Below are 49,178 nucleotides of genomic sequence, written 5' to 3'. Positions count from 1 at the left end.
CGGCGGGGGGGCGCGGGGCCGGGCCCCCCCCCCCCCCCGAGTTCCCTCCCTCCGACGCGATCCTCACCGGGCGGGACGCGCTCACCCCCTCCCTAACCCTCCCCCCCCAGGGGGGAGGGAACAAGAGGTGTCTCGCAAAGCCTCGACAAGGGTGGCGGCACGGGGTCACACCGGGTAGTCGTTGTAAATCTGGTCGAACCTCGCCGCGGCCGTGTTGAACGCGGCGACGAGCACCGGGTCGAACCGGCCGTCGGACTCGGCCGTCAGCACGCGGGTCGTGCGGACGTGGGTGATCGCCGGGCGGTACGGCCGCCGCGACCGCAGGCTGTCGTACACGGACGCCAGCGCGATGACCCGCGCCGACAGCGGGATGTCGGTGCCGGCCAGCCGGTCCGGGTAGCCGGTCCCGTCCCACCGCTCGTGGTGGCCGCGGACCAACTCCGCCGCCAGCGCGACCGCCGCCGTCTCGGACGGGAACTTCTCGCTCAGCCCGTTCAGAATCTCCGCCCCGGCCGTCGGGTGCGTCTCGACGACGCACCGCTCGTCCTCGTCCAGCTTCCCCGGCTTCAGCGCCAGCCCGCTCGGGATGACCAGCATCCCGAGGTCGTACAGCGCGGCGGAGCTGGCCAGTAGGTTCACGTAGCCGGCGTCCTTCAGCCGGGCGTACTCGCCGGTCGATTCCACCGTCTGGGACAGCGCCCGGACGTACCGGGCGACCCGCGACCGGTAGCCCGGCGCGAGGTAGCCGGCGTCCACCAGGAGGCGGGACATCGTCACCGTCATCAGGTCCCACGGGTTGACGGACGCGACGGCCGGCGGCGGGGCCGGGGTCCGCAAGAGCGCGTCGAACCCGACCCGCATCGTCTCGGTGACGAACCGCTTCGTGTGCAGCGTCTCCCGCCGGCCCATCAGCGCCCGCACCCGCGACCGCAGCTCGATCGGGGCGAACGGCTTGGACATGAAGTCGTCCACGCCGACGGACACCAGGCCGCTGAGCGCCGACACCGGCATCGACCCGGACAGGGCCATGACCATCACCGGCTGCTCGCCGCCCTGCCGCCGGGCGCTGGAGATCAGGTCCTGCGTCGAGCAGCCCACCAGCGGGGCGTCGAACACGATCAGGTCGTAGTTCTTCTTCTCCAACAGCTTCAGCGCCTCCCGGCCGTCGCCGGTCTGGTGGACGTTGAACTCGCTGTCGAGCAGGGTGGAGATGAGCGTCCGGGACGTTTGGTCCGCGTCGATGACCATGACGCGGGTGCGGCGGCCGCCGTCCGAGTTCGTGTCCGTGTTCGTGGCGTGCGTCCACCGGACGAACGGCTGCAGGGCCGTCGAGACGGCCGCCGCGGACGGGTACCGCTTGTCCGGGTCCACGGCCATCAACTGGGTGACGAGGTCGGCCAGGTCGCCCGGTAGTTCCGGCCGGGCGATGCGCACGTCCGGGGCGTCGGTCGTCAGCCGCCGGGTCAGGTCGCTGATCGGGTTGCCGGTCTCCGGGTACGGCTCGCGGCCGGTCAAGGCCCAGAAGAACGTCGCGCCGAGGGCGAACAGGTCGGCCCGGCCGTCCACGGCGTGCGGGTCGCGGGCCTGCTCCGGGGCCATGTACCCGACCGTGCCGAGCAGCGTGCCGGGTTCCGTCATCTGGTGCCGCGGGTGCAGGGCGAGGCCGAAGTCGAGCAGCTTGGCCTGCCAGTCCGGGGTGACGATGACGTTCGACGGCTTCAGGTCGCGGTGGACGAGGCCGTGCCGGTGGGCCTCGGCCAGCGCGTCGGCGACCTGGCGGAACAGGTCGGCCGCCCGGCCGACGGGCAGCGGGCCGGAGTTCCGCACGAGCGTGTCGAGGTCCTGCCCCGGCACGTACTCCATCGCGTAGTAGTCGGCGAACTGGCGGCCGTTCTTGCCGGTCTGGTGGCGGCCGGCGTCCAGGCAGGCGACGATGTTCGGGTGGTTCAGCCGGGCGACGGCCCGGGCCTCGGCGTAGAACCGGTGGATCAGCCGCGGGTGGCCGTCGATCAGCTGCATCGTCATCTTGAGCGCCACCCGCCGGCGGAGGTGGACGTGCTCGGCGAGGTAGACGATGCCCATCCCGCCCTGGCCGAGCGGCTCGAGCAGCCGGTACGGGCCGACGGTCAGCTCGTCCGTGCGGCCGTCCCGGACCATCTCCGCCTGGAACGCGGACAGCAGCCGGTGCTCGACGAGCTTGTTGACGACGTTGTTGAGCGACGTTTCCTCGACGACGGTGGCCTTCGCCAGCACCGGCATCTCGTCCCACTCCTCCGGCAGGACGACGGACGCGTCCAACAGCGTGCTGATGAGCCGGGCCGTCCCGGTCTGCAGCGTGAGGGCCTTCGACAGGTCGTACTCGGCGGTCAACATGCGGTTGTTCATCGAAAACTGTGTATCGGTCATGGGCAACATCCGGCGGGGGCGGGGCGCAACGGTCACTCGAACTTCGGCTCTCTCCCGGCGAAGCACGCGGCGGCGGCCGCGTAGTCCCCGGTCAACTCGAACCCGCGGGCCATCACCAGCAGCACCGCGTCCGGGTCGGCCGGGCCGTCCTTCCATAATCGAAGGCAACGGCCCAGGCATTCCTTCCCATTTCCTTCACGGGCCGCCATGCGGGCCAGATTCAGTTCCGCCCGCCGCCCCAACCCGGCCGGCTCGATGGCCGCCACGGCGAGGTAGCGGGACCGGGCCTTCGCGCGATTCCCGCCGGAATCCCAGTGCTCCCCGGCGGCGAGCGTCATCCGCACGACCCACGGGCCGCGGTACTCGGCGGCGGCCGCGTCGAACAGCGCGGCCATTTCTGAAGAATTTCCAATTTCTTCCAGCAACCGCCCCGAAAGGTACACCCCGGCGGGGCCGAGGGGCCGCAGGTCGCCCGCCCCCCGGAGGGCGTCGGCGAGTTGCTCGGCCCGCAGCGGCGACGGCGTCGTGCGGTACCGCCAGACGTGGTCGAGCAGGTCGCCGACGCCGACGGACGTGTCGGACGCCTCCGGCCGGATGCTCCGGCCCTCCCGCTCGGCGGCGGCGTCCTGGCCGGTCAGCAGGTAGCACGCGGTCAGGGCGAACGACGCGGCCGCCCGGACCCGGCGGGTCTTGCCCGCGGTCGCGGCGCGGAATGGCCGGACGGCCGCGGCCGGGTCGCCGCCGTCGAGGGCGGCGCGGCCGACCCAGTACCGGCCGAGTTCGCCCCACGGCCCGCGGGGGTCGCGGTCCACGACGCCGAGGAACGCCTCGCGGGCCGCGGCCGTCGCCCCGGCCCGCAACAGGCCGAGGCCGAGGTTGTACGCCGCCAGCTTCGCCTCCGCCGCGTCCGGCGCGTCCTCGATCAGCTGCCGGTAGACCGGCACCGCCGCCGCCCACGCCCCGTCCTGGGCGTCGAAGTTCGCCAGCGTCAGCCGCACGGCCGGGTGGTCCTGGGTCTCCAACACCTTCCGCAGGGACTCGCGAACCCGCTCCCGCGGGGCCGCCGGGTGCGCGGCCGGCGGCGGGACGGCGATCGGCACGGTCTTGGTCGGGACCGGGTCCGCCGGCGTCGCCGGGACCGGCGGCAGCCAGATGTCCCGGTCGTCCCGGCGGTCCACGACCGGCGGCCACGCGAGCGCCGCCGGGTCGAACGGGTCGGCCGTCCGCGGCACGCCGAGCCGGGTGTACTCGACGCACGCCCGCAGCCGCGTCCGCTCGTCCAGCACGGCCTCGTCCACCGCGCCGCCGAGGTGCTCGACCTGTTGCAGCGTCGCGTCCGCGTCGTCGGTCGCGCCGTTCGCCAGCCGGCAGCGGGCGACGGCGAGCGTCGCGTTCGCCCAGAGCCGCTCCGAACTCTTGCCGGCGACGGCGTCGTACGCGGCGGCGGCCGGCCGCCACCGGTCGAGGCGTTCCAGGCAAACGGCCAACCGGTACGCCAGCCACGGCTCGGCGGGCAGCTCGTCGTCCGGCTGGCAGAGGGCGCGGGCCTCGGCGAACTCGCCGTTGCGGATGTGCCGGTCGATCCGCTCGTCGAGCGGCTCGACGACCTTCGCTCGAACCGGTTCTTCGACCTTCTCTTTCGATTTGGGTGCGAAGAGCGTGCCCGCGGCCAGCCCGCCGCCGAGGCAGCCGACGAGCGCGACCACACGCACGGCATAAAAGCCGAGCGACGGGCGGGCCGGGGTAGGCTGGGTAACGTCGGACATCGTGACTGGGGACTCACGGTCAGGTTGAGTATGAAACGTAGTTCGTTCCGGCATGAATGTCGAAGAAACAACGGGGAAAGTTGTGCGCGGTAAAAATAATGTCAAACTTCGTCCGTCGCCTTCGATAAGACCTCTGCCCAGACCCGAACAATCCATCTGTGGCCGTGACTGAATGGTGATGCGATGCAGATTCAGACAGCGACGAATATCCCGACAGGTACGATCTCGACGGACGCGACGCAGCGGGTCGCGGCGGTCCCTGGAGACGCGAAGGGGGGAACCGTGACCGGAACCTCATTCTCGCCGACGACGGACTTGGCGAAGCTGCTGGCGGCGGTGAAAGAACTGCCGGACGTGCGGACGGACGTGGCGGCCGAGGCGGCCGGCCGGGTCGGCACGGGCGAGTTGCTGACGCAACTGGCCGCGGCCGAGACGGCCCAGGCCGCGATCGACGACCTGCGCTTGCTGTAACCGATAGCCCCGCGATCGAAGCCCGGCCCGGCGAGTCCCTCGCCGGGCCGGGTGCGTTTAACCCCTTACGACCCCGCCAGCGCCCGCTTCAACTCCTCGTGCGTGCGGCCGTTCGACGCGATCAGGTCCATCCGGAACGGCGTGAACGGCGACCCGTCGCTGCTGGTGATCGTCCCGCCCGCTTCTTGAATCAGGATCGCGCCGGGGGCCACGTCCCACGGCCAGTTGTCGTAGCACCAGTACCCGTCGAACCGCCCGGCCGCGACGTAGGCCATGTTGATGGCCGTCGAGCCGGTCCGCCGCAGCCCTTGTGCGTGGGACGACACCCGCTTCCACGCTTCGAGGTTGTGCAGCTGCGCCTGGTAGCTCGCCGGGAACCCGGTGGCGATGAGGCCGTCGCGGACGTGGGCCACGTCGCTGACGCGGATCGGCACGCCGTTGAGGAACGCCCCGCCGCCCTTCGCGGCGACGAACAGCTCGTTCAGCCGCGGGTCGAGCGTGACGCCGACGACGATCTCGCCGCCGGCCATGAGCGCGACGTTCACGGCGTAGCACGGCAGCCCGTGGGCGTAGTTGGCCGTGCCGTCGAGCGGGTCCACCACCCACGTCGGGGCGGCGGTCGCGGCGGCCTTGAGTTCGTCGAGGGACTTGCCGACGGAGTCTTCTTCGCCGAGGAAGTGGTGGTCCGGGAAGCGGCCGAGGAGGTAGTCCTTGATGACCCGCTGGGAGGCGGTGTCGGCGTCGGTGACGAGGTCGGCCCGGGACTTCTCGCGGACGGTGAACCGGCCCCGCCAGCTCTCGAGTTCCGCCGCCCCGCGGCGGGCCGCCTCGACGGCCGCGTCCCGCCAGGCGTTCAGGTCGTGTGCGCTCATCCGGACATGATACGGACGGCGGCCGCCGTCACTTTTGCGCGTACTCGGTCTCGATCTGCTCGAGGAGGGCGAGGTGCTGGTCGGACGGGAGCGGGCTGCTGGAGAACCACGCCCGCTCCTCGGCCGGCACGCCGAACCGCGGCTCCAGCCGGAACTCGCGGTCGCGGAAGTACACGGACGACTCCAGCAGCTTCGGGTCGGTGATGTTGAACGTGAGGCGGAAGCTCAGCCCCTTGAGGGACAGCAGCGGGTCGTACTGGGGCGTCTTGCAGTCGCGGCGGACCCGCTGGGCGGCCGCCCGGACGCGGGGGTCGAGCAGGTGCAGCGGGTCGATCTTGAGTTGCCCGACCCAGACGGTGTTCGCGGTTTCCGTTTGGAACCGGTCGAGCCAGCCGGCCGGCCCGCCCGTGAGTTCGCCGGCGACCGCGGCGAAGTTCCGCAGGAACCGGCCGACGGCGGCGTGGCCGTCCGGGTCCGAAACGACGACCTCGATCCGCCGGTCGTCGATCGTCAGGGAGCGGACGGCCCGGCGGCGGTCCGAGTCGTTCGGGTCCAGGCCGCCGCGGGAGAACGTCAGGGCCGGGTCGTCCGCGTCCTGGCCGGTGTCCACGTCCTCGAACCGGAACGCCTCCGTCACCCCGTCGACGACGTCGCGGGAGAGCAAGTCCCAGAACGGGAGGTGATCCCGCTCGAAGATGCGGATCGTGGTGGCTTCGACGGACCGGGTTTCCACGGGCGGTGCCCCCCAGGCTAGACGGACACGACGTCGTTTCGGTTGGACCGGTTCCGCTTCCGGACCCGGACGACCTGCCGCTTGGCGTCTTCCGGCGGGTCGGGGGCGTCCGGGGCGGCGACCGGCGAAGGCTCCCCGGTCTGGTTGGTGGACAGGGCGGCCCGGCAACTCCGGATGAGCCGGGCCCGCGCCCCGGCCCGCTCCCGGTCCTCGGCCCGCTCCCGGTCGTCGAGGTCGGGGGCCGGCGCGCCGACGAGTTGCCGGCCGAGGTGGGTGAGCCGAACGTACTTCTTCCGCCCGTCCCCGCCCGCGGCGGGGGCGAGCGGCCGGAGCAGGTCGGCCTCGGTCAACTCCCGGACCGCCCGCGACACCTGCCCCTCGTCGGACCGCAATCGGTCGCTCAACTCCTTGTTCGACTTCGCCGTCCCCCGCACCAGCCGCAGGATCGCCCCGTGCAACGGCCGGCGGGCCATCGCCCGCCGGTGGTCCGCGGCCGCCTCGTTCTGGAGCAGCCGCTCCAGCACCCCGGCCACGATCATCAGCCCGGTCAACAGGCCCCGTCCGTAGTTCGCCTCCGGGTCGGCCGGCCGGCCGGCCAACTCATCCACGGCCGGCGCGACGTGCTTCCGAAACCCCATCACGCACTCGATGGTGGGCTTGGCGACCTCAGTCGCGAAGTCTGCGGCAATGCCTCCCACCACCGTGAGATTCTTCGGGTCTCGCATTACCGCGGCCAGTCGATCGGGCAGGCTCTCCAGGGTCATGGCATCACCTTTCGGACGGAACCAGGGGCATCGACCATTTTATGTGTCAACCGGTCGTCAAGGACATCTCGGTGATACAAGCACTACGGGGGCCATTTCGTCACAGTTCTTAGGACTGTCCGTTTGGTTCGTCAACTTATCGTCAACCGGTTCTCACGGCAAGAACAATTCTTTGCCGACATCAACGTCGAAGATGCACAAGCTCGGCAAAGTTGTTCGGTCCTGCGGGAACTGCACGACCGCACCCGCGTGGCCGGGATTCCCGGCCGCGGGATAGGTCCGGGGAACGCCGAACACCCCGACCACCCGCTCGGGACCGAGCACCGGGCCGTTGGCCAGCACGGTGACCGTTTGCACGACGTTCGCCAGCTGGTTGGCCGCGTTGGACAGGGCGGCGATCTTGGTCGTGTACGCCGGGACGAGGACCAGGGTGGGCCGCAACAGCGTGACCAGCGGCAGCACGGTCTGGGACATGAAGTCCTTGCAAATCAACAGCGTGGCGCTCCAGTCCTTGCCGTGGTACACCCGGACCCCGCGGCCGGTCCGAATCCCCTCCCGCAGGTCGTTGTTCGTCGGCGACGCCTTGGCCTTGAGCTGGAACCGGTCGAGCTTGTCGTGGGTGAGCAGGACCGCGCTCCCGCGGACCCGCGCGTGGGTCGTGTTCCGCCAGTCCAGGTCGGCGGCCCGGCCGTGGTAGCTGCCGAACACGCACACGCCGACGTTCGTCGTCCGGTCGAACTCCGCGGTCAGCTGCCGGGCGGACGCCGGGTCGGTGCAGAGTTCGGGGAAGACCAGAACGTCCACCCGATGCCGGTCCGCCCACCCGAGCACGCACCGCATGGCCTCGAGTTGGGAACCGGGGTTCGCGGGGCCGTCCCGCAGGAGGAATTCCCCCTCGCACGGACAGTCCGCGACGACCGGGAGTTCGCCCGGCGACCCGTTGAGGACGGCCACCCCCAGCCGGAGCGGCCGGTCGATCGGCACGGGGCAGGCCACGGCCCGCAGGCGGACGTCCACCTCGACATCCAGCATTCCCTTCGGCGGGCCGAGGCCGAAGTGCTCGAGTTGGTCCACCGGCGGGTCCTGGGACGCGGGCAACGGCGTGAGCACGGCCGTCCGCCCCGCCGCCCCGACCCAGGCCGGCACGTGCGGGTTCCGCACGACCGGGAACAGGTCCCCGGCCCCGACGGCCCGGTGCGGCGCGAACGCCTCCTGCAACAGGGGGACCAATTCCTTGTGGAACCGCTCCTCCACCGCCTCGGCCAGCGCCCGCGCCTCCACGACGCACTCGGTCCGGTCGGGCTGCCCCTTTTCCGTCCGGAGAAAATAGTGCTCGACGGCCTTGTGGTCCTCGACGGTCAACCACCCGGCGCTCGACAGTCCTTCGACGGTCGCGGCCGCCCGCTCGGCCCAGTACGCCGTCACCGGGGCGGTCGTCGGGTCGCTGACCCAGGTTCCGTAGGCAGACGCCATCTCCCGGCACGCGGCCAAAAGGACGCCCAACAATCCCAACGGGGTTTCGCACTTTGCGATCAATTGTTGCAGGGCGGGCGTCATGAAGAAGCTCGGAAGAGTTTCCGAAACAGTATCCGAACTCCTCCGGCGAATCAAGCCACTGCAACCGCTCGCCCCCGCCCCCTACACTAACCGTTCACGCACCGCCGCCGAGGTCCCCGCCGATGCCGTTCGAGAAGGTCGAGCCGTCGCCCGATTTCCCCGCCCTGGAACGCCACGTCCTGAAGTTCTGGGCCGACCGCGGCATCTTCGAGAAGCGCAAGCAACTCAACGCCGGCAAGCCGAAGTGGTCGTTCCTCGACGGGCCGATCACCGCGAACAACCCGATGGGCGTCCACCACGCCTGGGGGCGGACGTACAAGGACGCGTACAACCGCTACTTCGCCATGGCTGGGCACGACCTCCGCTACCAGAACGGGTTCGACTGCCAGGGGCTGTGGGTCGAGGTCGAGGTCGAGAAGGAACTGAAGCTCAAGAGCAAGCGGGACATCGAGGCGCTCGTGCCGGGGAGCGTCGAGGCGAGCATCGACCGGTTCGTGCAGGCGTGCAAGGACCGCGTGAACACGTTCGCCCGCGTGCAGACCGACCAGTCGATCCGCCTCGGCATGTGGATGAACTGGGACGTGACCGACGCGGACTGGGCGAAGTCGCCGGACGACCGGCGGTCGTACTTCACCATGTCCGAGCGGAACAACTACACGATCTGGGCGTTCCTCAAAAGATGCTTCGCGAAGAAACTCGTCTACCGCGGGTACGACGTGATGCCGTGGTGCGGGCGGTGCGGCGTCGGCATCTCCGAGCAGGAGATGAAGGAAGGCTACCGGCTGATCGAGCACCGGGCCTGCTTCGTGAAGCTGCCGCTCTTGGACAAGCCGGGCGAGAACCTGCTCGTCTGGACGACGACGCCGTGGACGCTGACGAGCAACGTCGGCGCGGCGATCAACCCAAAGCTGACGTACTTGAAGGTGAAGCTCAAAGGCGAGGTCTACTATCTGGCGAAGGGCGTGTTCAAGCAGGACCGCATGGCGTCGTCCGTAGAACCCGGAGCGGAAGCGACGGGGTCGGAGACCACCGCCAAGAAGGGCAAGCGCGAATGGCTCGACGGCGTGCCGAACCTGTCGAGCATCGAGCAGATGTTCAAGTCGAAGGCCGGCAAGGGCGAGACCTACGAGGTCGTCGGCGAGGTGAAGGGCGAGGAGATGCTCGGCTGGCGGTACGCCGGGCCGTTCGACGACCTGTCGGCGCAGCAGTCCGAGTTCGGCTTCCCGGAAGAGGTCGCGAAGATCGTTCAACAGAACGGCTGGTGTCCGAAGGTGAGCGGCGCGGCGGCGCACCGCGTCATCTCCGGCGGCGACGACGTGAGCGAGTCCGAGGGGACAGGCATCGTTCACACGGCCCCCGGCTGCGGCGGCATCGACTTCGCCTGGGGCAAGCAGAACGGCCTCCCGCCGATCGCCCCCATCGATGACGGCGGCTGCTTCCACCACGGGTTCGGCCCGCTCGCCGGCAAGAACGCCGCCGACCCGACGACGGCTGACGCCGTGTTCGACGAACTTAAGAAGAAGGACCGCCTCTTCGGCACCGAGCGGTACGTCCACCGCTACCCGCACTGCTGGCGGTGCAAGACGGAGTTGCTCTACCGCCTCGTGGACGAGTGGTTCATCAACATGGGCCAGGCGTTCGACCCGGCGAACCCGCAGTCGCCGCCCGGCGGGTACAGTTTCCGCGCGGAGATCGCGAAGGTCACCACGCAGGTCACGTTCCTGCCCGAGAGTCTGAACGGCCGGGCGCGGGAGCTGGACTGGCTGAAGAACATGGGCGACTGGATGATCTCGAAGAAGCGCTACTGGGGCCTCGCGCTGCCGATTTGGGTGGACGAGAAGGACCCGACCGACTTCGAGGTGATCGGCAGCCGCGAGGAGCTGCGGGAGCGCGCCATCGAGGGGTGGGCGGAGTTCGACGGGCACACGCCGCACCGGCCGTGGGTGGACAAGGTGGTGCTGCGGAACCCGCGGACCGGCAACCGCATGTACCGCGTGCCGGACGTGGGCAACCCGTGGCTGGACGCCGGCATCGTGGCGTACAGCACGCTCCCGGCCGACTGGCGGCCGGCCGACTTCATCACCGAGAGCTTCCCCGGCCAGTTCCGCAACTGGTTCTACGCCCTGCTCGCGCTGTCCACCATGATGAGCGACGGCGAACAGCCGCCGTTCAAGACGCTGCTCGGGTTCGCGACCGTCAAGGATCAGTTCGGCGAGGAGATGCACAAGGCGGCGGGTAACTCGATTGAGTTCATCGCCGCTGCGGACAAGGGCGGCGAGGTCCGCGACCCGAAGGGCAAGACGCTGCCGTACAGCGCCATCGGCGCGGACGTGATGCGGTGGCTGTACTGCCGGCAGAACCCGGCGAGCAACCTGTTGTTCGGCCCGAAGCCGGCGGACGAGGTGCGGGCGAAGTTCCACATCAAGCTGTGGAACTGTTACGGCGGGTCGTTCGTCAATTTCGCGATCCCGGACGGGTACGACCCGACCTTGCCGCCGGTGCCGGTCGCCGAGCGGTCGGACATCGACCGCTGGATTCTTAGCGACCTGCAGGAACTGGTTCGCACGGCCCGCGCCGCGTTCGAGCGGTTCGACGTGATGGCGTTCGCCCTCGCCACCGAGGAGTTCGTGGACGCGAAGTTGAGCAACTGGTACGTGCGGCGGAACAAGCCGCGCATGTGGAGCAAGAACGCCGAGTTGACTGCCGCCGGGAAGCGGGACAAGCTGGCCGCGTACCAGACGGTGCACGCCGTCCTGCGGACGGTGTGCCAGTTGATCGCGCCCTGCACGCCGTTCCTGTCCGAAGTCATGTGGCGGAACCTGCGGCTGCCGACCGACCCGGAGAGCGTCCATCTGTCGGACTACCCGACGGTCGATGAGTCGCTGATCGACCTGAAGTTGTCCGAGGACACGCTGGCGCTCATGGACCTCGTCACCCTCGGGGGTTCAGCCCGCAGCGTGGCGAAGCAAAAGGTCCGTCAGCCGCTCGCGGAGTTGCGAGCGTACAGCAACACGAAGCCGATCCGCGGTGTACTCGAAAAGTTCGCTCGAACGATTCAGGACGAGCTGAACGTCAAGAACGTGGTTTTTGTTGACAAACCGCCACTGGCGGCCCGCGTGAAGCTAGAAATGAAGACCGCCGGCGCGAAGATCGGTGCGAAGCGGAAGGAAGTTGAAGCCGCGCTGAACGCGATCTCGGCCGAAGAACTCGCGAAACGACTACGGGCCGGGCCGGTCGATCTCGGCGGCGTGCTGCTCGATTCGCAAGACCTGCCCATCGAGTACGTCGCCCCGGACGGGTGGGCCGGCGTCGCCGACCGCGGCACGCAGGTCGCGATCGACACCCGCATCACCCCGGAGTTGCGGGCCGAGGGTCTCAGCCGCGACGTGATCCGGCTCGTCCAGGACGCGCGCAAAAACGCCGGTCTCGACCTCGCGGACAAAATCGTTTTAAGTTCAGTCACGCCGTCCGCGGAACTGGCCGCCGCGATCCGCACGCACCGGGACGCCATCGCGACGGCCGTGCAAGCGGTCGAACTGACGTTCGACCCGCTGCCGTCGGCGACGTACACGACGACGGTGAAAGTGGACGGCCAAGAGCTGACGATTTCCCTCCGCAAGGCGTGACCGCCTGAATTTCGAGGAGTTTCGACTGATGGGCGACTGGTGGATCGCACCCGGACCGAACGGCGACGAGTACCCGCTGATCCTCGCCCTCCGCCTCGGCGTCGCCACGGCCCTCGGGTTCGGCATCGCCCTCGTCCGCACGTTCGCCCGGTCCGAGGGCCGGCCCGCGCCGGGGCTGCGGACCACCCTTCTCTTGCTCACCGTCCTCTGCGCCCTCGTCACGGAAGTGATCGGCCAGAACATCGCGCGGGCGTTCGGCCTCGCCGGCGTGCTTGCCGTCGTCCGGTTCCGCACCGTCATCGAGGACACCCGCGACTCGGCGTTCGTCATCTTCGCCATGGTCATCGGCATGGCGGCCGGGGCCGGGTACCTCTACACGGCCGTCGTCGGGTTCAGCGTCATCGCGCTCGTCGCCAGCGCCGTCACGCAGATGACCGGCCCGGCCGCCCACGACGCGAAGATGACCGTCCGCGTCAAGGGGAAGGAAACGACCGAGGCCGACGTGCGGGCGGTCCTCGCGCCGGTGTCCGAGTCGGTCGTGTTGGCCGGGGCGGACACGGTGAAGGAGTCGGCCGAGTCGGTGGACCTGATCTTCCGCTTCCGGCCGTACCAGACCTCCGACCTGACGAAGCTCGTCGAGCTGCTGCGGGCGAAGCCGGGGGTCGAGAAGGTGGCGTGGGAGCTGCGATAGGAAGGCGAACGGCACGGCGTAAGCGTGCCGGTGTGCGCCTGTGTGCAACACCGGCACGCTTACGCCGTGCCGTTCGCCTCAGATCGGCAATTCCAGTCGGAAGCACGCCCCGACGCCGCCGTCGGCGACGCGGTAGCTCAGGCGGCCGCCGAGCATCTCGGCCCACTGCTTCGCCAGCGCCAACCCCAGGCCCGCGCCGCCGGCGGTCGTGTCCGCGGCCTGACCGCGGCGGAACGGGCGGAAGATCGTCGCCCGCTCGGCGAGCGGCACGCCGGGGCCGCGGTCCTCCACCTCGAAGATGATTCGCTTCCCGTCGCCCGGCTTCGCCCACACCCAGATGCGGCGGTCCGCCGCGCCCGGCGAATACTTCCGCGCGTTGTCGATCAGGTTGCTGAGAATCTGCCCGGCCATGCGGCCGTCCGTGTTCACCATCTGGTCCACCGGCACGGTCCCGATGACGACGAGTTCCTTCCCGTCCGCGGCACACCGGTCGGCCCACGCGGCGCGGGCGGCTTCGAGCAGCGCGTCCACCTTCGTCGGGGCGACGTGCGTTTGCACCGTCCGCTTCTCCAGCCGGGCGAAGTCGAGCACGTTCTCGATCAGCCGGTTCAGCCGGTCCGACTCGCCGTGCAGCGTGCGGAGGTACTCCTTCTGCTTCTCCTCGTCCTCGATCATGCCGCTGGTGAGCAGGTCGAGATACAGGCGGAGGGACGTGAGCGGGGTGCGGAGTTCGTGCGTGACGGCCGAGACGAACCGGATGCGGCGCTCGGACAGGTCGATGAGCGCCCGGCCGCCGAACCAGATGCCGGCCAGCGCGACGAGGGCCGCCCCCCAGCCGAGGGCGAGGCCGAGCCGCAGCGGCGTCCACCCGGCCGGCTCCGGCGGCGGGACGGGGCCGGGGTCGAGCCGCGCCGGGATCGCGGCCATCTGCCGCTCGTTGCTCGGCTCGCCCTCGTAGACGGGGTTGAGCTTCGCGTCCGGGAACGTCGGCTTCACCTCGTCGAGCAGCTCGTCCTTCAAGCGCGACCAGTCGAGGACGACGCCCTGGAAGACGGTCTTCGTCTCCAGCCGGGCGGCGCGGACGAGCAACAGGTACATGCTGCCGTCCTCCGCGGACAGCCACTGCGGGCGGATCGGGCCGACCTGCACGGCCGGGGCCTTCTCGACGACCGGCACGTTCCCGCGGCCGAACGCCACCTTGCCGCCGAGGCCCCCCGCCGGCGCGGGCTGCTCCAGCGCGTCGGCCTGGGCCTGCTCCGCGGCCTTCGGCTCGGCCCGCTGTTTCGGGGCCTCGGCCTTCGGGGCGTCCGCCTGCGGCTTCGCCCCGCCCGCGCGGCCGCCGGCGGGCGGGCCGGCCGGGGGCGTCGCCGCCTTCGGCGCGGGCATCGCCGGGGCGGGCGGCGGCGCGGGCTTGTCGGAGCCGGCCGGCGGGTTGGCGTACCCGCCGCGGCCGGTCGTGTTGTTCATCGGGTACTGCGCGTTCTGCCCTTCCTTCACCGCCCGCTCGGCGGCCATCCGGCGGACGTTGAGATCGGACTCGGTCGCCTTGTTGCCCCGCATCTTGCTGTCCGCCGATTGGTACTCCGGCGGCGGCTGGACGTTCAGTTGGACCTGGGGCGGCGGCCCGCCCCGCCCAGGGTCGGCCTTCTTCGCCAGGTTCTCGACGACCTGCGGCGCGAACCCGCCCGGCGCGGCCGGCGCGCCCATCGGGACGGCGACGGTGTTCTGCTCGCCGTAGTCCGGCACGCCGAGGACGCCGTCGGACACGCCCGCGGTCTCCTTCTCCTCCAGGAACCGGTACGTCGGCTTCACGTCGAACTTGTCGCGGAGTTCCTGGAGCAGGTTCTTCCGCACCGGCGTGTAGTTCGATAGCGCCACCTCGTCGCCGAGTTGCTGCTGCAACTTGTCCGCGACCGTTTCCGGGAGCACCTGCGGCGAGAACCAGCCCTTCTCCGGGTCGAGCTGGAAGTGCAAGAGCATCCAGTCCGGGAGTTCGGCCGACAGCAGCGGCGACGGGACGCGGCCGGGGTTGTTGACGTTCCCCTTGTCGTCGATGGCGACCGGGTGCGGGATGTACAGGCTGAAGTATTGCGCGTACGGCCGGCCGTTCTCGACGGCGAGCGTCGGGAACAGGCGGCTGTCGAGTTGCCAGAGGGCGAGCCGCTCCTTCGCGGCGGCGTCGGCGCGGGCGGTGGCTTCCCGTTCCGCGGTCTCGACCTTCAGGGCGGCGCGCGTGACCCACCCCAGCCCGCCGCCGACGAGCGCGGCGATCAGGACGAAGATGCACAGCCCGCCGAGCGGGGACAACAGCCGACGACCGAGCACGATTGCGAGTCCTCAAACCGATTTTGCATTTTTCATTTCACACTTTGCATTGGTCCGAACGGTACCGAACCAGTGCAAAGTGTGAAATGAAAAATGCAAAGTGAAAGCAATTACCCTTCCTTCACGCTCAACCCCGGCCCGGCCATGTAACCCGTGGCCCGCACGGTGACGATGGCCTCGCCGTGGTCGTCGCCGCCGGGGTCCTTCAGCTTCGCCCGCAGCCGGGCGACGTGCATGTCCACCGCCCGCGTCTCCAACCCTGCGGTGCCGATGCCCCAGACGCGGCCGAGCAGCTCCTCCCGCGACACGGCCCGCTCGCGGTTCTCGATCAGGTACTTCAGCACCGCCGCCTCCGTCTCGGACAGGTCGGTGCGGTCGTGCGCGCCCCAGCGGATTTCCCGCCGTTGAAGATCGACACACCCCTTCCCGATCTTGACCGACACGATCGTCGGGGCGGCCTTCATCGTGCGGCGAAGCACCGCCTCGACGCGGGCGAGCAGTTCCTTCGCGGAGAACGGCTTCACGACGTAGTCGTCCGCCCCCATCTTCAGGCCGCGGACGCGGTCCTCCTCGCCGCCGCGGGCCGTGAGGATGATGACCGGCCGCGTCGGGTGGACCTTGCGAAGCTCGGCGAGAACCTCCAGCCCGTCGCGGCGGGGGAGCAGCAGGTCGAGCAGCACGAGGTCGATGCCGCCGGCGGAGGCTTCGACGAGGCCGACCGCGCCGTCGGGGGCCTCGGTCACGTCGTACCCGGTTAGCCGCAGTGCGTCCGACACGCCGCGGCGGATGGCGGGTTCGTCCTCGACGACGACGATGCGCGCTTTCGGCATGATGAAGTCCCCGGCGAGCGTCCCGGCGTAAGCGGGACGTGGTTGGACGCGCCCGACCACGTCCCGCTTACGCCGGGACGCTCGCCATCCCATTATTGCTTCTTCTCTTCCACGGCGAAACCCTTTGCCGTCGCCTGTTCGCGGATGATGCCCTTGAGCGCGTCGTCGAGCGCCTTGTCGCCGGCGTCCTTCGGCAGCTTCTTCAGCTCCTCGTCGATGTGCTTCTGCCGCTTCGCGGACAGCTCGCCGATCTTCTTCTGGATGTCGCACCGCTCCTCGCCCTTCTTCTTCACGTACTCGACCCGCTCCTCCGGCTTCAGCTTCTTCAGTTCCGCGGGAAGCTCGTCGTCCTTCAGCTTCGACAGGTCGAACTTCGGGTCTTCCTTCATCTTGTCCACGAGGTCCCAGGAACTGTTCTTGTACGCGGCCCCGGCCTTCGCCGCCGCCCGGCCGAGTTCCGCCGCCGGGGCGTTCGCGGCCGCGTTCTGGTCCTGCTTGAGTTGGTTCTCGGCCCCCTTCTTCCCGGCCTCGCCGGCCATCGCCACGTAGGTCCCGTTCAGCTTCTCGTTGAAGCTCAGGATGTCCTTGTCGTAGGGCGTCGCGACGTGCGGGACCTTCTTCGCCCGGTTCTGGTCGATGGTCGCGTACTTGCCGCCGCACTTCGCCGCGAACGCGGCCCACCCGTCGGCCTCGGGGTTGTTCTTCGCCCCGCAGTAGATCGTGTTCACGATCACGCCCTGCTCCTTCGCCAGCGCCGCCGCGGTGTTCAGGTGAATCTTCTTGTCCTGGTCGGCCGGCTCGTTGCCGCAGACGAACACGAGGCGGAGCGCGCCCTTCGCGGTGGTCCACTTCTGTTGCGTCAGTGCCGCCTGGCTGACGCGGGCGACGTACTCCTCGCCGCCGTTGATGGTGAGCGCGTTGAGCTTCGCGTACACCTCGTCGAGGTCTGTCGTCAGGTCGATCTCCTTGCGGACCCATCCCTTGTCGGCCGGGTACGTGCTGTGCCCGTAGCTGTAGAGCGCGACGCGGAGGTTCGGCGTCGGCTTCATCTTGGCCAGCTCGTTGACGATGTCCCAGAGGCGGATCTTCGCCGAGTCGATGAGGCCGTTCATGCTCCCGGACACGTCCAGGCAGACGACCAGATCGACGTCCTTGTTCTTGGCAACGTCCTCCGCCCGCGCGGGCGGCGACGACACTGAGAGGGCCGCGACCAACAGCCCGGCAACCACGACACGCATGACCGTTCTCCTGAAGACCGTGGGCGAGGTGAACCCGAAGGGGTTTTGCTTTCACTCCGCGTTCCGAGATCCGCGTTCCGAGTTGATGGGATTCTAACTGTGAGGCTGTAACGGGGGGGTAACGGGGGAGGGGCCGGCGGAAGATGGGTAGGCTGTCCGGGTTCTGGCGGTCGGCCAAACTGCGGCGGGCGTTCGGGTTTTATCCAAAGTTCGGGCGGTCGCGGGTCGATGGTAATGGCAGTAGCGATCATGACGCGAACTGTGATCCGTCGTGCTACCCGTTGGGGGGAGATATGAAACGAACGACCGCGACCCTCATGCTCCTGGCTGGCCTCGGCGGGTGCATGACGACCGACAAGGCGAAGACGGGCACGAGCAAGATGCCCGCCGGGGAGCCGACGGCGAAGGCCGGGAAGGACGTGTCCGACAAGGCGGTCACGTTCGTGCAGAAGAAGGGCACGAAGACGACCGCGAAGCAGGACTCGGCCATCCAGCTGGCGTCGGCGAAGGTGGTCGAGGACAAGGCCGTCATGCCGGCGGCCGGGTTCAACCGCGTCACCGGCGGCGGGTGCGCGGACGGGTCGTGCGGCGGCGAGCCGTCGTGGGGCATCAAGTCCCACGGCCTCGGGTTCGCCGGCGGGTTCGGCCACGGCGGGCACGGCGGCGTGAGCGCCGCCGACTACGGCCCGATGGGCCACGGCCTGGGCACGTACCTCGGCAACAACGGCATCATGCCCGTCCCGGCGATGGGGCCGCCCGGCGCGGTCGCGGCCATCGGCGCGATCGGCCCCGGCAGCCCCTACGGCCCGACGATCAGCAACCAGCGGACGGCCATCAAGTTCGTCTCGCCGGAGAAAGCCCGCATCGGCTGGCTCGTCGGCAACAGCTACGTCGAGAGCGGCCTCGTGGCCCCGGCCAGTTACAACTTCATGCAAGGGAACGTCTACCGCCTGAAGCTGGCCGGCGTGCCGACGCAGGCCGGCCGGGTCTACTACCCGACGCTGGAAGTGGCCCCGGCGACGCTGAAGACGGTGACGTACCTGTCGCATAACTCCGTGCCGGTGTCGTTCACGAACGACGACTTCGAGCGGGTGAACGCCGGCAACCTCGTGGTGAAGGTGATCTACCTGCCCGACCCGGCGTTCCAGGACGCCGCGGCGTTGGGTGGTGCTGAAGAAGTCGTCTCGACGCAGCTGGAGCCGGGCGCGGACCCGATCGTGGAAGCGACCCGCCGCGGGACGATCCTGGCGGTCATCCGGCTCGGGAACATCAACCTGGAGAACCCGAACTCGCCGGCGATGGACGCTGTGGGTGCGCCGATGGGCGTGCCGCCGGGGATGATGGCCCCGCCGGCCCCGCCGATGGGCGGGACGACGGCCGCCCCGAAGATGCTGCCGACGCAGCCGGTCGGGGCGCTGCCGAGCATCCCGCAGGTGCGGTAACGACGGACCGAACGAGGGCGGTGCCGACGGCGAAGGGCGTGGCCTTTCCGACCGCCGGTGCCGCCTTGCGAGTTTCCCACCTGGGACCGCGGGCGTCCCGCCCGCCACGGTCCCAGCCCGTGAAGACAGATCCCCGAAACGTGGAAGGTGGGTGGGTATTCCCTGGGACCGCGGGCGTCCCGCCCGCCACGGTCCCAGCCACGTAAGACAGGTTCCCGATACGCGAAGGTGGGCGGGCGGGACGCCCGCGGTCCCAGGACGAGTCACGGAGGGCCTTCGACATGAACTTCACGTCCTTGCTTCTGCTCGCGCCGCTGGCCTCCGGCTTCCACCCCGGCCACAAGGCGAACTGCGACACCTGCGCCCCGGCCGCCGCGCCGCGCGGGTTCGTGATGCCGCAGATGCCCGGCCTGCCGCCCGCGCCGATGATCCAACTGGCCTGCCCGCCGCTCGCCCCGGCCCCGCTGCTCGCGGTGAAGGTCGTCGGGTCGAAGGGCCTGCGGGTCACCACCGCCCCCGGCACGCCGGCGGCGAAGCTGTTCGACGCCGGCAGCGTCTTCGGCCTGCGGCCCGGTTACGTCTACCGCCTCGAACTCACCGGCATCCCGAACCGGCCCGGCGAGTCGTTGTACCCCGAGATCGAAGTCCGCGGCGTGCTCGCCCCGCGGCCCGGCATGAACTACATGGAGTACCCCGCCGCCCTCGAATTCAACGACGTGGACCTGGCGAAGGCCGCGGCCGGGTCGCTCATCACGAAGGTCGTGTACCTGGAGAACCCGGAGAAGGCCGTGCCGGTGAAGACGACGGCCGACCGGCCGCCGGAGTTCCTGGCGGACACGGACGACGACGCGATCCGCGCCGCGACCGACAGCGGCCGGCTGGTGATGATCGTCCGCCTCGGCAACCGCGTGCCCACCGTGGATGAACTCCAGCGCGGCGCGGTCGCGGGCACGATCCTGAACCCCGGCGAGCAGGCGCTCGGCCGTCCGGCCTTCCCGCCGACCATTGGCTGGCAGGGCGCGCCGCTGTACGACCCGATCCTCGGGCCGAAGCAACTGCCGGAGGAGTGCTTCACCGACGGCGGCGACACGAACAACCGGCTCGGCGTCCGCGACACCGGCGAACTCGGCGGCCTCGACACGACCGACGTGGCCCTCGAGTACACGCAGGGGATCAAGCGGAAGGTCACGACCTCGAACCAGGTGTGCATCTGTGTGCCGCGGTTCGCCGTGCAGAAGGTGGAGTTGAACCCGCGCGGCCTCTACTTCGCGTACCGGCTCGAAGCCGGCGTGCAGCGGATGGCGAGCAGCACGCACCGGACGAACCTGCTGGCGCAGTCCGTCGCCGAGCGGCTGAAGCCGGTCGGCCTGGAGCTGCCGATCCGCCCGATGGCGCAGATCGGCCGCCAGGGGGCGCAGATCGTCATGACGATGACGAGCGTGAAGGCGACGTACACGGTCAGCGGCACGCAGGTCGTGAAGCAGTCGGTCGAGCCGGACGAGTTGGTGAACTTCCCGAACGAGATGGTCGTGGTGAAGTCGGTGGAACCGAAGACCGGCGTGAAGGTCGGCGACGAGGTGACGTTCACGATCACGTACAAGAACGACACGGCCCTGCCGGTGTCGGACCTCGTGCTGAGCGACAGCCTGTCCGCGCGGCTGGAGTACGTGGCCGGGTCCGGCCTGTCCGACCGGCCGACGAACGTGACGATCGAGGCGAACGCGGCCGGGTCGGCGGTCGTGCGGTTCGAGATCCCCGGCACGCTGCAACCCGGCCAGGGCGGCGTCGTGAAGTTCAAGGCGAAGGTGCGCTAAGGCGAACGGCACGGCGTGAGCGTGCCGGTTGTTTCCGGCAGGGAGTAACCGGCACGCTCACGCCGTGCCGTTCGCCTTATTTCCAGTACCCCGGCAGGTTCTTCTTCGTCGCCCGTAGGATGTCCAACACCGCCGCCCGGTCCGAGGCCGTCAGGTGCTGGAACGCCTCGTCCGTGTCCGTCCCCGTCAGCACGTCGAACAGCCGCCGCAGCACGTAGTCCCGCACGTCGGCCGGCATCGCGTCGAACGACTCGGAGTAGATCAGGAAGCTGCACGGATACCGAAACAGCCGCGTGTTCAAATCGAACTCCCGCAGCGACCGCTTCTTGCCGTCGAACGGCCCGCGGGCGGCGAACGCCTCCGCGAACCCGCTCGTGCCGCTCACCGGGTCCGTCAGCTTCGCCTCCTCGCTGAACAGGAGCGCCTTCAACAGGTCGTCGCCGACGGACTTGATCCGGCTCTTCACCGAATCGTACTTCGTGTCGGCCGGCTCCTTCAGCGCGCGGTTCAGTTCGTCCTGGTAGTGCAGGGCCGCCCGCGTCTCCAGCGTCGCCCGCGCGATCCGGTTGTGGACCGCCACTTGATGGGACAACACCATCAGCGCCACGAGGTCGCTGTGCGGCGTCAGGTGGCGGCCGGTCGTGAAGAACGGCTTGAGGTCGGTCACGTTCTGCCCCGCCAACTGCGGCTTCTCCTCGCCGCCGCGGTGGAACTGGTTGCCGAGGTGCTCGGCCTTCCCGTGCCGGCCGGTGACGTACCACCCGCCGAACCGCTGCTCGAACGGGCTGGCGTCGTCCGTCCGGTACGACCCGCTCGCGAAGATCGGCTCCCCGCCGCGGTCCGGGTAGACCGACCGCACCAGGTGCCCCGGCATGTTCCGCGTCGCCGACCCGCCGTGGCACGTCAGGCAGTTGTCCGTCTGGCGGGCGAACGTCGGCTTCTTCGCCGGTTCCTGGTCGAGCGTGTAGAAGACGGTCCCCAGCTTCGGGTCGGCGACGGACACTTCCAGCACGTCGCCGAGGACGCAGTACCCGACGTACACGTCGTCGTTGAAGTAGATCGCCCGCGGCGTCTTCGGCGAGATGCGGGACCGCTGCAGGCTCGTCTTCGAGAAGACGAGCACCTGCGACGATTCCGGGATGTCGAGCGCCTTCAGAACGGACTTGAGGTAGCCGCGGTCGTCGTCGAACGCGAGGTCGGCCTTCAGGCGGCTGACGGCGTTGTCCGGCGTGGCGGTCGAGTAGCGGACCGGCGGCCGGTCGAGGTCCGTGGCCTGGGCGAACACCGGGCCCGAGGCGACGAGCAATGCCAACGATGTGACAACGAGGCGGGTGGGAACCAACATCACGAGACCCCGATTTAATCGGATAGAACTATCCAATTTAATCTACGCGACCTTCTGGGATTATTCAACTGTACGCCATCGCGACAGCGCGACGGGTCTCGCACCAGCAACGACCGGTTTGGTAGAACCCTGAGCGGAAGCGACGGGGTGTTAGACTGGCCCCACACCCCGTCGCTTCCGCTCAGGGTTCTACAAGCGATGGGGGGCCGTTGCGACTGCACGCGGCTCGCCGAACCCCCGGCACATTCTCATCGTAAATTGGCCGGGGCGTTCGCGTCGTGCTAAAATCCCGGAACCGACCCCCCTCCCCGGACCCCGCGGCACGATGACACTCGGCGAACTCCAGGATCGCATCCGCGAACTGTACGGCGAGAAAGATTCGCGGCGGGGCGTCGAAGGAACCTTCATGTGGTTCCTCGAAGAGGTCGGCGAGCTGTCCGCCGCCCTCCGCGGCGGGACGCACGACGAGCGGACACTCGAATTCGCCGACGTGCTGGCGTGGCTCGCCACCCTCGCCAACTGCGTCGGCGTCGATCTCGAAGAAGCGGTCGCGCGGAAGTACGGCACGGGTTGCCCCGGCTGTCGTCAAACCCCGTGTGCGTGCGGGATGGCGGAGAAGCCCTGAAGCTGAGGACCGGTCCATGCGGTATCCGCGGTTCGCGTCGGCCCTGGCGGCCGTCCTGGCGTGCGTCGGGGCGGCGGCCGCCCAGTACCCGCTCAAGATCGAGTCGGTCAAAGTCGGGTTCCCGGCCGGGCCGGGGGCCGCCATGCGGGACGACGACCAATCGGCCGCGTTCGTCTGCAAGGCCAACCTCTGGGCACCGGTCTACGTCGAACTCAAGGTCAACGGCGAGACGAAGCGGCAGGCCAACCTCGTCCTCGAAACCACCGACCCGGACGACCTCGGCACGGCCATCAGCGTTCCCCTTCAAAACTTGTCGGACGTGTCCCGCGGCACGACCCTCACCGCGGCGGAGCTGCCGTACATCCCCTACGTGCGGCTGGCCGGCCGCGAACTGACCGTCACGGTCCGCGAGCGGGAACCGGCGGGGGCCAACCCGACGGCCGGGCGGCTGCTCGCCGAGCCGAAGCGGCTCACCTACGTCCGGGCGCGGGAAACTTCCACCTACGTCGTCCTCGCCCTCGGGTCCCGGCTGCCGGGGTTCGAGCTGCCGGCCGAGGCGAAGCAGCAGAACCCGAACGAGTACCGCCCGGCCCGCGTCGAGCAGGCCGTCATCGACAACCCGTTCCTGCTGCCGGACCGGTGGTACGGGTACGACGCGGCCGACCTCGTCGTCCTCGCGACCGGCGCGGCGTCCGTCCAGAACTTCCTCACGCCGCTGTTCACCGACCCGCAGCACAAGCCGCGGCTGGACGCGCTGCTGGAGTGGGTCCGCCGCGGCGGCCGGCTGGTCGTCAGCGTCGGGCAGAACGCGGCCATCGTCGCGAACTTCCCGGTCCTGCAAGAAGTCCTGCCGATGCAGGTCCGCAAGGACAACCCGGCGGAGCAGGTGAAGGACCTGTTCATGGAGTGGGCGGTCGGCGGCGGGGACAAGCGGACGAAGCTGAACACGCTGGCCGCGAAGGCCGGCACGTTCCCGGTCGCGAACTTCGTCCCGCACCCGACCCGTGGCGCGCGGCAGGTCGTGCCGCCGGCCACGACGCTCCGGGAGGACGCCCGCCGGGCCGTCGTGCAGGCCCCCTACGGCCTCGGCCGGGTCACGCTCGTCGGGTTCGACCTCGACCGGTCCCCGTTCGTGGACTACGAGGACCGGCCGAAGGCGTGGGACCTCATCCTCCGCGAGTGCGGCGCGGCCCGCGCCCCGCAGAGCCAGCCCCGGACCTACTCGTCGTACACCGGCGTCAGCGAGGACGAGCTGGCCGCCGAGATGCGGCAGCACACCGACTCGTTCGCCAGCGTCCCGGTCATCTCGTTCGGCTGGGTCGCCGTGTTCATCATCCTCTACACGCTGCTCATCGGGCCGGTCGAGTACTACGTGCTGAAGAAGGTGTTCAAGCGGCTCGAACTGACGTGGATCACGTTCCCGATCATCGTCCTCACCGTCAGCGCCATCGCGTACTTCTCGGCCTACGCCTTGAAGGGCAGCGACATGAAGGTGAACAAGGTCGATCTCCTCGACATCGACCCGGCGACGAATCGGGTGTACGGCCACACGTGGTTCACGGTCTTCAGCCCGCGGATCGACACGTACCGGATCGGCGTCGAGCCGGGCGAGAAGTGGGTCGCGGACAACGACCCGACGCACGGCGGCGTGCTGGTCGATGCCGTCGGCGCGAACAGCGGCCGGAAGGGGAGCTTCTTCCGCCGGTCGTACCACTACAACCTCGCGCCGCCCGGCGACCCGGCGACGCCGCAGTTTTCCGAAGGGCTGATCGACGTGCCGATCCAGGTCTGGTCCACGAAGGCGTTCGCGGCCGACTGGTCGGCGGCGCTGGACCGGCAGGCCCCGCTGGTCGTCTCCGACCTGAACCACCCGCCGGCGAAGCCGGAGAACGTCGTCGGCACGTTCACGCTGAACCTGCCGTTCAAGGAGCTGCAGGACGTGTACCTGGTCTACGCCGGCAAGGCGTACAAGTGGGACGCGATCGCGTCCGGCGTGCCGGTGAACGCCTACCTGGACGACACGAAGGTGGACACCGACTGGGTGCGGAAGCTGACCGGGCTGAGCGCGTTCTCGACGCCGGGCCAGCCGTACAACCGGAGCGGGGCGGTCACCCGCGTCTCGACCGGCGCGGCCCCGATCTTCGCGCTGATGTTCCACGAGGAGGAGCAGAAGGCGGCCGACAACGCCCAGCCGCGAAACTCGACCTTGCGGCGGCTCGACCAGTCCTGGCGGCTGTCGTCGCTCCACCGGGACGAGGTGATGATCGTCGGCCGGGCCGCGACGGTCCGGGACGGCAACGCGGAGGAGGTGTACGCCGACCCGGCGTCCGCGTCTCCGACGACGCTCTGGCTCCGCGACCTCCCCGGTGGCGCGAAGAAGCGGGCCGAGCAGCAGGGCACGCTGCAACAGGAAACGTTCGTGCGGGTCTACGTGCCCGTGAAACCGTTTAAAAAGTGATTGGTGATTCGTGATTTGTACTTTCCAATCACGAATCACGTTTTCCAAGAGATCCCCATGATCGAGACCCGCGACCTGACGAAGAAGTACGGCGACCTGTTCGCCCTCGACCGGCTGACGCTGAAGCTGGAACAGGGGGACGTGTTCGGGTTCATCGGCCCGAACGGCGCGGGCAAAACCACGACCATGCGCATCCTGGCGACGTTGCTCAACCCGAGTTGGGGCGAGGCGAGCGTGTGCGGGTACAGCATCTACACCGGGTCGAAGGACATCCGCCGGTCGATCGGGTACATGCCGGACTTCTTCGGCGTGTACGACGACATGAAGGTGATCGAGTACCTGGAGTTCTTCGCCGCCGCGTACCGGATCAAGGGGCCGGAACGCCGCAAGAAGTGCGACCAGGTCTTGGACTTGGTGGAATTGGGGTACAAGCGGGACGCGCTGGTGACGAGCCTGTCCCGCGGGATGACGCAGCGGCTCGGCCTGGCGCGGGTGCTCTTGCACGAGCCGCAGGTGCTGCTCCTCGACGAGCCGGCGTCCGGGTTGGACCCGCGGGCGCGGATCGAGATGCGAGAACTCATCAAGGAGCTTCGCAAGATGAACAAGACGATCATGGTGTCGTCGCACATCCTGCCGGAGCTGGCGGACATCTGCAACAAGATCGGCATCATCGAGCGGGGCAAGCTGATCTTCAACAACGACGTGGCGTCCGCGATCAGGCAGGTCCGTCAGAAGCACGTCTTCATCGTGTCGGTCGGCAAGGACGCCAACGAGCTGGCCGCGAAGAAGCTCGAGGGGCAGAGTGAAATCGAGAGTGTCGAGCTGACGAACGAGGCGGAGTCGATCAAGGTGACGCTGAAGGACGAGAGCGCCGACGGCAGCTTCATCCCGGAGCGGCTGTTGGCCGACGGGTTCAAGCTGAAGGCGTTCAAGGAAGAGGAAATCAACCTCGAAGACGTGTTCATGCGGATCACGAAGGGCATTACAAATTAACGGCGAGCCGAGCGGCGTAAGCCGCCGGGTGGTGCGCGTTACCCGGCGGCTTACGCCGCTCGGCTCGCCGCAGGACCGCAACACCATGCCGATTCCGATGAACATCACGCACGCGGCTCCGGGCCGGTTGAACTGCTCCCACTGCGGCGGCAAGGTCACCGTGCCCGCCGGCCACTCACGGCCGAAGATCCGCTGCGACGCCTGCGGGTACTACGTCAGCGTGCCGCCGGAGATGCGGTCCGACGTTGCCCCCGCGGACGACCTGCCGGTCATCGCCCCGGCCGCGGAGGAGAAGCCCCGCCGCCGGAAGCCGGAGGTCGAAGACGACGACGAGGACGACGCCCCCCGCGCCCGCCGCCGGCGAGACGAGGATGAAGACGAGGAGGACGACCGCCCGCGCCGCAAGGCCGCGCCGCCCCCCCCGCCGATCGAGCCGCAGCGGAAGGCGAAGAAGCCGACGGCGAAGGCCCGCGCCAACCCGAACCCCCGCGACAACCGGCCGGACTTCCAGATCGCCGACGACGCCCCGCTCGGCCCGAACCTGCTCGACGGGACGCAGGAGGAGGACGACGACAAGCCCTACGCCGTCCCCGGCGACGGCACGAAGGGGTGTCCCGAGTGCAACGTCCGGCTGCCGCTCGACGCGACGATGTGCGTCCACTGCGGCCTCGACTTCCGCTCGAAAAAGAAGCCGAAGAAGGAGTTCCAGCCGATCAGCCGCGAGTGGGAGCCGCGGCTGACGCTCAAGACCCGCCTGCAAATCCTGGCCGGGTTGCAGGTCATGAACGTCATCCTGATGCTGCTCATCGCGAACGTGTCGAGCCTGGAGCGGGGCGTCGTCTCGCTCGTCTTCCAGTGCGGCCTGCAGGCGTTCCTCATCGGCAGCTACCAGAAGCTCGGCGTCCGGCGGACCGCGAAGGGCCAGACGACGCTGACGAAGTACTGGCGGCTCGCGTTCGTCCCGATGCCGCCGCAGGAGATCGACTGGAAGGACAGCCATGGCGTCGGCACGATCTCGACGCACTCGATGGGGTTCCTGGAGTGGGCGACGTTCATCTACCTCTTGCTCCTCGGCGTCGTCCCCGGCATCGTGTTCTACTTCGTGGTGCTGAACCCGGTCCGGTACGACATCGCGATTTGCGACACCTACGGGAGCCTGGACGAGGTCATCTTCCGGACGACGAGCCAGGACCAGGCGGACGAGGTCGGGGAAGTGATAAGCAACGCGACGGGGCTTCAGTATCGGCGGGTCATGTAAATTCTGCAATACCTTCGCCAAGTCCTCCATTTTGCGCGCAAGATTGCCCGGTGTGAACGGTTTCACCTTCGGGGGGCTTCGGCCGCCCGACACACCTTGAGGACACATCCTATGCGTTTCAAATTCGCGCTCGGCCTTGTTGTTGCCGCCGGCCTGTTCACCCTCGGCGGGAGCGAGGCGTCGGCCCAGGCCGTCTCCGTCGGCCCGTCCACGGCGCTCGTCGGCGGGCGGTACTACGGCGGCGTCGGCTCGCCGGCCTACTACTCCCGGTACGCCAGCCCGTTCGTCACCTACGGCGTCCCGTCCTACGGGTACTACCCCGGCGGCTACTACCGCGGCGGGACGAGCTTCGGGTTCAGCTACAACAGCGGCGGCTTCTACAACCAGCCCTACTACGGCGGGTACAACCGCGGGTACTACGGCGGCTACGGTCGCGGGTACAACCGCGGGTACTACGGCCGGCCCGGCGTGTCGTTCGGGTTCAGCACCTTCCGATAAATCCGGACGGTGTCGAATCGCGAAACCCCGCGGGTGATCCCGCGGGGTTTGCTCTTGTAGGGCGGGTCAAGGCTTTGCGCCGACCCGCCGCGCCGCCAGCCGGTTCGGCGGTCCTCCCGTGTGGTTGCGATCCCCCGGCGGGTCGGCGCAAAGCCTTGACCCGCCCTACTTCATCCGCGCCAGCGCCGCCGCCGCCTCGCGGGTGACGACGGCCGACGGCGCGCCCGCCGCCCACGCCGTCAGTGGCTCCTTCAGCCGATGCCACTCGCAAGCCTGCACCAGCCGCGCGGCCCGCAGCTCGTCCGGCGAGTACCGCTTCTCCAGCCGGTCGAGGAGGCTCTCGATCCGGTCGCGGGCTTCGACGCTGGTTGTCGTCTGGAGGGCGGCTTTCAAATCGAGTTCGACGAGCCGGCCGAGGGCGGCGAGGCCGCGGGTGGCGGCCGTGCGGTCCGCGAACGCCGGGGCGTCCAGCGCCGCGAGCAGCGCCGCCACCCGCTTCGCGTCCGGCCGCGGGACCGGCGGCAGCCGCTCCGCGACGAGCCGGCGGAACGCCGCGTCGCCCATCAACTTCCACGCCGCCGGCACGCCGACCGCCGGCTCGCCCGCCGCCGCGGCCCACAGCACGTCCGGGTGCATCGGCAGTTGCACGGTCGGCGGCGTCAGGTCCCACTGCATCACCCCGGCGTGACTGCCGGACGAGAAGACGGACCGGCCGTCGAGCGCCACCGCGACCTGCGACACGGCGAAGTCGTGCCCGTCGAACCGCCGCACGAGCTTGCCGGTCGCGACCTCCCACACCTTGACGGCACAGTCGTCGCTCCCGGAGACGAGCCACTTGCCGTCCGGGGTGAACGCCAGGCACGTCACCCGCTCGCCGGCGTCGGTCGCGTTGAACGGCAGGTACGGGGCGTTCTGAATCGAAATCAAATCCCCGTCCGCGACCGCGAGGTCGGCCCCGTCCGGCGAGAACGCGGCGCACTGGAACGCCAGGTCCTCCGTGCGGTGGTACCGCTGCAACCCGACGAAGTACCCGCCGAGCTGCGTCCCCGTCGCGAGGTCGAGCCGGAGCAGCTTGGCGAACTCCCGCGGCCCGCGGCGGCGCTCCGCCCGCGCCCGCGCGAACACCATCTCCCGGCCGTCCGGCGAGATCGCGCGGGGCTGCCAGTTCGGGAGCGTCCGCACCACGCGGTTCGCGGCCACGTCGAACCAGACGAACCGGTATGGGTCGTTATCCTCCTCCTGCCGGGCGTACACGGTCTTGCCGTCCGGCGACCACGCGAGGAAGGCGTTGTACCCGGCCGACGTGTTCGGCAGCCGCCCGGCCGCGGCGTGCTCCTCGCCGAGCGGGACGACTTGCACCTCGCCGTTTCGCCCCCGTTGGACCGCAACGTGCTTGCCGTCCGGCGACGCGACGAGGCCGCCGAGCCGCGCCTCCTCGCTCGCGGCGAGGGGTATTTCGCGGACCCGCCGGCCGTTCGGGATGTCGTGGACGAACAGCCGGCCGCGGTCGTCGGCCAGCGCGACGTGCTTGCCGTCCGGCAGCAGCGCGAACCGCTCGAACGTCGGCGACTCGTTCGGGACGCGCTCGCCAGTCCTGGTGTCCCACCGCCCGATCACGTTCCCCAACCGGTAAACCATTTTGCCGTCCGGGGACACTAGACAGTGTTCGTCAGAGGAGTTGAAGTCCTTGAGGGTCGGCAACTCACGAAACGGGTTCAACGCCCAACGGAGTACCCCGGACCCTAGAAAGGCGACCAGCGTGCCGTCGTCCGCGGTGAAGTGGACCCCTTGGGCAGAAGCGACGAGGTCCGGGTCCTGGAAGAGCTTCCACTGCCGTCGCGTCTCGCCGGTGGCGAGGTTGATGAGTCGGGCTTCGGTACGGGCGTGTACGACGGCGAGCGTCTTGCCGTCGTTTGAAAGGGCCAGACTCCGCTCCGGGTAGCGCGACCCGGCGACGAGCGGCAGCCGGTGCTTGACCTGCCCGGTCACCGGGTCGCCGATCTCGACCTCCGGCTTGTCCGGGACAGCCCGCACGAACGTCTTCGCGTCCGGCGTCAGCCTCGCGATGCGGCCGACCGGCCACCGGGTCGCGACCGTGCCGGCCGCGATGTCGTACACCACCGTCTCGCCGTCGTAGGTGCGGATCAGGCGGTTGTCCGCGTCGAACGCGCAGAACGTCGGGCCGCCGCCCTTCTCGTTGTCGGTCCGCCAGACGAGTTCCCCGGTGTGGCTGTTGAGGACGAACGTGATCTCGCTGTGCGGCACGACGGCGAGGAGCCGGCCGTCCCGTGAGAATGTCATCTCGGCGACCCAGGCGTGGTCGGACCCGGTATACGGCACGCGGCTAACGACCCGCGGCCGGCCGGTTTCCAGGTCGAGGACGGTGACGACGGCGACGCCGCGGGTGGGGGCGGTGGAGAAGACGGCCAGCCGCTTGCCGTCGGGCGACAGGGCGGACGCGTAAGGTTGCCCGCCGACGCGGAACCGGTCGTCGCCGAACCGCCGCATCGGCGCGTCGAGCGGCGGCGTGCCGTTGAGCGCGACCGGCTCCGCGGCGGGGGCAACGGCAACGGTCGCGAGGAGCGCGAGGAAGGGGAGGGTGAGTCGCATCCTGCCCTCGTTCTTGTGCGAGCGGGGTCAAATGGCCGATACTACCCAGGACGAGTTCGGACCGACTCGCGAATCTGGACCCATCGTACCCCAGCCGAGCCGCCGTGATGAAGCGGAAAGCCAACCCGTCGCCGGTGAAACGTTCCTCCGCCGTCGCGGGGCCGGGCGCGGACCTGCTGGCCGACCTGCGGTCGCTGATCGGACAGGCCCGCGAGGGCGTGGCCCAGGCCGCGAACGCGGCGTTGGTCCTCCTGTACTGGCAGGTCGGAACCCGCATCCGCACGGACATCCTCCGGTCGAAACGGGCTACCTACGGCGACGAGATTTGTTCGACACTGTCGAACGAATTGAGTGTGGAGTACGGCACAGGGTTCTCCCGGCCGAACCTCACGCGGATGATCCGGTTCGCTGAAGTGTTTCCTATGGCAGAGATTGTGGCGAATCTGTCGAAGCAACTCGGGTGGAGTCACTTCGTTGAAATCATCGTCCTCAAGGACGAACTCAAACGAGACTTCTACGCGGAAATGTGCCGCGTCGAGCGGTGGAGCGTGCGGAAGCTGCGGGAGAAGATCGACGGCTTGCTCTTCGAGCGGACGGCCCTTTCCAAGAAGCCGGAGGAGCTGGCGGGGCGAGAACTCGCACAACTGCGCGAGTCCGACCGGATGCCCCCGGACCTCGTCTTCCGCGACCCCTACGTCCTGGACTTCTTGGGACTGAAGGACACCTACTCGGAGGGCGACGTGGAGGCGGCCGTCCTCCGGGAGATGGAACAGTTCCTCCTGGAACTGGGCACGGGGTTCTCGTTCGTCGCCCGGCAGAAGCGGATGGTGATCGACGGCCAAGACTTCCACCTCGACTTGCTCTTCTACCACCGGAAGCTCCGGCGGCTGATCGCCATCGACTTGAAGTTGGGCCGCTTCCACGCCTCCGACAAGGGGCAGATGGAACTTTACCTGCGGTGGCTGGAGAAGCACGAAACCGAGCCGGGCGAGGACCCGCCGATCGGGCTGATCCTGTGCGAAGACAAGGGGGACGAGCAGGTCGAGTTGTTGCAACTGGAGAAGAGCGGAATACGTGTGGCGAGCTATCTTACGGAACTGCCGCCGAAGGCCGTACTCCAGAAGCGGCTGCACGCCGCCGCCGAATTGGCCCGCGAACGGCTCGGAAACCCCCAATAACTACACCCGCAGCCCCGCGGTCACGACTTCCAGGAACTCCCGCGCCCGCTTCGCCAGCGCGTCCACGCCGTCGGCCGTCGCCGGCCGCGGGACGAGCGGCGCGAACACGTTCTCGCACGCCAGCGGCATCGTCAACCCCGTGAACGCCACCGGCGCGAGCAGCCGGTAGTGGTCGATTTCGCCGAGGCCGGGGCCGCAGTCCTCGTCCTTCGGCCAGTTGCGGTGGTCCTTGATGCAGAAGCTCCGTACCGCGGCGGCGCATTTCTGGATGTCGGGAATCGGGTCCTTGTCCAGATAATCCAGTACGTTGCCCGCGTCGTAGTTCACTTGAATGTTCGGGTGGTTCACCTCGCGGGTGATGGCGGCGCACGCCTCGCCGGTCCCCGTCTCGCCGCCGTGCTGCTTCACCACGACCGTGACGCCGTGGTCCTTCGCGACCGGGCCGAGTTGCCCGAGCCGCTCGACCCAGAGCTTGCGGTGGCCGCCCTTCGTGTGGCCGAACGTCAGCACCTGCGGCAGCCCGCCGGCCGCGGCCTGCTTGATGCGGTGGGTCAGCACCGCCAGCCCGTCGGCGTGCTCCGGGTAGATGTCGCTGAACATCATCACCGGCTCGAGGCCGAGGTCGCGGCAGCGCTTCGCCAGTTCCTTCGCCTTCGCGGGCGGGGCGTCCTTCGCCAGCACCGGCACGGCCTTGCCGTCCTCCTTGTGCGTCACGCCCCACGCGACGAAGTTGAACCCGGCGGTCTTGATCCCGGTCAGCGCGCGGGCCAGCGGGAACGCCGAGTACGGCAGCGTCATGCACGCGATCTGAAACATCGTCGGCTTCTTCTCCGCCGCCCGCGCGGTCGCACCCACGGCGGTCGCGGCGGCGAGGAACTCGCGGCGGGTGAACACGGGACGGCCTCCGTTCTATTGGGGTAAGACGCCGTCCTGGAGCCGGACGATCCTGGGACCGCGGGCGTCCCGCCCGCCACGGCCCCAGCCACTTGAGACGAATCACCGATATTGGGAAGGTGGGCGGGCGGGACGCCCGCGGTCCCAGCCGTTGAAACCCTTTCTACGCGAACTTCCGCAACTCCGCGCGGAACGCGGCGATGTCCGGGAACCGGTCCCCCGGCTCGCGGCTCAGCGCCTTGTGGATCACGTTCGCCAGCCCGGCCGGCAGGTCCGGCCGGCGGTCGGCGATCGGGACCGGCGGCTCCGTCGCCACGTGAACCAGTTGCGCCGCCACGTTGCCCGGCAGGTCGTGCGTCGGGCGGTTCGTCAAGAGCGTGTACAGCGTCGCCGCGGCGGAATACTGGTCGGCGGCCGGCCGCACGTCGCGGTAGTGCGTCACCTGCTCCGGGGCCATGAACGCCGGCGTGCCGCCGACCTCGCCCTGCATCGTCAGCCCGCTCAGCTTCGACGACTCGTACACGCGGGCCAGCCCGAAGTCGGCCAGCTTCGCCGTCTTCTTCCCGTCCGCCGACCGCGCGATCAGGATGTTCCCCGGCTTCAGGTCGCGGTGGACGAACCCCTTCTCGTGGGCGTGCGCCAGCCCCTTCAGCATCTGGCACGTCAGCCGCACGGCCGTCTTCGGCTCCAGCGGCCCGCGGTCGGCGAGCAGCTTCTTCGCGTCCGTGCCCTCGACCAGTTCCATCACCAGGAAGACGGTGGCGTTCGCCTCGCCGACCTCCAGGAACCGGACGATGTTCGGGTGCGACAGGTCGGACAGGATGCTGCACTCGCGGACGAACCGCTCGACCTGCCGGCCCGACACGCCGGCCGCGGGCGTGATCGTCTTGATGGCGACGGCCGCGCCGTCCGTTTCCCGCGCCCCGCGGTAGACGACGCCCATGCCGCCGCGGCCGAGTTCGCCCTCGACCCGGTAGCCGGGGACGCGAAGGCCGTCGGTCGATTCGTACTGCAACGTCGGCGGGGCGGCCGGCAGGTCGAGCGTCAGGTCCAGGTTGTGGCGGGTCGGCAGGTCGAGCGTGTGCTCCGTCGCCGGTTCCGTCGAAACGACCGACACCTTGAAGACGGTGTGCCCGGCCGAGATTTCGTCCCCGTCCTTGATGTCGGCCGTCGCCACGCGGCTGCCGTTCACGAACGTGCCGTTGCGGCTCTTCAGGTCCAGCACGCGGCAGCGGGGCGGGTTGATCTCGACGACGAACTGCCGGCGGGAGAAGTACGGGTCGTCGTAGGACAGCCGCAGGTGGGCGTCCGCCTCGCGGCCGACGAGGAACGTGTCGTGCCCGTCGAACGTGAACTGCTGGCCCTGGTGCGGCCCGGCGGTGACGGTGAGTTTGAGTTCCACAAGCCCCCTTCGCGTTCGGCCCGGCGGTTGTCTCATCCCGTAGGATAAATTCGCCCGCCCGCGGAGGGAAGCAGTTTATGGCGAACGAGAAGAATCCCCGCACGTCGGCGAGCGGGCACGACCTGACGCCGCCGACGGCCGACGAGCTGACGCGGCTGGCCGCCGGGTTGTCGGCCGAGGAGCGGCGGGTGTTGCTACACCAGGGGACGGAGCCGCCGTTCTGCGGCGGGCTGTTGAAGAACAAGGAGGCCGGCGTCTACCACTGTCGGCTGTGCAACCTGCCGCTGTTCCGGTCGGCGGCGAAGTTCGAGTCCGGGACCGGGTGGCCGAGCTTCTACGAGCCGTTCGACCCGGCCCACGTCGCCGTCCGGCGGGACGCGAGCCACGGCATGGTGCGGGAGGAGATCGTCTGCGGCCGGTGCGGCGGCCACCTGGGGCACGTCTTCCCGGACGGCCCGCGGCCGACGGGGTTGCGGTATTGTTTGAACTCGGTGTCGTTGAAGTTCGCGGCCGATTCGTAGGGCGGGTCAAGGCTTTGCGCCGACCCGCCGGGGGACCGCAACCGCATTCGAGAACCGACGAGGGGGCTGGAGGCGCGGCGGGTCGGCGCAAAGCCTTGACCCGCCCTACAAGACCTACAAGACCCACGGCCCTCGCGGAAGAAAAAACGGCGGGGTCATCCCCCGCCGCTCCTACCTCCGGCCCCTCGGCTCAGTCGTCCTTCTTCTCGTACTCGCCCTCGATGACGGCCTTCGCCCCCTCGTGGGCCGACTTGAACTCGCTGATCGTCGCCTTCTTGTCCTTCACCACCACCTTCATCGACATCTCCAGGCCCTTCTCCGGCTTGGCCGGGAACTCGCCCTTCTCCTCCACCTTCGTGATCTTCGCCTTCACCACGCCGTCCTTATCGACCGTGTAGTCGGCCGTGGCCGTGATCCCGTTCCCGCCGCTCATGACGCTGATCGCGACCGTCTTGTCGTCGAACTTGAACTTGATCTCCAACCCCTCCGCCTCGCGGACCCAACTGCCGGTCAGCTTCGGGGCGTCCTTCTTCTCCTCGGCCACGGCGACGCCGGCGACGAGGGCCAGCAGGGCGAACGTGAAACGCAACATGGTCGTGCTCTCCTGAAGTGAGGCGACGCGCCTCGGAGACACGGTACGCAACGGGTGGGATGAAGAAAAGGGCGTCAGCCGACGTGTGCCGGCTCCGGCGGCATGCGGCGGACCACGGACCGGTTGCGGCCCTGCTCCTTCGCGTCGGACAGGGCGGCCGCGGCCGCCGCCCGCAGCTCGTCGAAGCTCGCCACCGTGTCCGCCTCCAGGACGGCGAACCCGAGGCTGATCGTCACCCCGATGGGCGTGCCGCGGAACGACGTGCGGTCCCGCTCGATGGTCGCCCGCAGCCGCTCCGCGAGCACCTCGGCCCCGGCCACGTCCGTCCCCGGCGCGACGATCATGAATTCCTCGCCGCCGATCCGCCCGATCGCGTCCGTCCCCCGCAGGGCGTTCTGGAGCGTCTGCCCCAGCCACGTCAGCACGTGGTCGCCGCCGACGAGCAGGTGCGCCGAGTTGATGTCCTTGAAGTGGTCCGCGTCGATCAGCCCGAGCGCGATCGGGTCGCTGATCCGCGCCCGGCGGAGCAACTCCTTGCGGGCGATCAGCTCCACCGCCCGGCGGTTCGGCACGCCGGTCAGCGCGTCCGTCAGCGCCATCTTCTCGAGGAGCTGGTTCTTCTGCTCGAGCTCCCGCGTCCGGTCCGCGACGCGGTTCTCCAGGTCGAGCATCAGCGTGCGGTACTCTTCGAGCAGCTTCTCGTGGCTGCGCTCCAGTTGAATCGTCCGCGCCACGGCCCGCATCGTGGTCAGCAGGTCGTCGAGCCGCCACGGCTTGAGGACGAGGCGATGAATCTGGCAGCGGTTGATGGCGTCCACCGCGTCCGTCAGCCGGGCCGTGCCGGTGAGCAGCACGCGGGCCGACCGCGGGTGCATCTGCCGCATCCATTCGAGGAGCGCCAGGCCGCTGCCGTCCGAGAGGTTGAGGTCCGTGATGATGATGTCCACCGGGCGGGCCGCGACCGTGCTGCGGGCCTGGGCCGTCGAGCAGGCGGTGACGATCTCGAACTCCTGGCCGAGCTGGTGGACGAGCAGCGCGAGGATGGTCGGCTCGTCGTCGACGATGAGGACCGAGCACCGGTGGCGGGGCTGCGGGATGTGCGTGCCCCGTTTCACGTCGCTGCCGCGATCGTCGGGTCGGGGGAAGGCCTGGGAGTCACGCACCGCGGTCGGTCCTCGGGTGGCGGTCGGGGCGCTAATTTTCTTAACAAATCATGAAAGAGACAAAGTCGTCACGACTGCTAAACTCTAGTACGAATTCGCCCAGGACGAAACAGATTTCCTGTCCGTCGTGAACCGAATCGTCGAAAACTGTTAGATACGCCCATGTTACGGGCGTGGGGTGCGAAAGTCGGTAAGTTACGACGCCTGTGCCGGTCGCGCCGAAAACTGGGCTTGACACGGCTGGGGAAGTTTTTCCTCAATTCGAGGATACCGACTTGCTATTGTCGGAGGTTCTGGTTAAAATCCAAAGGCTTGGCGGTGAGATTTCACACGGGCTTCTTTACAACGCGTTCCCTGGCCGAGCGCCCGCGGCGACCCCGAATGACTCGTACTCGACTCGGACTCTCGCAAGTTCAGTCGGCGATACTCGGACGGTCGGCCGCATTATTTTTTCCCCAGCGGGCCGTGGCCTACGGCCGGGGAAAGTGGCGCACAACCCGGCCGACGCACAGCCGCCATCGTTGCGGTCGAAGCCCCCATCCGTCTCACCGCCACCGACCTTCGGACACCACCGAAACGCTACTCGTATCGTGACCTTGTGGGGGCAACATGAAGACTGCGCGGCGTAAACAGCGAGTTCCGTCCACGATCGAAGAACCGTCGCTGACGACGTTCTCCTCGGACCTCCTGACGCCAGAGGAAGAGCGGGAGCTGTTGACCAGCTTCTGGGACTGCAAGAGTGAACTCGTCCGGGTGCTCACCCGCCACTACCCGGACCTGCGTGCCTGCAAGCCGGCCCTGGAACCGTGGCCGATGGCGCAGTTCATTCGCGAGCACTGCACCGAGGACCGCTGCGAGAGCATCGCCGTCCGCCGGCTGCGGGACCGCTACGTCCACTTCAAGCACCGGCTGGCCTCGGCCAACATCCGCCTCGCGGCCCACGTCGCCAAGCGGTTCCGCCACCACAGCCTGTCGTACACCGACCTCCTGCAAGAAGCCGTCTGCGGCCTGATGCAAGCCATCGACCGGTTCGATGTCAGCCACGGGACCCGCCTCGCGACCTACGCGACGTGGTGGATTCGCCAGACGCTCCAGATCGCGGTCGCCCGGCAAAGCCACCTAGTTAGCCTCTCGCCGCACCACCTGCAAGAACTGGGCCTTTTGCAACAAGAAAGCGAAGCCCTCGCCCACGGCGGCAAGCACCTGCCCAGCCCGCAAGAGCTGGCGCAGCGGACCGGCAGCAGCCTGGAACACCTCAACCACCTCCAGACGGCCACCCGCACCCCGGTCAGCCTGAACGCGGTCCTCGACGACGACAGCGATTTCAAGCTGACGGAAGCGATGCCGGACACGCAGACGCTGACCCTCCACGAGAACAACGAGCGGCAAGAGGCGCTCAAGTTCCTGATGGACAACCTGCGGCCGCGGGAGCGGAAGGTGCTGGACCTTCGCTTCGGCCTGACCGGCAGCGGCACGCACAGCCTCCGCCAGATCGGTCATCTGCTGCGGATCAGCAAGGAGCGGGTGCGTCAAATCCAGAACCGCGCCCTCGAGAAGCTGCGGGCCAGCGCCGAGCGGGTCGGCTGGGAGCCGACGCTGTTGCTGGAGTAGGATTTTTGACACCCGGACGTGACACGACCCGCGCACCCCGGTGCGCGGGTCTTCTTTTTTGAACTCTCCCGACGATTAAACCTTCTCACGGAGTTTCACGCGGATGCGATCCCGCGCGTCCGCGGGTAGTCCGTCGCCGGGCGGAACTTTGTCCGTCACGTACTCGCTCAGGACGCGGTTGACCTCCGCCACCTGGCCGCGGAAGGTCCGGCACTTCCCGCACACGACGCAGTGGACGCCGACGGCCAGCCGCGCCGCCAGCGACAGCCCCGCGTCCAGTTCGCGGGACGAAAGCTCGGCCGCCTTGCGACACGTAATCACGCCTCGTCCCGCCCTTCGCGTTCGGCCGGGTCCGGCCCGTACCAGTTGGTCGAGAGGCACTTCCACAGCCGTAGCCGCGCCCGGTGGAGCATCACCCACATGTTCGTCGGCGTAACCTTCAACGCCTGACACACGGCCTCGGTCGGCCGCTCCTCCAGGTGCCACAGGACGAAGGCGTCCCGCAGCCGGGCCGGCAGCTTGTCCGTACACCGGCCGACGACCGCCCAGAACTCGGCGCGTTCGAGGTCCGAGTCGCCGGCCGCCCACGCGGCCGGCCGGTGCTTCCACTTGCCGGCCGGGGTGAAGAACGGGTCGGCCGGGTCGAGGGGCGTCAGCCGCGCCTGCTCCCGGACGGCCTGCCGCAGCCAGTCGATGACCTTGTGCTTGAGGATGCTCGTCAGCCAGCTCCGCTCGACCGCCCGGCCGCGGAACTTGGCCCGCCCCCGCCACGCGGCCAGGAGCGTCTCTTGCACCAGGTCCTCGGCCACGTCCGGCCGGCGGACCCGCGCCTTCGCGTACCGGTAGAGGTAGTCGCCGTGCCCGTCCAGCCACCGCCGGGGGTCGAGGTCTTCGTCGCGGGCGGGGAGCGTGGCTGGCGTCATCGGGCCGTCCTGGAACTCGGGGTCGCCAATCAATCTTAGTCCGCGGCGGGGGCCGGTTCCTTACACCCGCCGGCCGAATTTCGCGTTCCCCGGCCGGGGTGTAAGCCGGGGGCCGGCGGCCCGACTTACACCCCGGCCGCCCGACCGGGCGGCCGGTTCGTTCTTCCGAGGATGGGTTCATGAAATCGGTCTTCCGTATCGCAATCGTCGGCGTCGTGTCCGGGTTGTGGGCCGGCGTCGCGGCCGCCCAGACGTACACGACGAAGGTGGTCGCCCGCAACCTCCAGCGGCCGAGCGGCGTCAGCGTGACGCTCGGCGGCGGCGTCTACTTCACCCAACTGCCGACCCCCGGCGTCGGCGGGTCGCGGGGCGGCGAGAACACCGTCTCGCTGCTGAACCCGCGGTCCGGGAAGGTGAAACTGGTCTCGGCCGGGGAACCCGAGCCGACGAACCTGGCGACCACGTTCTTCGGCGACGTGTACTGGACGTGCAAGAGCGCCGGCGTCATCCTCACGCTCGACGGCGACGAGCCGACGCTCGTGACGGCCGACCTCGACCAGCCGTCCGGCATGGCGGCGTACCCGTTCGGGTCGGTCTTGTTCTTCACCGAGGTTCCGACGCCGGGCGTGGGCGGGCGGAACGGCGGCACGAACAAGGTGTACGCGTTCCTCGAAGGCGTCGGCCGCGACGTGCTGCTCGACGAGGGCGACCCGGAGCCGACGGACGTGGCCGTGGACCTGTTCGGGAACGTGTACTGGACGTGCAGCTCGGCCGGCGTGATCGTCCGGCTGGCGAACGGCGAGGCGGAGGTGATCGCCCGGAACCTGCAACGGCCGACCGGAATCGCGACCGACTACCTGGGCAACCTGTACTTCACGGAAGTGCCGACGCCGGGCGTGTCCGGGGCGAACGGCGGGACGAACAAGGTGTCGAAGTTGAACCTGCGGACGAACGCGATTACGGTGATCGACGCGGGCGACCCGGACCCGATCGACGTGACGGCCCACCCGGACGGGACGGTGTACTGGACGTGCCGGTCGGCCGGGGTGATCGTCGAGGCGACGCCGCGGCGGGGCCGGCGGTGACCCGCCCGCCCGCGCCCGGCGGCACGACGCCGGGCGCGGGTCAGAGTTGCCCTTCGACGCCGAGTTGATGGAAGTAGTGCTGCACCGTGTCCTGGTTTTTCAGCAGCCAGTCGATCGTCGGCTCGTTCTTCATCGCCTTGCGGATGACCTTCACCGTCGCCTCCCGGTGGACGTTGAACAGCCCCTCGTGGTCCACTTTCTCCGCCTTCAGTACGGCCGGGTCGAGCCAGACGCTGTAGATGATCCCGATGTCGTTCGCCAGCTTCTTCGGGATGACCTTCTCCCGGACGGCGTCGAGGACGCCGTGCGCGATCGCGGCCTGCACCGTGCCCATGAGGATGTTCGTGTACCGGTTGTCCTTGACGGTCACCTTGCTGACCATGAGCGTGGCCGGTTTCACCTGCACGTCGCTGTTGAGGATCGCGAACACCTTCGTGTGCCCCTTCGTCTGGTCGCCCAGCAGCGTGGCCAGGGCGTGCCCGACCGGGCCGTTGAGGCTGCCGAGGACGATCTCGGGTTCGGCACAGAGGTAGTCGAGGGGGCCTTCGACGAGGGCCTCGGCGGTGCGGTACAGGATTTTCGTCGGCATGGGGTCGCCCGGTGGGAAGGAGGGGAAGCACCCACCATTCTGGGGAGCGGGCCGAACGGCGGCCATGATCCGCCGCGGTGCCTTGCAATGGCAACCACGGGCCGGACACCCGCTCCACAAGCCACGACCGGTTTTCAGGCTGAAAGCCTGGGACATGTCAGCCCAGGGCAACGCCCTGGGTGGGGGGCCACCGAGGGAAGCCCTGAAAGGGCGCGACAGGGGCGCTGTCGCGCCCTTTCAGGGCTTGGTGCGTCGGGTGGCCGTCTACCCAGGGCGTTGCCCTGGGCTGACATGTTCCACCCTTTCAGGGTGAAAACCAAAACCCGGCCGGCGACCTCACCCCTTCACCTTTTCACCCCTTCATCTCGAACGACGGCCGCAGCAGCTCCTCCGCCACCTGCGTGACGGTCGGCTTCGCCGCCGCGTCGGCGTACTTGTCCTTCCAGAACGCCCGCAGCGCCACCTGCGCGCACCGCTCCTGGAACTGGGCCGGCGTTTCCTGTAGGTCCGGGTACTGGTCGACGAACGCCAGCATCTCCAGGTACGGCCGCTCGAACGCCCCGAGGATCCGCTTCGCCATCCGCTTCTTGTCCCCCGGCTCCATGTACGTCAGCTCGACCGCCTTGTCGATCCGCCCCGGCCGCGTGCTGATGAACTCGCTCGTGCCGTCCGGCAGCTTCCGCGGCTGACCGAGCGCCGGGTCGATCTTCGTGATGTCGTTCGTCGTCACGACGGTGAAAATGCCGTCCGCCCGCTCCACGCCGTCGAGGCAGTTCAGCAGGCAGTCGAACGTCAGCGGCGGCCCGAACAGGCCGCCGCCGCGGGCGGTGTCCTTGTTCTCGTCCTTCTTGTCCGGGGCCATCATCATGCTGAACATGCCGCCCTTGCGGGCGACGTTCTCGCGGCCGTGGAACACGTTGTCGATGTCCTCGATGAGCGCGATGCACGGCACGTTCACCTGCATCTCGGCCCACGCCTTCATCAGGTCGTGGTTGCTCATCTCCGCGAGGTTGTACACGTAGATCGGCATGTTCAGGTCCTCGGCGAACGCCCGCGCGAGGGCCGTCTTCCCCGTCCCCGGCGGGCCGTACAGCATCCACCCCCGCTTCCACGGGATGCCCTTCTCGATGTACCAGTCCTTCGACTTCCGCCAGAGTTCGATCTCACGGATCAGGTCCTTCACCTTCTGCGGGAAGATCAGGTTGTCGAGCGCCTTGCCGTTGAGCGTGCGGGCCTTGCCGAGTTCGTCCGGCGTGTGCGCGAGCAGCCGGTACGCGCCCTGCTGGAACCACGACAGCCCGTCGGAGGAGCTGCTGTAGTCGTCGTCGTGGTTGCCCCGCTGCGGGATGAAGTGGATGCTGAACCGGTTCTTCTTCGCCGCCTGCTCGTCCTCGACGGACCACGACAAGTTGTTCCGGGCGGCGCACGCATTCTTGATGATTTCCTCGACGTTCAGCGTGCCGCGGATGAACGTGACGGTGGAGTAGACCTTCGACACGCCACTCGGCGTGTCGCCGCCCTTGTTGCCGGCCGCGGCGTGCTTCGCTTCCATCTGGTTCGTGTAGATGAACGGGAACCAACCGTTCCAGAACACGAGCGACCGGCTGCCGAAGAGTTCGTAGGGGATCAGCCCGTACCGGCCGTCGCGTTGGTACTCCCAGCTCGCGCCGTACATGCGGTCGTAGTTCCGCAGCCGCTTGAAGTGCGCGATCAGGTACGCGACGACGGCCTCGTGGGCCGACTCGGTGGGGATTTCGATTCGCTGGATGAACAGGCTGATGAACCGCCAGGCGATCCCCTTGATCTTGGACCACATGGTGGCGACGATGCCGAGCACGGCCCCGGCCCCGGCGATGAGCCAGGCGTAAGGGCCGAACACGTCGGCGGTGACGGCGGCAAACAACATCGGTGGGTTTCCTTCCGGGTGCATGGGGGACGGAGAACGAAGTCGTCCGACAGGTTCGCACGCCGGGACCGTCCCGGCGGCGTCCGCCGGGCGGAAAACGCAAACACCCCCGGCTGGCGCAGCAATCCCCAAAGGGTCGCGGCGGTCGCCGAGGGTGCGTGTTTTCAAGGTCGCGGGGGACTTCGCCCCCGTGGTGTGACAGTATACGCGGCGGGTCAAGGGCAAAGCCCCGACTTCCGAAGTCCGGCTTCGACTTCGGAAGTCGATCCCGCGCAGGGGCGGTCCTTCCATTCCCGTGCGCGCGGGTTCCGCTCGACTTCCGAAGTCGAAGCCGGACTTCGGAAGTCGGGGTGTTCGCCCCCGGCGAAATCGTGTACGCTTCCGCTCCGTGTTTCGCCCCAGGGAAGGGTCCGGAATGCTCCCGACGGTCCTCGCGCTCTCGTTCCTCGCCCCCGCGACGGCGGCGTGCCTCTACTACGCCGTGCTCACCACGATCGGCAAGCGCCGCCACCGCGCGCCGTCACACTACCCCGCGCGGCGGATCGTAGTCCTGATCCCCGCGCACAACGAGGAGTTGTCCCTCGCCGCGTCGCTCGACTCGATCCACGCCGCGAACTACCCCCGCGAACTGCGGGAGGTCGTCGTCGTCGCGGACAACTGCACCGACGCCACCGCCGCCGTCGCCCGGCAACACGGCGCGACCGTGATCGAACGCACGGACGCCGTCCGCCGCGGGAAGGGCTACGCCCTCAAACTCGGCCTCGAAGCGATCCTGCCGACGAAACCGGACGCCGTCGTGATCCTCGACGCCGACTGCCAGGTGAACGCGACCACGTTCCGCGTGCTGGACGCGCACCTCGCGGCCGGGGCGGAGGTCGTGCAGTGCGCCGTCGTCACGCGGAACGCCGACGACGGGCCGAGCGGGTTCGTCGGCGCGATGGGGAACGTGTTCGACAACCTCATCGCGGCCGGCAAGGACCGCCTCGGCCGCCCTGTGGTGCTACGGGGTTCGGGGATGTGCTTCCGCCGGGACGTGCTCGACCGCTTCCCGTGGGACGAGTTCGGGCTGACGGAAGACGCCGACTACTCGGAGAAGCTGCGGCGGAACGGCGTGCGGGTTCGATTCGAGGCGGAACCGCTGATTCGCTCGGAAACGCCGGCCCGCGCCGGCGACCTGTACCAGCAGCGGCGGCGGTGGCGGGCGGCGCTGTTCGGCGGCCCCGGCGTCCTGTGGCAGTGGGTGGACAGCAAGCCGCTCGTGCTCGCGCAGTTGCTCGCCACCGGCGGCGTGGTCGGGCTGACGGGACAGTTCGCGGTCTGGTTCGCTGTACTGGCCCTGCTGACGATGTGCGTCTACCTGCGGGCCGCGTGGCTCGTCGGCCTCACGCGGCGGCGGCTCGGCTACGTCCTCGCCGCGCCGTGGATCGTGGCCCGGCTCGTCGCCGTCACCCTCGGCGGGTTCGCCGGCCGCGACCTCGGGTGGCAGCGGACCCGCCGGGCGGCCGAGGGCAGCGCCTGACGGTCACGCCGCGTTCCGCCAGCCCCACCGGGTGAGCTTCCGGGCCGGAACCGCCGGCGGGCGGACGTTGAAGTACTTCGCGATGATCTTCTCGATGTCCGCGGCCGCCCCGGCCCACGTGTGCGGCTCGAACTTCTCCCGGATCATCTGCTCCCGGCGGGCGCGGTACGTCGGGTCGAACGCCTTGACGATCGCCGTCGTTAGCCCGTCCAGGTCGTCCGGCTCCACGTAGTCGGCGAACGGCCCGCCGACTTCCGGCAGCGAACTCGCCGTCGTCGTGACGCACAGCTTCCCGTAGGAGAGGCTCTCCTCCACCGGCAGGCCCCACCCCTCGAACACCGACGGGTAAACGGTGAACAGACAGTTCCGGTAAAGCCAGTCCAGGTCCCGGTCGGTCGGGTTGGACCGCAGGACGACGTGGTCCTTCAACTGCGGGTCGTTCTGGATGAAGTACATCGGCTGCTCGTGCAGCCACCCCGGCTTCCCGGCCACGACCAGCCGCGGCGTCTTCTCCGGGCCGAGCGTGCTCAGCATCTTCTTCCAGACGTACAGGAGGAATAGTTGGTTCTTGCGGGCCTCGACCGTGCCGACGGTCAGCACGAACGGCGTGCTGTCCGTCGGCGGGGCGGTGTTCACGGGGGCCGGGCCGTGCGGGTCGCGGCCGGGGATGTCCGACCCGAGGTAGAACACCTCCACGGCCGGGGCCGGGATCAGCTCCTTCGCGCAGAAGCTCAGGATGTCCTGCTTCGAGTACTCCGAGATCGTGAACACCAGGTCCGAGGCGGCGAGTTGCTTGCGGGTCGTCGGGGTGAACAGGTTGACCGTCCGCGGGTCGCTCAGGTGCGGGGCGAGCGTCGGGATCAGGTCGTACACGAGCGACGCGCAGTAGAACCCGTCCCGCTGCTTGAGCTTCTGGATGGCGGAATCCATGTGCTCGACGACCCAGTACCCGCCGAACGACAGGAACAGGTCGCGGGGCCCGAGTTGCACCGGGGCGCGGAGCGCCTCCGGCGGGTACGGGGCGGTCTGGTTCGCCGGGATGGCGGCCGGCGGCGGCGGCGGCGCGGGCGGGGCCGGCGGCTCGTACCAGAAGCTCGCCTGCCGGGCGCGGAACGCGTTCCGCAGCTTCCACGGCAGGTACCAGAACCGGGACGCCGGCGGGACGTACTTCTTGGGGGTCGCGTCCGGCTCGGCCGGGCCGGCGGGCCGTTGCTGGATCGCCCGGACCGGGCTGACGCCGCTGGCGTTCAGCCAGTCGGTGTCCACCTCGACGAACCCGACGGACGGGAGCATGACGCAATACTTGATCTTCCGGTTCTCGTTCGGCCCGAGGTACTTGCCCAGCTCGGCGATCGTCCGCGTGATGCCGGACAGCCAGCCCATCGTCAGCATCCGGACCGACAGGTCGAACCAGATGGTGTCGATCTGCGGCTTCGTGCCTTTGAGGGTCTGTCCGGTCGGCTGGTTGGCGACCCCGTCCAGTGAGATCAACGATGCCATTGCGTCCTCGGAATCCTATCGCGGAGTGAAAGAGTGGACGAACCCCACACAACAACGATTCGCTCGTGAGAGCCGGCCGCGGGCCGGCCGTCGCCTCGAACACCGGGGGCGGGATCGCGGGTGACGCAGGATTCTTCGGCCGGTTCGGGCCGTACCCTTTAGGCGAACTGTGCCGGGTGCGCGGGCGCGGGCTATCTGGACGGGATTCGGGAAAATGCGGGAACGAACGTCCCCCCGTCGGCCGCGGGCCGACGGGTAGGTAGGCGGGCCGGGGTCACAAGTCGCGGCGGGTTCGACCCAGGAACTAAGGCACGGGTTACCGGTCGAGCGGGACGAGGAAAAAGTTCGACTGCCGTTCGGACTCGACGCCGGGGGCCGGGTACTTCTCGCCGGTGATCCGCTCGATCGCCCACCCGCAGGCGTTGCTCACCGGGTCGATCGTCGGCCGGCCGGCCGGGAACCCGTTCCGCAGCGACGGTAGCGCCGGCTCCGCCTTCACCCGGCCGAGCGTGACCGCGCACATCCGCCGGACGTTCGGGGCCTCGATGTCGAACGGCATGACGGCGTTGAACCGGGCCTCCACCTGCCTCTCGAACCCGAGCTTCGTCCGCCCCTCGTGGATCACACCGAGCGCCCAGACGGCCGCCGCCCGCGTCTCGACCCCGGCGGTCCCCGGCGGGATGAGCTTCCGGAACGCCGCGTCGGCCGGCTTGTACCGGCCCTGGCCGAGCAGCTGCACCAACTGGCTGAGTTGCTCGTCCGTCGCCTGGACCGTCCGCTCCGGGAGGTCCGCCCCCTTCGTCATGAGCCGCGCGAGCCGGGCCTGGAACGTGCGGAACGCCGGGTCGTGGGTGGCGGGCACGGCCAGCACCCGCAGCCCCCACGCGGCCGTCACGAACACCTCCGGCCGGTCGTGCGTCAGCAGTTCGAGCAGCCGGTCGGCCGCCGGCTTGTGGTCGAGGCCGGCGAGCAGCAGCGCCCCTTGCTGCAGCCCGCCCCAGTTCGTGCCGCCGAGGGCGCGGGTTCCCTCTTGAATCACGCCCGCCTTCAGCTCCGGTTTCGCGGCCAGCCCCGCCAGCGCCAGCCGCGCCCGCGTGCGGACGGCCGGGTGGTTGTCTTCCAGCCGCGGCCCGATCCGCCGGACGTTCGCGGCCGACGGGTCGCGGGCGAGGCCGACGACGGCCAACTGCCGGACGCCCGCGTCCGGGCTGGCCAAGGCCGCGTCGAGGACCGGGGCGGCGTGCTTCGGGTCGAGTTCGACCAGCCGCGTCATCGCCCGCTCGGCGACGGCCGGCTCGGCGTCCTTCGCCAACGATTGAAGCTGCCGGACCGCGGCGTCGCCGTCGTGCCGCCGGAGGAGCGTCGCGGCCACCAGCCGGGCCGTGATGCCGCGGAACGACACGTCGCCCGCGAGGGCCGCGGCGTCCGATTCGTTCCCCGTCGGCCGCAACTCGGCGAGGGCGGCGGCCGCCTCCAGCCGCACGGCCGGGATGCCGTCGGCCGCCAGGGCCAACTCGCGGAGCCGGGGGACCGCCTTCTCCTCCTTCAGCGCCAACAGGCCGCGGACGGCCAACACCGTGCCGCGGCGGGTCGGCGTCTGCGCCAGCCGGTCCAGCCACGCGGCGCGGGCCGGCTCGTACTTCCACGCCGCGAGCGCCGGCTCGACCACCTCGCGGAAGTCGGTGTCGCCGTTCGGCAACCGGGCGAACAGCTGCGGGGCGGCGGCCTTCCCGTCGAGGACCGTCAGCGCGTGCGCCACCGCCAGGGCGGCCTTCGGCGACAACTCCTTGCGCTCGAGTTCGCGGGCGAGGTCCGGGACGGTGGTGTCCAGCCCGGCCATGCCGCGGCGGTGGGCCTCCGCGATCGTCTGCGGGACGCGGACCTTGTACTCGTCGTCCGGCCGCTTCAGCGCCTCCAGCCACGCCGGCTTGAGCCCGTCCGGGAACGCGGGCACGACCTTCGGCCCCGGCAGGTCCGGGCTGCGGTACATGAGCGAGTCGAGGCCCTCGCCGTCCGCGCGGGCGGCCGCCGCGGCCGCGAGCAGCAGGCCGAGGGCGAGGAACGGGCGGCGGTAAGTTCGGGACATGATTTCACCAGAGCCTTGACTTCCGAAGTCCGGCTTCGACTTCGGAAGTCGAACGGACGGAGGTGCGTTTGCAACGCCGGGGAACTTTCTGCGCGGGATCGACTTCCGAAGTCGAAGCCGGACTTCGGAAGTCGGGGGCTCAACTCGGCCGGCACAACTGCCGGACGCGGACGACGACGAGCGCCAGCAACGCCACGCTCACGCCGCCAATCAGGTACCAGTTCAGCGGGATCAGGTCGTAGTCCGTGAACCCCGGCGTCTCGGCCGCGGCCAGCGCCGCCGCCACCGGGTTCGCCGTCAGCACCGCCTCCACCGTCGCCTTGCCGAACGGGGCGTCGCGGGCGATCACCATCAAGAGCGTGCCGACGCACACGCCCACGAGCGTCAGGTTCGCCGCCGCCGTCGCCACGGCCGTGGACCGGAACACGCTGCTCGCCGCCAGGCTCACCATCATCGCGAACACCGCCGTCACGCCCAGGCTGATGACCACCCGCTGCACCTGCGGGCCGAGTTCCGGCTTGATCGTCATCAGGAACACGTACCCCGGCAGCGTCGCGCACATCAGCAACAGCAGCGGCCAAACGACGCTCAGCAGCTTCCCGCGGAGGATCTTCCCCGGACTCAGCGGCGTCATGCGGAGCAGCTGCCACGTCCCGTTCTCCCGCTCGGTGCTGACGAGGCCGGCCGCGAGGCTCGGGGTGAACAGGATCAGGATGGCCGTTTGAAGTAGCACCAGCGCCCCGCCGATGACCTCGATTCCCCAGCCGAGCGCCCCCTCCGCGGCCGCGTAGCTGAGGCCGAGGGAGAGGATCGCGCTCACGGCAATCAGCCGCAGCGTCCAGTGGCCGCGGCCGAACTTCCGGCTGCGGAACTCCTTCACCATGACCGGGTTCACCCACAGCGACATGTTCCCGGACCGCCGCTGCGGGTCCACGAGGAAGAACAGCCGCCGGAGGACCTGGCCGCCGGTCGAGCGGTCCTGCGTCATCACGCCGGCCGCCCGCGACCGGTCGAGCGGCCGCCCCCGGAGCTGCGCGACCGTGGCGTAGCCGAACAGCAGGCTCATCGCCAGTGCGAGCACGATGAACTTGAAGACGGCCCCCTCCGTCGCGCCGAGGCCGTGCGTGCCGACGCCGGCGTGGCCGAGGACTTCCATCACCGGCGGGACCGGGGACAGGCAGCGGAGCCACGCCGCCGCGTCCGCGAGCGGGCCGGTGTCCCCTTGCGTCAGCCACTGGGGCACGAGCGGGAGCGTCGCGAGCGCGAGCACCAGCCCGTAGGTGACGCGGAGGGCCATGTCCGGCGACGCGGACCGGGCGCTGACCCACAGCGCGAGCGTGCTGATCTGCACCGTGGCGACGGCGAGGACGAGGTACAAGAGGCCGACGCCGCCGGACGTGGAGCTGCCGCCGAGGGCGTAGCACGCGGCCGCCGCCGGGACGGTGACGAGCAGGAGGATCGCGGTGAACCCGAGGACGCCGCCGAGCTTGCCGAGGTAGATGGCCGTCGGCGACATCGGCGAGTTAAGCAGGAGCGCGAGCGTGCCGCTGACCCGCTCGCGGACGATGCTGGTGGCCGGGAACGCGGGCACGAGGAACAGGATGCCGGCGAGCAGGCCGTAGCCGAACACGCGGAGGACTTGCAAGGAGCGTGCGCCGGACAGGTCGCTGACGCCGCTCTCCGGCCAGCGGAGGAGGATGAGCAGCCCGCAGACGACGGCGAGCGCGATCTGCGCGGCCGCGGCCTTCCGCGTGCGGAGGAGTTCGAGGAGTTCCCGGCGGACGATCGGGTTCACGGGCGACCTCCGCGGCGAGACGACGGAACGGCGAAGCCGTCTTGTTCCCTCCCCCCTTGGGGGGGAGGGTTAGGGAGGGGGGTGAGCTTCCC

General features: G+C 69.3%; 37 protein-coding genes. 15 read left to right on the top strand and 22 right to left on the bottom strand.

Annotated elements, in window-relative coordinates; all coding sequences use genetic code 11:
- Nucleotides 1-165: 165 nt before the first annotated feature.
- Together AC5JJ2_RS13605 and AC5JJ2_RS13600 are read right to left on the bottom strand one after the other, a co-directional pair.
- Nucleotides 166-2,406, bottom strand: a complete 2,241-nt coding sequence (locus AC5JJ2_RS13605) for a protein kinase domain-containing protein (protein ID WP_495858542.1) — start codon at nucleotides 2,404-2,406, stop codon at nucleotides 166-168.
- A 32-nt stretch (nucleotides 2,407-2,438) separates the two neighbouring features.
- Nucleotides 2,439-4,172: a hypothetical protein gene (locus AC5JJ2_RS13600; RefSeq protein ID WP_495858541.1), complete on the bottom strand. Its 1,734-nt coding sequence runs from the start codon at nucleotides 4,170-4,172 to the stop codon at nucleotides 2,439-2,441.
- 183 nt (nucleotides 4,173-4,355) lie between these two features.
- On the opposite strand from AC5JJ2_RS13600, the gene AC5JJ2_RS13595 reads away from it, so the two are divergent.
- Entirely contained in the window at nucleotides 4,356-4,643 is a 288-nt protein-coding gene (locus AC5JJ2_RS13595) for a hypothetical protein (protein ID WP_495858540.1), read from the top strand.
- Between the two features lie 65 nt (nucleotides 4,644-4,708).
- Here the strand turns inward: AC5JJ2_RS13595 and AC5JJ2_RS13590 are convergent, their stop codons facing one another.
- The 4 genes from AC5JJ2_RS13590 to AC5JJ2_RS13575 all read right to left on the bottom strand — a co-directional run bounded on the left by AC5JJ2_RS13590 (nucleotide 4,709) and on the right by AC5JJ2_RS13575 (nucleotide 8,569).
- Nucleotides 4,709-5,515 (bottom strand): inositol monophosphatase family protein, encoded by an 807-nt coding sequence (locus tag AC5JJ2_RS13590; protein WP_495858539.1) that lies wholly within the window; start codon nucleotides 5,513-5,515, stop codon nucleotides 4,709-4,711.
- A 28-nt stretch (nucleotides 5,516-5,543) separates the two neighbouring features.
- Complete coding sequence (locus AC5JJ2_RS13585; protein WP_495858538.1) at nucleotides 5,544-6,248, bottom strand: hypothetical protein; 705 nt, start codon at nucleotides 6,246-6,248, stop codon at nucleotides 5,544-5,546.
- Between the two features lie 17 nt (nucleotides 6,249-6,265).
- Nucleotides 6,266-7,012: a winged helix DNA-binding protein gene (locus AC5JJ2_RS13580; RefSeq protein ID WP_495858537.1), complete on the bottom strand. Its 747-nt coding sequence runs from the start codon at nucleotides 7,010-7,012 to the stop codon at nucleotides 6,266-6,268.
- Nucleotides 7,013-7,165: 153 nt separating this feature from the next.
- Nucleotides 7,166-8,569 carry a carbon-nitrogen hydrolase family protein gene (locus tag AC5JJ2_RS13575; RefSeq protein ID WP_495858536.1) on the bottom strand — a complete coding sequence of 468 codons (1,404 nt, stop codon included), beginning with the start codon at nucleotides 8,567-8,569 and terminating at the stop codon, nucleotides 7,166-7,168.
- A 122-nt stretch (nucleotides 8,570-8,691) separates the two neighbouring features.
- Here AC5JJ2_RS13575 and AC5JJ2_RS13570 point away from each other — a divergent pair, with 122 nt between their 5' ends.
- The gene (locus tag AC5JJ2_RS13570) at nucleotides 8,692-12,195 is read left to right on the top strand and encodes an isoleucine--tRNA ligase (RefSeq protein ID WP_495858535.1); all 3,504 of its coding nucleotides are present in this window, start codon (nucleotides 8,692-8,694) and stop codon (nucleotides 12,193-12,195) included.
- A 28-nt stretch (nucleotides 12,196-12,223) separates the two neighbouring features.
- Nucleotides 12,224-12,886: a DUF4956 domain-containing protein gene (locus tag AC5JJ2_RS13565; protein ID WP_495858534.1), complete on the top strand. Its 663-nt coding sequence runs from the start codon at nucleotides 12,224-12,226 to the stop codon at nucleotides 12,884-12,886.
- 78 nt (nucleotides 12,887-12,964) lie between these two features.
- Here AC5JJ2_RS13565 and AC5JJ2_RS13560 read toward each other — a convergent pair whose 3' ends face one another.
- The 3 genes from AC5JJ2_RS13560 to AC5JJ2_RS13550 form a co-directional block, all read right to left on the bottom strand.
- The gene (locus tag AC5JJ2_RS13560) at nucleotides 12,965-15,211 is read right to left on the bottom strand and encodes a sensor histidine kinase (RefSeq protein WP_495858533.1); all 2,247 of its coding nucleotides are present in this window, start codon (nucleotides 15,209-15,211) and stop codon (nucleotides 12,965-12,967) included.
- A 110-nt stretch (nucleotides 15,212-15,321) separates the two neighbouring features.
- Entirely contained in the window at nucleotides 15,322-16,041 is a 720-nt protein-coding gene (locus AC5JJ2_RS13555) for a response regulator transcription factor (RefSeq protein ID WP_495858532.1), read from the bottom strand.
- Between the two features lie 92 nt (nucleotides 16,042-16,133).
- Nucleotides 16,134-17,279, bottom strand: coding sequence for a vWA domain-containing protein (locus AC5JJ2_RS13550; RefSeq protein ID WP_495858531.1), 1,146 nt, complete (start codon nucleotides 17,277-17,279; stop codon nucleotides 16,134-16,136).
- Nucleotides 17,280-17,572: 293 nt separating this feature from the next.
- Between AC5JJ2_RS13550 and AC5JJ2_RS13545 the strand changes: the two genes are divergently transcribed.
- Both AC5JJ2_RS13545 and AC5JJ2_RS13540 read left to right on the top strand, forming a co-directional pair.
- On the top strand, nucleotides 17,573-18,721 hold the full coding sequence (locus tag AC5JJ2_RS13545; RefSeq protein ID WP_495858530.1) for a hypothetical protein: 1,149 nt from the start codon (nucleotides 17,573-17,575) through the stop codon (nucleotides 18,719-18,721).
- Between the two features lie 281 nt (nucleotides 18,722-19,002).
- Nucleotides 19,003-20,535 carry a hypothetical protein gene (locus AC5JJ2_RS13540; RefSeq protein WP_495858529.1) on the top strand — a complete coding sequence of 511 codons (1,533 nt, stop codon included), beginning with the start codon at nucleotides 19,003-19,005 and terminating at the stop codon, nucleotides 20,533-20,535.
- Nucleotides 20,536-20,611: 76 nt separating this feature from the next.
- Here the strand turns inward: AC5JJ2_RS13540 and AC5JJ2_RS13535 are convergent, their stop codons facing one another.
- Nucleotides 20,612-21,841 (bottom strand): hypothetical protein, encoded by a 1,230-nt coding sequence (locus AC5JJ2_RS13535; protein ID WP_495858528.1) that lies wholly within the window; start codon nucleotides 21,839-21,841, stop codon nucleotides 20,612-20,614.
- 364 nt (nucleotides 21,842-22,205) lie between these two features.
- Between AC5JJ2_RS13535 and AC5JJ2_RS13530 the strand changes: the two genes are divergently transcribed.
- From AC5JJ2_RS13530 to AC5JJ2_RS13510, 5 genes are all read left to right on the top strand, one after another.
- The gene (locus AC5JJ2_RS13530; RefSeq protein ID WP_495858527.1) at nucleotides 22,206-22,505 is read left to right on the top strand and encodes a MazG nucleotide pyrophosphohydrolase domain-containing protein; all 300 of its coding nucleotides are present in this window, start codon (nucleotides 22,206-22,208) and stop codon (nucleotides 22,503-22,505) included.
- A gap of 16 nt (nucleotides 22,506-22,521) precedes the next feature.
- Nucleotides 22,522-24,963: a hypothetical protein gene (locus AC5JJ2_RS13525; protein ID WP_495858526.1), complete on the top strand. Its 2,442-nt coding sequence runs from the start codon at nucleotides 22,522-22,524 to the stop codon at nucleotides 24,961-24,963.
- Nucleotides 24,964-25,020: 57 nt separating this feature from the next.
- Nucleotides 25,021-25,956: an ABC transporter ATP-binding protein gene (locus AC5JJ2_RS13520; RefSeq protein WP_495858525.1), complete on the top strand. Its 936-nt coding sequence runs from the start codon at nucleotides 25,021-25,023 to the stop codon at nucleotides 25,954-25,956.
- Nucleotides 25,957-26,041: 85 nt separating this feature from the next.
- Complete coding sequence (locus AC5JJ2_RS13515) at nucleotides 26,042-27,214, top strand: hypothetical protein (protein WP_495858524.1); 1,173 nt, start codon at nucleotides 26,042-26,044, stop codon at nucleotides 27,212-27,214.
- Between the two features lie 111 nt (nucleotides 27,215-27,325).
- Nucleotides 27,326-27,712 (top strand): hypothetical protein, encoded by a 387-nt coding sequence (locus AC5JJ2_RS13510; RefSeq protein ID WP_495858523.1) that lies wholly within the window; start codon nucleotides 27,326-27,328, stop codon nucleotides 27,710-27,712.
- Nucleotides 27,713-27,877: 165 nt separating this feature from the next.
- Here AC5JJ2_RS13510 and AC5JJ2_RS13505 read toward each other — a convergent pair whose 3' ends face one another.
- Nucleotides 27,878-30,322 carry a WD40 repeat domain-containing protein gene (locus AC5JJ2_RS13505; protein WP_495858522.1) on the bottom strand — a complete coding sequence of 815 codons (2,445 nt, stop codon included), beginning with the start codon at nucleotides 30,320-30,322 and terminating at the stop codon, nucleotides 27,878-27,880.
- Between the two features lie 107 nt (nucleotides 30,323-30,429).
- Here AC5JJ2_RS13505 and AC5JJ2_RS13500 point away from each other — a divergent pair, with 107 nt between their 5' ends.
- The gene (locus tag AC5JJ2_RS13500) at nucleotides 30,430-31,500 is read left to right on the top strand and encodes a PDDEXK nuclease domain-containing protein (RefSeq protein ID WP_495858521.1); all 1,071 of its coding nucleotides are present in this window, start codon (nucleotides 30,430-30,432) and stop codon (nucleotides 31,498-31,500) included.
- Here AC5JJ2_RS13500 and AC5JJ2_RS13495 read toward each other — a convergent pair whose 3' ends face one another.
- Both AC5JJ2_RS13495 and AC5JJ2_RS13490 read right to left on the bottom strand, forming a co-directional pair.
- Nucleotides 31,501-32,394, bottom strand: coding sequence for a sugar phosphate isomerase/epimerase family protein (locus tag AC5JJ2_RS13495; protein WP_495858520.1), 894 nt, complete (start codon nucleotides 32,392-32,394; stop codon nucleotides 31,501-31,503).
- 163 nt (nucleotides 32,395-32,557) lie between these two features.
- On the bottom strand, nucleotides 32,558-33,796 hold the full coding sequence (locus AC5JJ2_RS13490) for a protein kinase domain-containing protein (RefSeq protein WP_495858519.1): 1,239 nt from the start codon (nucleotides 33,794-33,796) through the stop codon (nucleotides 32,558-32,560).
- Between the two features lie 77 nt (nucleotides 33,797-33,873).
- Between AC5JJ2_RS13490 and msrB the strand changes: the two genes are divergently transcribed.
- Nucleotides 33,874-34,317, top strand: coding sequence for a peptide-methionine (R)-S-oxide reductase MsrB (gene msrB, locus AC5JJ2_RS13485; protein ID WP_495858518.1), 444 nt, complete (start codon nucleotides 33,874-33,876; stop codon nucleotides 34,315-34,317).
- Nucleotides 34,318-34,507: 190 nt separating this feature from the next.
- On the opposite strand, the gene AC5JJ2_RS13480 is transcribed toward msrB, so the two are convergent.
- Both AC5JJ2_RS13480 and AC5JJ2_RS13475 read right to left on the bottom strand, forming a co-directional pair.
- Nucleotides 34,508-34,909: a hypothetical protein gene (locus AC5JJ2_RS13480; protein WP_495858517.1), complete on the bottom strand. Its 402-nt coding sequence runs from the start codon at nucleotides 34,907-34,909 to the stop codon at nucleotides 34,508-34,510.
- 74 nt (nucleotides 34,910-34,983) lie between these two features.
- The gene (locus AC5JJ2_RS13475) at nucleotides 34,984-36,072 is read right to left on the bottom strand and encodes a GGDEF domain-containing response regulator (RefSeq protein WP_495858516.1); all 1,089 of its coding nucleotides are present in this window, start codon (nucleotides 36,070-36,072) and stop codon (nucleotides 34,984-34,986) included.
- A gap of 609 nt (nucleotides 36,073-36,681) precedes the next feature.
- On the opposite strand from AC5JJ2_RS13475, the gene AC5JJ2_RS13470 reads away from it, so the two are divergent.
- A complete protein-coding gene (locus AC5JJ2_RS13470; RefSeq protein ID WP_495858515.1) occupies nucleotides 36,682-37,683 on the top strand; it encodes a sigma-70 family RNA polymerase sigma factor in 1,002 nt (333 codons plus the stop codon).
- Nucleotides 37,684-37,758: 75 nt separating this feature from the next.
- On the opposite strand, the gene AC5JJ2_RS13465 is transcribed toward AC5JJ2_RS13470, so the two are convergent.
- A complete protein-coding gene (locus AC5JJ2_RS13465; protein ID WP_495858514.1) occupies nucleotides 37,759-38,004 on the bottom strand; it encodes an anti-sigma factor family protein in 246 nt (81 codons plus the stop codon).
- The gene (locus AC5JJ2_RS13460) at nucleotides 38,001-38,606 is read right to left on the bottom strand and encodes a sigma-70 family RNA polymerase sigma factor (RefSeq protein ID WP_495858513.1); all 606 of its coding nucleotides are present in this window, start codon (nucleotides 38,604-38,606) and stop codon (nucleotides 38,001-38,003) included. The genes AC5JJ2_RS13465 and AC5JJ2_RS13460 overlap by 4 nt, the downstream gene beginning before the upstream one ends.
- Nucleotides 38,607-38,785: 179 nt before the next feature.
- Here AC5JJ2_RS13460 and AC5JJ2_RS13455 point away from each other — a divergent pair, with 179 nt between their 5' ends.
- On the top strand, nucleotides 38,786-39,691 hold the full coding sequence (locus tag AC5JJ2_RS13455; RefSeq protein ID WP_495858512.1) for an NHL repeat-containing protein: 906 nt from the start codon (nucleotides 38,786-38,788) through the stop codon (nucleotides 39,689-39,691).
- A gap of 40 nt (nucleotides 39,692-39,731) precedes the next feature.
- Here the strand turns inward: AC5JJ2_RS13455 and fae are convergent, their stop codons facing one another.
- A complete protein-coding gene (fae, locus tag AC5JJ2_RS13450) occupies nucleotides 39,732-40,280 on the bottom strand; it encodes a formaldehyde-activating enzyme (RefSeq protein ID WP_495858511.1) in 549 nt (182 codons plus the stop codon).
- A gap of 352 nt (nucleotides 40,281-40,632) precedes the next feature.
- Entirely contained in the window at nucleotides 40,633-42,186 is a 1,554-nt protein-coding gene (locus AC5JJ2_RS13445) for an AAA family ATPase (RefSeq protein ID WP_495858510.1), read from the bottom strand.
- A 415-nt stretch (nucleotides 42,187-42,601) separates the two neighbouring features.
- Between AC5JJ2_RS13445 and AC5JJ2_RS13440 the strand changes: the two genes are divergently transcribed.
- Nucleotides 42,602-43,705, top strand: a complete 1,104-nt coding sequence (locus AC5JJ2_RS13440) for a glycosyltransferase family 2 protein (RefSeq protein WP_495858509.1) — start codon at nucleotides 42,602-42,604, stop codon at nucleotides 43,703-43,705.
- A gap of 3 nt (nucleotides 43,706-43,708) precedes the next feature.
- Here the strand turns inward: AC5JJ2_RS13440 and AC5JJ2_RS13435 are convergent, their stop codons facing one another.
- The 3 genes from AC5JJ2_RS13435 to AC5JJ2_RS13425 form a co-directional block, all read right to left on the bottom strand.
- Complete coding sequence (locus AC5JJ2_RS13435; protein WP_495858508.1) at nucleotides 43,709-45,205, bottom strand: glycosyltransferase family 4 protein; 1,497 nt, start codon at nucleotides 45,203-45,205, stop codon at nucleotides 43,709-43,711.
- 316 nt (nucleotides 45,206-45,521) lie between these two features.
- Nucleotides 45,522-47,291: a HEAT repeat domain-containing protein gene (locus AC5JJ2_RS13430; protein WP_495858507.1), complete on the bottom strand. Its 1,770-nt coding sequence runs from the start codon at nucleotides 47,289-47,291 to the stop codon at nucleotides 45,522-45,524.
- 139 nt (nucleotides 47,292-47,430) lie between these two features.
- Nucleotides 47,431-49,086, bottom strand: a complete 1,656-nt coding sequence (locus AC5JJ2_RS13425; protein ID WP_495858506.1) for an ABC transporter permease — start codon at nucleotides 49,084-49,086, stop codon at nucleotides 47,431-47,433.
- Nucleotides 49,087-49,178: the final 92 nt, after the last annotated feature.

The organism is Limnoglobus sp. (genome assembly GCF_059499385.1).
This window is presented reverse-complemented; position numbering and strand designations above follow the sequence as displayed.

Bases quoted from the DNA above. Each gene is read 5' to 3' on its own strand.
- AC5JJ2_RS13515 (WP_495858524.1), top strand. From the start codon at position 26,042: ATGCCGATTCCGATGAACATCACGCACGCGGCTCCGGGCCGGTTGAAC.
- AC5JJ2_RS13565 (WP_495858534.1), top strand. From the start codon at position 12,224: ATGGGCGACTGGTGGATCGCACCCGGACCGAACGGCGACGAGTACCCG.
- AC5JJ2_RS13510 (WP_495858523.1), top strand. From the start codon at position 27,326: ATGCGTTTCAAATTCGCGCTCGGCCTTGTTGTTGCCGCCGGCCTGTTC.
- AC5JJ2_RS13545 (WP_495858530.1), top strand. From the start codon at position 17,573: ATGAAACGAACGACCGCGACCCTCATGCTCCTGGCTGGCCTCGGCGGG.
- AC5JJ2_RS13530 (WP_495858527.1), top strand. From the start codon at position 22,206: ATGACACTCGGCGAACTCCAGGATCGCATCCGCGAACTGTACGGCGAG.
- AC5JJ2_RS13455 (WP_495858512.1), top strand. From the start codon at position 38,786: ATGAAATCGGTCTTCCGTATCGCAATCGTCGGCGTCGTGTCCGGGTTG.
- AC5JJ2_RS13595 (WP_495858540.1), top strand. From the start codon at position 4,356: ATGCAGATTCAGACAGCGACGAATATCCCGACAGGTACGATCTCGACG.
- AC5JJ2_RS13440 (WP_495858509.1), top strand. From the start codon at position 42,602: ATGCTCCCGACGGTCCTCGCGCTCTCGTTCCTCGCCCCCGCGACGGCG.
- AC5JJ2_RS13590 (WP_495858539.1), bottom strand. From the start codon at position 5,515: ATGAGCGCACACGACCTGAACGCCTGGCGGGACGCGGCCGTCGAGGCG.
- AC5JJ2_RS13480 (WP_495858517.1), bottom strand. From the start codon at position 34,909: ATGTTGCGTTTCACGTTCGCCCTGCTGGCCCTCGTCGCCGGCGTCGCC.
- AC5JJ2_RS13435 (WP_495858508.1), bottom strand. From the start codon at position 45,205: ATGGCATCGTTGATCTCACTGGACGGGGTCGCCAACCAGCCGACCGGA.
- AC5JJ2_RS13525 (WP_495858526.1), top strand. From the start codon at position 22,522: ATGCGGTATCCGCGGTTCGCGTCGGCCCTGGCGGCCGTCCTGGCGTGC.
- fae (WP_495858511.1), bottom strand. From the start codon at position 40,280: ATGCCGACGAAAATCCTGTACCGCACCGCCGAGGCCCTCGTCGAAGGC.
- AC5JJ2_RS13605 (WP_495858542.1), bottom strand. From the start codon at position 2,406: ATGACCGATACACAGTTTTCGATGAACAACCGCATGTTGACCGCCGAG.
- AC5JJ2_RS13540 (WP_495858529.1), top strand. From the start codon at position 19,003: ATGAACTTCACGTCCTTGCTTCTGCTCGCGCCGCTGGCCTCCGGCTTC.
- AC5JJ2_RS13430 (WP_495858507.1), bottom strand. From the start codon at position 47,291: ATGTCCCGAACTTACCGCCGCCCGTTCCTCGCCCTCGGCCTGCTGCTC.
- AC5JJ2_RS13580 (WP_495858537.1), bottom strand. From the start codon at position 7,012: ATGACCCTGGAGAGCCTGCCCGATCGACTGGCCGCGGTAATGCGAGAC.
- AC5JJ2_RS13570 (WP_495858535.1), top strand. From the start codon at position 8,692: ATGCCGTTCGAGAAGGTCGAGCCGTCGCCCGATTTCCCCGCCCTGGAA.
- AC5JJ2_RS13575 (WP_495858536.1), bottom strand. From the start codon at position 8,569: ATGACGCCCGCCCTGCAACAATTGATCGCAAAGTGCGAAACCCCGTTG.
- AC5JJ2_RS13600 (WP_495858541.1), bottom strand. From the start codon at position 4,172: ATGTCCGACGTTACCCAGCCTACCCCGGCCCGCCCGTCGCTCGGCTTT.
- AC5JJ2_RS13470 (WP_495858515.1), top strand. From the start codon at position 36,682: ATGAAGACTGCGCGGCGTAAACAGCGAGTTCCGTCCACGATCGAAGAA.
- msrB (WP_495858518.1), top strand. From the start codon at position 33,874: ATGGCGAACGAGAAGAATCCCCGCACGTCGGCGAGCGGGCACGACCTG.
- AC5JJ2_RS13520 (WP_495858525.1), top strand. From the start codon at position 25,021: ATGATCGAGACCCGCGACCTGACGAAGAAGTACGGCGACCTGTTCGCC.
- AC5JJ2_RS13445 (WP_495858510.1), bottom strand. From the start codon at position 42,186: ATGTTGTTTGCCGCCGTCACCGCCGACGTGTTCGGCCCTTACGCCTGG.
- AC5JJ2_RS13555 (WP_495858532.1), bottom strand. From the start codon at position 16,041: ATGCCGAAAGCGCGCATCGTCGTCGTCGAGGACGAACCCGCCATCCGC.
- AC5JJ2_RS13550 (WP_495858531.1), bottom strand. From the start codon at position 17,279: ATGCGTGTCGTGGTTGCCGGGCTGTTGGTCGCGGCCCTCTCAGTGTCG.
- AC5JJ2_RS13505 (WP_495858522.1), bottom strand. From the start codon at position 30,322: ATGCGACTCACCCTCCCCTTCCTCGCGCTCCTCGCGACCGTTGCCGTT.
- AC5JJ2_RS13500 (WP_495858521.1), top strand. From the start codon at position 30,430: ATGAAGCGGAAAGCCAACCCGTCGCCGGTGAAACGTTCCTCCGCCGTC.
- AC5JJ2_RS13460 (WP_495858513.1), bottom strand. From the start codon at position 38,606: ATGACGCCAGCCACGCTCCCCGCCCGCGACGAAGACCTCGACCCCCGG.